Below are 56,849 nucleotides of genomic sequence, written 5' to 3'. Positions count from 1 at the left end.
GCTCCGGCACCGATCCGCGGGCGCTGAAAGCCCGGCTCGCCGGCTGAACAGCAGCGGCGCGAGGACCAGCAAGGCCGCGCACCAAGGGAGCGACGAAGTTCCCAGCGGCAGCAGCAGCCCGCCGACGAGGGCTCCCCCGGCGACGGCGCCGTTCCAGGCCGCGATCGTGAGCGACTGGGCGGCGTCGGCCGTGGGGCCCGCGAGCAAGGCGGTGACGGCTTGGAACGCGGTCGGCGCGCCGCCGAATCCCAGGCCCCACAGGCCCGCGGCGGCCAGCACCAGGCCGTGGACACCGTCGCTCACCCCCATCAGGAGGATGGCGGCGGCGGTCACGATGGAACAGGACAGGAGCACGGCACGCGGACGGCTGTCGAGCGCGGAACCGACCGCGACCAGCCCGCCCACCGTGGCGCAGCCGAACACCAGCAGCGCCGCACCCAGCATCGATTCCGCGTCGAACCCGGCGAGCACCGGGCCGATGTAGGTGTAGGCCACGTTGTGTCCCAACGAGAACAGCGCCACCGTCGCCAGCACGGGGCGCATTCCCGGCAGCTGTGACGCGGCAAGCGGCCGGGTCGGGCCCGCCGGTTCCGGGGGCACGGCGGGCACCGCGACGGACACCCACACCAGCAACGGCACGGAGATCAGCGCCATCGCGCCGAACGCCCAGCGCCAGTCGGCGAACTCACCGAGCGCGGTACCGACGGGCACGCCCAGCGCGAAACCGATCGGCGTACCCGACATCGCCACGGCCAGCGCGCGCCCGGTGAGTCCCGGCGGGGCCAGACGCATCGCGTAGCCCGCGACGAGCGACCACATCACCCCGGTCAGCGCACCGGAAACGACCCGCGTCGCCAGGATCAGCGGGTACGACGAGGACACGGCGATCACCAGGTTGGTCGCCAGGAAACCGAAGATCAGCACCAGGAGCAAGCGTTTGCGGGGCATCCGGAGGGTCGCGCCCGTGAGCGGGATGGCGGTGAGCGCGGTCGTGATCGCGTAGACCGTCACCAGCTGCCCGGTGGCCGATGGGGAAACGCCCAGATCCGCGGACATGCCCAGCAGCAACCCGGCGGGCAGCACTTCGGTGAGACAGCCGAGGAACACCGTGGTCGTCAGCGCGAGCAGCGCCGGGAGGGGCAGCATGCCTCGACGATCTCCGCCCGGGAGCGGCACGGATAGTCCCTGGCGGGTATGCCGCGCGGTTATCGGCCGGGATAACCCGGCGGCATGACCGGCTGGCAGTGCCGCTCGCCGTGCGGGCGTACGCACGATGGCCGGGCACCCTCCCCGTAAGAGAGAAGGCTCGTTCATGACCGTGCGGATTCGGTGGCAGGAGCCACTGTGCACCGCGTTGCTCGCCACCACGATGCTCGGCGCCTGCCCGGCTTCGGCGGCGGCAACGCCGTCCCCCGGCAGCGACGGGTACGTGCACGTCTCACCCGACGGCACCGTCCTCGGACCCGATCCTTACTACCCGAAGGACGGCAACGGCGGTTACGACGTCGACCAGTACTCGCTCGCCTTGGACTACGCGCCGTACTCGATGTTCCTGAGTGGCAAGGCGACCATCACCGCCACCGCGACACAGGACCTGGACCGGTTCGACCTCGACCTGCGTGGTCTCACCGTCCGTTCGGTCACCGTCGACGGCGTGGCCGCGGCGTTCCGCCGGGAGGGCGAACACGAGCTGGTGATCACCCCGCGGACCCCGTTGGCCGACGGGACGCGGTTCACCGTGGTGGTCGCTTACGACGGGCGTCCGGAGCCGATCGCCACGACGCGGGGACGGGTCGGCTGGCTGGCCGCGTACGGCGATTCCGCCGTCGCCACCGGGCAGCCGCGTTCGGCGATGACCTGGTTCCCGGTCAACGGCACCGAAGTCGACAAGGCGACCCTTCGCGTCTCCGTCACCGTCCTGGACGAATTCTCCGTGCTGGGCAACGGTTCTCAGGTCTCCGACGTGCCCGCGGGCTACGGACGGCACACCGTCACCTGGTCGGAGGAAACCGCCCTCGCGCCGAGCACGGCGATGCTCGGCATCGGCCGCTGGGAGGTCGAGAGGATCACCCTTCCCGGCGGGCGGACCGCGATCAACGCCTACCACCCGTGCGCCGTGGACAAGAAGAAGATCGGCGGACGGCTGCCCGAGGTGCTGGAATTCCTCACCGGGAAGTTCGGCGACTACCCGCAGTCGGCGGCGGGCGGGCTGTTCCTCGACCGCTCCCTCGGCTACACGCACGGAGCCCAGACCAGGCCGGTGTACGGCCGCGCCGCCACCATCGGCGATCTGGTGTACGCGAGCGCGTACCAGTGGTGGGGAGCCGGGGTGAGCGGCAAGATGTGGCGCGACGCGCTGATGCCCGAGTCCATCGCGCGGTACGCGGTATGGCTGTGGGACGAGAAGAACGGTGCCGATCTGGACCGTCGTTACCGCGAGATGGTGGCGAAGGTACGCGACGACGCGGCGTTCTGGGCGCCCAAGCTCACCGATCCTGGCAAGGGCACGGAATTCGCGCCGACGGCCAAGGCGGTGCTGATGGTGCACGCGCTGCGCCGTCTCGTCGGCGACGACGCGTTCTTCCAGATCCTGGCCGGCTTCCCGATGATCAACCCGCAGGGAAACCAGAACTGGCACGACTTCGAGCTCTATGTCTCCGCGATGACACAACGCGATCTCGGCGAGTTCAACCACGCCTGGCTGGACGGCACGGTGCGGCCGCCGGACTCACTCCTCTTTCCCGGGAGCTGAACGACCTCGTGAGTGGTAAGGACGGTTCTAACCGTCCTTACCACTCACGAGGCCTGGCCAGGTATTCGGCGTAGACGGGGGCCGTCCGCGCCTCGGCCCAGTAGGCTTCGACCACGGCGGAGAGCAGCTCGTCCCGCCGCCCCGCCACGAAGGTCTCCTTGTTCCAGGCGAGAACATGCCTGCGCGGCAGCACATCCCCGCGCAGCGGCCGGGTCACGATGCCGTGGTCGCCGGGATCGCAGATCGGCTGGGACAGCCCGATCGCGCCCGCCTTGACCACCAGCAGCGCCACCTGCTGCGAAGTCACCTGATGGGTGAACGTCGGGGTGAAGCCGTGCCGTGCGCAGGTGTCGGCGAAGTACTTGGTGAACGTGGCCGCCGACGAATCGGACACCATCACCCACGATTCGTCCCGCAGGTCGCGCAGGTCGACGACCTTCTCGCTCGCCAGCGGATGGAATTCCGGCAGCAGGACGAAGGTCGGCTCGGTCACCACCACCGCGGTGTCCACGTTCGCGGGGATTTCGAGCTCGTAGCCCGGATAGTCCTTGACCAGCCCCAATTCCGCGCGGCGCTGGGCCAGCAGCGGCAACAGCCGCTCGGGATGGTCGTCGTGCACGACCTGCACCTCGGAGACCTCGGGCCACAAGCGGGTCACAAGCGACGGGAGACACGCCACCAGCGCACTGGCCACCGCGGCCACCCGGACGACGCCGGGCGGGCCGCTGGGACAGACGCGCTGCTCGATGTCTTCGAGCAGTTTGTCCAGCTGTGGCAGCAAAGCGGCGGTCCGGCGTAACAGCAGTTCCCCCATCGGCGTCGGTGTCACGCCGCCTTCGCACCGGTCGAACAACTGGTAGCCCAGCATGTTCTCCAGCCGTTTGAGTTGCGCGGAAACCGCGGGCTGGGTGACGCCAAGCGCGATCGCGGCACGGGAAAGACTGCCCGTGTCCGCGATCGCCCGGATCACCCGCAGGTGGTGGACATCCAGCTGTACGACGTCGAACTCCTTTGTCACGAACGGGTTTTCGACCCGCCGGAAGAAGTCATGGCCGCGGGGACACCCACGGCCGTTGTCCGTCTGCCGAGAAGAACATACAGCAGAAAAGCACCGAAAACGGAGTTCACCGTGGGAATCCCCCACGGCAGCCAGGCCCCCACCGCCGCTCCCGCCACCCAGCAGATCAGCGCGGCGGGAACCCAGGACGGGCAAGTGGACGGCAGTTCCCCCGACGCGCGGGTCGCATCCAGGTCCGGTTTCCAGCGCCGGACCACGTAGTACTCGGCGATCACCACTCCCGCCACCGGCGGCGTGAGCACGCCGACCCAGGTCAGGAAGGTGGTGAAGTGGTCGAGGATGCCGATCGCGGAGAGCACCGTGCCGAGACCGCCGAGCAGCAGCGTCGCGGCGGTGCGGTCCAGCCGCCGTGACAGCAGCACCTGCACGGCGTTCACCAGCCCGAGCGACGACGAATAGAGGTTCCAGTCGTTGATCTTCAGGATCGCGGTGACCAGGATCAGCGTGCCGAGCACCCCGGACGACGAGGTGATGATCCCGACCACGTCGGCGCTTTTCGCCGCGTGCGCGAGCAGCACCCCGATCAGGCCGATCAGGTACTGGCCGAGGGTGACGCTGACCAGGGTCTGTTTCACCACGTCGGACGCGGTCCGGTTGAACCGGGTCATGTCCGGCGTCATGATCGCGCCCATGATGAAGGCGCCCGCCACCAGCGTGGTGCCCTGTGCCAGCGACATCGACGGGCCCGGCGGCGGCTCGGACATCAGCGTGGGCAGCGAATGGTCGCCGAGCGCGGTGATGATCGAAAACCCTGCCAGCGCCAGGAAAGCGGGCACCGTCAGATACGCCGTCCAGGCCATCGCGTGGAAGCCGAACACGACGATCGCGGTGACCAGCGCGCCGCCCGCGAGTGCCCACACCCACACCGGCGGGCCACCCATCAAGGCGTGCAGGCCGTGGGCGAAGACGTCGTTCTGGACCCCGAACCAGCCTGCCAGGCTCACCGTCATCAGGAGCCCGACCAGCGACGATCCACCGGTGCCGAAGCCGGTCCAGCGCGCGAGCACCGACGTCGAAAGCCCTTCCCGGGTGCCGGCGACCCCCATCAGGATGGTGATGATCTCCAGCAGCACGGAGCCGATCGTGATGGCCAGTACCGCGTCCCAGAACGTCATCCCGAACCCCAGCACCGCGCCGAGCAGGAACTGATGGAACGAGGAAACCTGCCCGAACCGTTGCAGCGCGACGGAAACCCAGGAGTACCGGCGGTCGGCGGGAACCCTGCGCAGGGAGAAGTCGTCGTGTTCCACTGTCATTCCACCCGTTCCGGGACGGCTTGTTCGAGGACGACGAAGCCTTGTCCCGGCAGCGGCCGCCACGACAGTTCGCCGCGGTAGAGCCGTTCGAGGAACGCGACCCGCTGGTGATAGGCGAACACGGAACTTTCGACGCCTGCCACGGCGACGGTGCCGACGAACATCGGCAACTCGGCGAGGAAGTACCGGACCGCGCTGCGCAACTGGTCACGGGTGGGGTGTTCGCCTTCGGGCAGGCGCCGGTCCAGCACCCAGCCCGTGGCGCCGAGGCACTGCTCGGCGAACTCCGGATCGGTGGCGAACCGGTGGTGTGCCTCGGAAAGCAGGCCGAGATACGCGCTGTCGGCCTCCAGCGCCGAGGCGTCCAGTATCAAGGTGTGCGGATCCGATGGGCAGACCTGTTGCAGTGCCCGGACGATCTTGTTGCGGGTGTAATTGCCCTGCCGCTGCGCCTTTTGCGCGGCGCGGACCGGGTCGTAGCCGAGCGCTTCGAGGGTGAACGCGGACGGACCGTCCGGGACGAAGAAATGGAATCCCCGAAAGGCCGACATGGCCCAGCGGGCGAGATCGGCGATACGTTCCACCGTGAAATGGCTGTTGAACGGGCTGACGCCGAGACAAACGTGCTCGGCCCGCGCCAGCGGATCGGCGCAATGCTCCGTGAGTGGCAGTGGTCGCGGCAAGACGGCTCCTGATTCGCGTGATCTGCGGGGCGTCGACCGAACGTAGCCACGGCGCGATGGTGCGGGTATTGCCAGCGAATGTTGTCATCGGGTTATGAGAAATCGGCGATCTCTACTTTCGGGGGTGCCGGGCGCGAACCGGTCGCGGTATACGAAGTCATGGAGATTCAGGTTCGGCATCTTCGCGTGATCTGTGAGATCGCCGCCGCCGGCAGCCTCAATCGTGCCGCGGCGGGACTGGGGCTCGGACAGCCCGCGCTCAGTCATCAATTGCGCCGGATCGAGCGGATGGTCGGCGGACCGCTGTTCCACCGCGACCAGCACGGGGTGCGGCCGACCGAACTCGGCGCCCTGATCCTGCGGCGGGCGCGGGCGATCGTACTCACCTTCGACGAACTGGAGCACGATTTCCACCGCCAGGAACCCGAGGCGGGCGAATCGATCAGGATCGGCTGGAACGACAGCGCCATCACGGGTTCGCTGCTCGGCGGACTGCGCGATCTGCGCCCCGGCGAACCGTTCCGCACGCGCGCCGACACTTCGCGCACGCGGCTGCTCGCGCAGGTCGCGAACCGGGGCATCGACCTCGCGCTGATCATGATCTGCGGCAGGCGCGGCCTCCCGGTGCCACCGGAGGTGCGGACCCTGACGCTGGTCGAGGAGCCGTCCTTCGTCGCGATCCCCGCGGAGCATCCGCTCGCCGGCGAGGAGGAGATCGAGCTCGCCGAACTCGCCGGGGAGGACTGGATCGTGTCGAGCGGCGGCGACGGCTGCCGGGTGGTGTTCCGCGAAATGTGTCTCGCGCACGGTTTCGATCCGCGGATCACCCACGACGTCGACATCGACACCGCGCGGGAAGACCTGGTCAGCGGCGGGTACGGCGTCGGGCTGGTCCAGCCGACCCGGCCGCCGGCGGACGGGCTGGCCATCCGGCCGCTCGCGGGCGCGCCGATGTGCGTGCGGCATGTGCTCGCGTGGCGGGAGGACGGGCCGTGCGCGCACGGGGTCCCGGAACTCGCCACCGAGGCGAGGGCGGGATATTGGCGGCTCGCCGAACGGACGGCGCCGTACCGCTCCTGGCTGCACCGCCACGGCAGGGTGGCCGCCGGATAGCCACGGGCCTCGTGAGTGGCAAGGACGGTTAGAGCCAAGGGTGGCTTAGGTACCTACCGCCGATGCGCGAGCGGCGGGCTCGCGTGACTGACCGGACGACACGCGTGGCTGGATGGACGACACACGTGATCAGACGGACGACTCGCGGCGGAACCCCGGCCGCGGTCGTGTCGTTCCTCCAGCCACGCGTGTCGTCCGCCGGATCACGCGTGTCGTCCGCCGGATCACGCGTGTCGTCCGGTCGGTCACGTGACATCGCCGGTCGAGTCTCGTGAGTGGTAAGGACGGTTAGAACCGTCCTTACCACTCACGAGGCCGAGCAATCCTCGATAACCCTCCGGCATGCCGAGGCGGCACTAGAGCGTGTCCCGCGCGACGGCCGACGATGGAAATCGTCAATCACGGTCGCCGAAAGAAGGGGCACCATGCTGCCGTTGATCACCCGTACGGAACTGCTCTCCCGGATGGAGTCCGGATCGGTGGTCGTGGTCGACACGATGCCGGTCGCCTATTTCGAAAAGGAACATCTGCCGGAAGCGCTCAACATTCCGGGTTTCCCTTACGAACAAGCCGCCGAATTCACCGACCGGCTGGCACCGTCGGTGCTTCCGGACAAGGCCGCCGCGATCGTCGTCTATTGCGCGAACACGCCGTGCCGCAACAGCGAATTCGTCGGACGGCGCCTGCTGGAGCTCGGATACACGAACGTCCGCAAGTACCGCGAAGGCATCGAAGACTGGGTCGCGAACGATCTGCCGACGTGGTCTTCGTCCTGAAAGGAGATCGTCTTGTCCAAGGTCAAACGGTTCGTCTGCGTGCTGGCCGGGGTGCTGGCACTCGTCACCGGTTTCGGCGGCGGCGTGGCTTCGGCGGCGCCGACGGCCGAAAACGTGATGACGGTGACTTCGGCCAACTACGCCGAGGTCATGAACATCTCGAAGGAGAAGCTGGTCATCATGGACTTCGGCGCGACCTGGTGCCCGCCGTGCCGCCAGATGAAGCCGGTGATCGAGCGGCTCGCCGGTGAGTACGGCGGCCGGTTCCTGCTGGGCGAGGTCGACGTCGACCAGAGCCGTGACCTGGCCACCCGGTACAACATCCGCTATCTCCCGACGCTGGTCGGCGTCCGCAACGGCGCCGAATTGCCGTCGTCGCGGAACATCGGCTACCCGGGCGAAACGAAGCTGCGCGCCTGGATCGACGCTCAGCTGGCGAAGGGCTGACCGATGACGTCGGAGAGAAACGCTTCGACTGCCCCGAGGTAGGTCTCCGGCGCTTCGTCGTGCACCACGTGCCCGGCGCCTTGGACGACGATGTGCCGTCCGAGGCCGCCGGGCACGCGTGCGGCCAGCTCCGCCTGCTGACCGGGCGGCATCGCGGTGCGTTCGCCCTCGATCGCGAGCAGCGGGCATTTGACACGCTCGACGAACTCCCAGAAATCACGCCGTCCCCACTCGGCCGCGATCTCGTACAGGTCCTGGAGTGACGCGATGAGGTGGTAGCCGTCTTCGCGTTCCTCGACGCATTCGATGAAGTAGTCGCCGGTGTCGCCGAAGAACTCGCGCACGTGGGCCAGCGACCGGAACGGGACCGGCCACGACTCGAAATACCCGCGCCAGGTGTCCACGGTCCGGCCGCGCTGATCCGGCGCGAAATCCTCGCAGACCACGGCGCGGACGAGCTCGGGATACATGGCCGCGGTGACCCACGCGTGCAGGCCGCCCATCGAATGTCCGATCAGGACCGCGGGTTCGCCGAAGCTCCGCAGCACCTCGGCGACGTCGTCGGCGAACCGTTCGGTGCGCCAGGGCCCGCCGCGCGGCCCGCGTCCGTGCCCGCGCGCGTCGAGGCCGTGGACACGCCCGTACGGCTGGAGTCTTCGCGCGACCCGCCACCATGTCGTCGCCCTGCCCATGAGCCCGTGCAGCAGGACGATCGGCGGCCCGTCACCGCCGAAAGTGACCAACCCGTCGCGCTGAATCACCACTAAGCTCCCCTCCATGCGCAGCCGTGTCCCCGCCGCCGGTCTGGTCCTGGGGGTCGTCTGCGCCCTGATTATCGGCTGCACCGCCGATCCTCCTCCGGCCACGCCCCCTCCTCCGCCGCCGATGAACCCGGCGCCGGGTGCTTCGGGCGCGGGCGACCCGTATTACCCGATGGACGGAAACGGCGGCTACGACGCGGCCGAATACCAGGTCGGGATCACTTACGACCCCGCGAAAGGGCGGCTCGACGGCGACACCACGGTGATCGCGAAAGCGACCCAAGACCTCAATCGGTACAACTTGGACTTACGCGGATTGACCGTCCAATCCGTCGAAGTGGACGGTAAACCGGCGAAGTTCGCCCGCGAAGGCGAGTTCGAACTGGTGGTGACGCCCGCCGAGCCGATCCGGAACGGGACCACCTTCCGCACGAAGGTCCTCTACGGCGGCGACCCTTCGTCGACGCCCAAGGCGGGCGGCAGCGAGAACGGCTGGCAGAAGTCGAAGGACGGCGGCGCGTTCATCGTCGGCGAGCCGCATTCGGCGTCGTTCTGGTATCCGGTCAACGAAACCCCGCGTGACAAGGCGATGTTCACCCTGACCGCCCGCGTGCCGGACGGCTGGACCGTCATCTCGAACGGGCGCGAGATCCAGAAGACCGCGGCGAACGGCTGGACCACGACGTCCTGGCAGGAACGCACCCCCGTGGCCGCCTACCTGACCACGGTGGCGATCGACAAGTTCACCGTCGACCGGATGGCGCTCCCGGACGGGACGCCGGTGGTCAACGCGTACGCGCCGGGCGCCGAGGACCGGCGCGACACGGGCAGGCGGCTCCCGGAGATCATCGGCTTCCTGAGCTCGAAGTTCGGGCCGTATCCGGTGGACGCGGCGGGCGGTATCTATCTCGACGAGGACATCCACTTCTCGCTGGAGACCCAGACCAGGCCCACCTACGCGAAATGGGCCGACCTGATCACCGTGGTGCACGAAACCGCGCACCAGTGGTTCGGCGATTCGGTGACGCTGAATTCGTGGTCGGACATCTGCCTCAACGAATGTCTCGCGTCGTACGCGCAATGGCTTTGGCAGGAGTCGCGGGACAACGAGAACCTGGACGACCGTTATCGTGCCGCGCTCGAGATCATGCGGGGCAGCACCGATTTCTGGAAGCCGAAACTGGTCGGCATGGGAGCCGGGCAGGAATTCCGCGGCGTCTACGACAAGGGCATCCTGGCCGTCCACGCGCTGCGGCGGAAGATCGGCGAAGGCGCGTTCGCGCGGCTGCTGAAGGAATGGCCGGCGGCGTACCGGAACGCCAACGCGACCTGGGCGGATTTCGAGGCGTTCACGATCAAGCTTTCGGAGCAGGATCTGCGGCCGTTCTTCGACGCGTGGTTCCACGGGACGACGATCCCGCCGGACGCCGAACTCCTCCCCGGCACCCTGCGCGGCTGACCCCCCTTCGGCGCGTTTAGTCCGCTAAATGCGGGCCGGGTAGTCCGGCAGATCGATGCCGTTCACGACGTCCCGCATCTTCCGCGAGGCCAGCGCGGCGAACGGCTTCAGCCGCATGACCCGCATCGCCAGGTACCGCATCCGCAAGCCCGTCCGCGACTTCGCGAAGATCGACTCCGCGTTCTCCCGCCCCAGCTCCTGCGTCTTCTCGACGAACTCGCGCATGACGGCTTCGTACCGCTTGAGCCCGGTGTCGAGACCGGCGGCGAGTTCCCCGGCGAGGACGTACGCGCCGACGAACGCCAGGCTCGTGCCCTGCCCGGACAGCGGCGAGGGGCAGAAGGCGGCGTCGCCCAGCAGCCCGACGCGCCCGCGCGACCACGATTCCATGACCACCTGGGCGCACGAGTCGAAGTAGAAGTCGGGCGCCTCGTCCATCCGCTCCAGCAGCCAGGGCGCCTCCCATTCCATCCCGGCGGCGAATCGGCGAACCAGCGCTTTCTGCGCCTCGACATCGCGATAGTCGTAGTCGATTTCCGGCGAAGCGAACCCGAAGTACGCCATCGCCTGGTCGCCGTCGCGGATGCCGCGGATCCCGGCGGACCGGCCGACGTCTTCGTAACCGAGGGCCCAGTTCCGCAGGCCGAGCCGGTTCGGCACGGTGAAGAACGCCAGGTACGAGCCCAGATGCCGGACGAACCGGGACTCCTCGCCGAAGACGAGCGCCCGCACGCCCGAATGCAGCCCGTCCGCGCCGACGACCAGGTCGAACGTCCGCCGCGAACCACTCGCGAAGGTGACATCGACGCCGTCGGCCCGCTCGTCCAGCGCGGTGATCCGGTCGCCGAAGACGTACTCCGTGTTCTCCCTGGTCGCTTCGTAGAGCACTTCGGTCAGGTCGCCGCGGAGGATCTCGATCTCCGCGACGACGCCGTCCCCGTCGAAATCGTCGGCGCGGATGGTGGCCTTCGTGCGGTTCTTCCGGTCAACGAGCGTCTCGCCCTTCGTGTCCGTGCAGGCCGCGCGGATGCGTTCGTCCAGCCCCATCCGGCGGGCGACCTCCTTGGCCGTTCCGCGCAGGTCGACGGCCTGGCCGCCGGGGCGCAACGACGGCGCGCGCTCCACGACGGTCACCTGGAAGCCGTACCGGGTGAGCCAGAAGGCCAAGGCCGGTCCGGCGACGCTCGCTCCGGAGATGAGGATCTTGGTGTCAGCCATCGTCTGGAAGGTCCCACGCATCACATCGCGGCGCAAAAGGATTTCGTCGTAGGGTGGCGGCATGGCTGTCGTGAAGATCAACGCGATCGAGGTCCCCGAAGGCGCAGGCCCCGAGCTGGAGAAGCGGTTCGCCGCGCGGCTGCACGCCGTCGACAATCAGCCCGGTTTCCTCGGCTTCGAGCTGCTCCGCCCGGTCTCCGGCGAGTCGCGGTACTTCGTCTACACGAAGTGGGAGTCCGAAGAGGCGTACCAGGCGTGGGCGTCCGGCCCGGCGCGTGAGGCGCACGCGGGCGAGCGCGCGAAGCCGGTCTCCACGGGTGCGAACCTGCTGGAATTCGAGGTCGTCCAGGCTTCGAAGCCGGGTGAGTGAGCTCGAACGAGCCGCGGAACTGATCGACGGCGCCGGCGCGCTGCTCGTCTGCGCCGGCGCCGGGATGGGCGTCGACTCCGGCCTGCCCGATTTCCGGGGCGATGAAGGTTTCTGGAAGGCGTATCCACCGTACGAGCGGCTGGGCATCAGCTTCGTCGAGCTGGCCGACCCGCGGCATTTCGCCGAGGATCCCGAGCTGGCCTGGGGTTTCTACGGGCATCGGCTCGCGCTGTACCGCGCCACCGTCCCGCACGACGGATTCCGGCTCCTGCTGTCCTGGGGAGCGCGCAAACCGGGCGGCACCCGGGCCTTCACGTCCAATGTGGACGGACAGTTCCAGAAGGCGGGCTACCCGCGGGTCGCCGAGGCGCACGGATCCATCCATCACCTGCAGTGCCTCGAAAGGTGCACCAAGGAGATCTGGTCAGCGGACGACGTCGAGGTCCCGTTCGACGAGGACACCATGCGCGCGAAAGCCCCGCTGCCGTCCTGCCCGCGCTGCGGTGGTCTCGCCAGGCCCAACATCCTGATGTTCGGCGACTACGACTGGCTCGGGCAGCGCAGCCAGGCCCAGCTCGACGAGCTGAACGCGTGGCGCCGCGCGCATCGCGACCTCGTGGTGGTGGAACTCGGCGCCGGACAGGCCGTGCCGACGGTGCGCCGGTACTCGGAGCTGGCCAGCGCCGCGACCGGCGCCCTCGTCCGGATCAACCCGCGTGAACCCGGGATCCGGCACGGCCGCGGTGTCTCCCTCGCGACCAACGGCCTGGAAACCCTCCACGCGCTGGACGCCCTGCTCACCTCGTGAGTGGTAAGGACGGTTAGAACCGTCCTTACCACTCACGAGACGCGAGGGGTCACTGCCCGGGCAGGACGATTTCCGCGTAGACGGCGTCGTGATCGCTGCCCGGCGTCTCCAGCACCTTGAAATCCGCGATGGCCGTCCGCTTGTCCGCCAGCACGTGGTCGATCGCCACCGGCGGCACCATCCCGTTCGTCCAGGTTCCCTGCAGCGCCTTCCCCAGCTGATCGGCGGCGTCCACGTATCCCCTGGTCAGCAGCTCGCGGAAGAGCGCGTGGTCGAGGCTCGCGTTGAAGTCGCCGGCCAGGATCCGGAAGTCGTGCTCGGCGTCGGCGTACGGCAGGTCCTTGGCCTCGGCGACCCACTCGTGCCGGTCCCACATCGGCGCCGACGGATGCACCGCCACGACTTCGACGCGGACGCCGTCGCCGAGATCCACACTCGCGCTGGGCTGCTTGTAGTCCGAATCGCCGCTCAGTTTCAGCGGCGTGAGCGGGTACTTCGACACCAGCCCGGAGCCGGACGCCCACTCGGCCGGATGCAGCACGCGATACGGCAGCACCTGGAACAACCCGGCCCGGTCGAGCGCGGTGATCGCCTCGGGCGTCAGCTCGGTCAGGCTCAGGACGTCGACCTGGTGTTCCTTCACATAGCCGACGATCCTGGCCGGATCCGCCCGGCCGCCGAGCATGTTCGACGCCAGGACGCGGACGTGCTTGCCGTCGAGCGCCTTCTGTTCGTTCGCGAAAGCGCGCGGGAGGACCAGCGACGCGATCGTGCAGGTCAGCACCAGCGCGACGACCGCGGTCCACCAGCGGCGCAGCCCCAGCGCGAGGACACCGAGCACGAGCGTCGCGATCCCCGCGTACGGGGTGAGCGCGAGCGCCGCGATCGTGTACGTGTTGCCGTCGTACCCGACCAGCCGCAGCGCGGTCAGCACCGCGAACGGGACGACCGCCCCGATGAGCAGCCCGCTGACCAGCTTCCGCCCGGCACCCGGACGCGCCGGCGGCCGGACCGCCCGTTCTTCGATCACCATGCCGTCGAGTATGCCGATCAAGCGCGCCGGGGCGGCGGTCTCCACAACACCTTCACAACCTCCTCACACGGCGTCTACCAGCGCTTATCAGCCGCTGCCAGCGCGCTGTGCGCGGTCTGCCAGCGATGGGGTGCACCTTTGTCCGCGGGGCGAGATCCACAGGAGGAACGCGATGACTCACGCGATCAGGGCCGAGGGCCTGGTCAAACACTATGGGGAGACGAAGGCGCTCGACGGGGTCGATCTGGAGGTCCCGGCGGGCAAGGTGGTCGGGGTGCTGGGGCCGAACGGCGCGGGGAAGACGACCGCCGTCCGGATCCTGGCCACCTTGATCCGGCCGGACCGCGGCCACGCGAGCGTCTTCGGGTACGACGTCGTCAAGAACCCGATGGCGGTCCGGAGCATGATCGGGCTGACCGGGCAGTACGCGTCGGTCGACGAGGACCTTTCCGGGACGGAGAATCTCGTCCTGATCGGCAGGCTGCTGGAGTTCTCGAGGGCGGACGCGAAGAAACGCGCGGCCGATCTGCTGGAACGGTTCGAGCTGACCGACGCCGCCGGCCGCGCGATCAAGACCTACTCGGGCGGGATGCGGCGGCGGCTCGACCTCGCCGCGAGCCTGGTCGGCCGTCCCAAGGTGCTGTACCTGGACGAGCCGACCACCGGGCTCGACCCGCACGCCCGCAACGAGGTCTGGGCCGTGGTCCGGACACTGGTCGCGGACGGCACGACGGTGCTGCTCACCACGCAGTACCTGGAGGAGGCCGACCAGCTGGCCGACACGATCACCGTGTTCGACCACGGGCATGTCGTGGCGAACGGGCGCGCCGACGAGCTCAAGCGGCGGACCGGCGGCCAGACGCTGCAGGTCCGGCCGTCCGCGCTCGCCGACCTCGACGCCGTCGAGCGCATCCTGGCCGGGCTCACCGGGGCCCGGCCGCACCGGGACGACGACACCGGGCTGCTCACCGCGCCCGTCGCGGACCCGGTCCTGCTGTCCACTTTGGTCCGCAAGCTGGACGAGGCCGGGATCACCGCGGACGAGCTGGCGCTGCGGCTGCCCAGCCTCGACGAGGTGTTCCTCGCGCTGACCGGCAAGAAGACCGACGAGTCCACAAAGGACACGACTCCGGAAGGGAGCCTGGTATGACGACCATCGCGGCGCCCGCACCACCACGGCGCGTTTCACCGTCGAGCGGCGTGCGGCACGGGCTTTCCCTTGCCTGGCGCGGCATCCTGAAGATCCGCAAGAACCCGGAGCAGCTGGCCGACGTCACCATCGCGCCGATCATCTTCCTGGTCATGTTCGTCTACCTGTTCGGTGGCGCGATCATGGGCAGCACCGAGGGCTATCTCCAGATGATCGTGCCCGGCATCATGGTGTTCAACATCCTGCAGGCCAGCATGACCGTCGGCGTCCAGCTGAACACCGACGTCACCAAGGGCGTGTTCGACCGGTTCCGCGCGATGCCGATCGCCAGGTCCGCGCCGCTGATCGGCGCCGTTCTCGCCGATATCGTGCGGTACCTGGTGTGCCTGGTCGTGCTGATGGTCGTCGCGACGATCATGGGTTACCGCGTCCAGACCGGGCCGGCCGAGTTCGCGCTGGCGATCGCGCTCGTCATCGCGTTCGCGCTGTCGTTCTGCTGGGCCTCGGTGTTCGTCGGAATGCTGGTGAAGAGCCCAGGCGCGGTGCAGGGCCTGATGTTCGTGGTACTGATGCCGCTGACCTTCGGCAGCAACGTCTTCGTCCCGACCGGCACCATGCCCGGCTGGCTGAAGGCGTGGGCCGACATCAGCCCGGTGACGCAGATGTCCGACGTCCTGCGCGGGCTGATGAACGGCGGGCCGATCGCCGGTCCGCTGACCGGTTCGCTGATCTGGATGGCGGCCGCGGTCGCGGTCTTCTTCCCGCTCGCCACGTGGGCTTACCGGAAGCGCGTCTGACGGGGGTCAGGGGGAACGCGCGCGAAGGGCTCCTCGCCTCTGCCAGGCGAGGGGCCCTTCTTCACGGAGCCAATTCCCCCAGGATCCAGGACAGCAGGTCGGTGCGGGCAAGCCCGGCGTCCTGCACGAGCAGCTCTTCGTAGCGCTCTTCGCCGAAATGCTCGCGAAGATCGTCGATCAGCCGCCGGATACCTGGTTCACCGAGGTCCAGCCTGCCGCGCAGGAGTTTCGCCGCGCCGAGCAGCCGGACGGCGGTCTCAGGTCGTCCCTGCCGGAACCGGATCAGGCCGCCGACCTCGACGATCCGCCCGAGATCGGCGATGTCGCCGCGCTCCGCGGTGGACTTCACGACGGCCGCGGCCCCGCGTTCGGCCGCGGCCAGATCCCCGGCGGCCAGCCCGATCTCGGTGTCGATGTACCCGCCGAACTCCTCACCGAACGTGCCCGGCGCCGCGACCGAGGCCATCTTCTCCCGGAATCGGATGGCGACCTCGCGTGCCTCGTCCACGCGTCCGGCGCGGCAGAGCAGATCGGCCTTGCCCACCAGCACCATCACCGCCAGCTGGGCGTTGCCCATTTCGCTCGCGTAGCGCTCGGCCTCGAACATCTCGCGCATCGCCGTGTCCAGATCGCCCGCCCGCGCGTACTCCGTCGCCAGCCTCCATCGCTGCTGGACCAGGTCGTCCTGCGAGCCCAGTTCGAGCGCGAGGGCGAGCCCCCGGCGGTACAGCGCGAGCGCGGCTTCGTGATCGCCGGACATCGAGATGTCGCTCGCCTTCATCCCCAGCGCCATCGCGGTGCCCCACCGGTCGCCCACGGCCAGAAATCCCTCGTAGGCCCGGTCCCTGGCCTGTTCGGCGCCGTCGGGGTCGCCGTCGTCGACGAGGATGAAACTCTGTGCCCACGCCCCCGCCGACCTCGCCCACGGATCCGGGCTCGACAACGCCCGCTCCACCTCGCGGTGCGCGAGTTCCTTGTCCTGGCTGAAGAAGGCCAGCATGGGCAGGCCGATGGCCAGCCCGGCGAACCGGGTGTACGCGTTCGTCCGCACGCATTCGTCGATCAGCACCCGCACGGCGGCACGGTCGCCGACGCCGGGCACCATCGTGGTGATCTCGCGCATCGCCTGGAACGCGGCCGCGAAATCCTCGTCCAGCCGGTCGCCGAAAGCGAGCACTTCGGCGACGAAGGATTCGACCCGATCGCTGTCGCCCTTGATCAGCCAGTACCAGAAGGTGCTGCCGAACAGATGCGTCGCCATGTCCACGTCGCCGTCGTCGATGGCCTGGCGGAGCGCGGTCACGATGTTGCCGTGCTCCGCGTCGTAGCGCGAGATGGCGATGAGCTGATCGGCCGTCCGCAGCATCGGCTCCAGCCGCTCGGCGAGCTGGGCGTAGTAGCGGTGATAGGCCTTCGTCAGCTGTTCCCGCTCTTCGGCCTCGTCGAGCCGTTCCGCCGCGTAGGCCCGGATGGTCTCCAGCATGCGGTAACGCGGCTCGCCCTGCTCCCCGGCGATCGCGTCCACAATGGACTTCTCGACGAGCGAGCCGAGGACGTACAGGATGTCCTCGGCGGGCAGGCCGTCGTCCGCGCAGACGCTTTCGACCGCTTCGACCTCGGCACCGGCCCCGAACACCGAAAGCCGCCTGGCGAGCACGCGTTCGGCGTCGTCGAGCAGGTCCCAGCTCCACTCGACGACGGCACGCAGCGTGCGCTGCCTCGGCAGCGCCGTCCGGCTCCCGGAGGTCAGCAGGCGGAACCGGTCGTCGAGGCGTTGCGAGATCTGCGCGACGGTCATCGACCGCAGCCGCGCCGCGGCCAGCTCCAGCGCCAGCGGCATCCCGTCCAGCCTGCGGCAGATCTGCGCGACGTCGTCCACTGTGGACTCATCGAGCCGGAAATCCGGGCGCACCGCCACCGCGCGGTCGACGAACAGCCGGATCGCGCCCGCCTCGGCGGCTTGGGAGACGGTCGGCGTGCCTTCCGGGACGGCCAGCGGGCCGAGCGGGCACAGCGTCTCGCCGTCGATGGCCAGCGCCTCCCGGCTGGTCGCGAGCACGCGCAAGGTCGGCACGCGCCGCAGCAGGGTGTTCGTCAGCTCCGCCGCCGCGTCGACCAGATGCTCGCAGTTGTCCAGCACCAGTACCGATTCACCGGCGCCGAGCGTCTCCACGACCCTGGCCAGCGCGTCCGCCGGGCGGCGCATCGGATCGCCGGGGTGCGACAGGCCGAGATCCCACAGCTCCAGCGCCGCGAAGACCGCGCCGGGCAGGTCGCCGGGGTCGCGGACACCGGCGAGCGGCACGAACCAGACGCGTCCGCGCGCGTGCGCCGGATGCCGTGTCGCGACCTCCGTGGCCAGCCGTGTCTTCCCGGCGCCACCGGGCCCGACCAGCGTCACCAGCCGCGCGCCGGCGAGGAGTTCGGCGATCAGCTTCAACTCGTCGTCACGGCCGACGAAGCTGGTCAGCCGGACCGGCAGATGATCGGCGGGCGCGGGCGGCGGGCCGAGTTCGCCGCGCAGCGCGGCGAGATGGATCTCCTGGAGTTCGGCCGAAGGGTCGACGCCGAGCTGGTCGGCAAGCGCGGCCCGGACCTCCTCGTAGACCGCGAGGGCGTCGGACTGGCGATCGGCCGCGCACAACGCCCGGATCCACAGCCCGGCGAGCCGTTCGCGCAGCGGATGCCGCCCGGCGGCCTCCTTGAGATCCGCCAGCACCCGGTCGTGCCCGCCGAGCCGGATCTCCGCTTCGAAACGGTCTTCGGCGGCTTCGAGCCGCAGGTCCTCCAGGCGGGTCGCGGGTGCCTGCGCGAAAGGAGCGTCGAGGACGTCGGACAGCGCTTGACCACGCCAGAGCCCGAGCGCCTCGGCGAGGATCGCGGCCGCACCGGCGTCCCGGCCCGCTGCGAGCTCCGCGCGCCCCTCCGCGGCCAGCCGCTCGAAGCGGCACACGTCGACGTCCTCGCGGGCGACGTCCAGCCGGTAACCGCCCGGCCCCGAGTCGAGTGCGACGTCTTCGGCGCGCAGGACCTTACGCAGCCGTGAGACCAGGGATTGCAGCGCGTTCGCGGCGTCGGCGGGCGGCTCCGCGCCCCAGAGACCGTCGACGAGGGCCGTCGCCGGGACGGCGCGGCCGGGCTCCAGCGCGAGCCTGGCCAAGAGCATGCGGAGGCGGGCACCGCCGATGTCGACCGGGGTGCCGTCACCGGCTTCCGCTCCGACCGGGCCCAGCAGCGTCACACGCACGACCCCCAGCTTTCCAGAAGCCGCAAACGCTTAGCTCCATCAGGCTGTGTCTCTCGGAGCGCGCTCTCGGACTCCGGACCCCGATCAGGCGACGGAAGTGGGGATTATCCGGGCACGAAGGAGCTTTCCGGGCGGACGGCCGAGGTCACGGCGCTACGTTCGGGACCAAGTCACAGCCGATCGACTGGGAGCGTGAATGAGGTACCGGAGTGCGGCCGTCATCGCCGCCGTTCTGGCCGCGAGTGTCCTCGGCGGCGGGACCGCCCTCGCCGACACGGGGAAACCCGGCGCCGACGGCGCGGGCGACAGCTACTACCCGCAGGACGGCAACGGCGGCTACGACGTCGCCGACTACAACCTGAAAATCGGCTACGAGCCCGCCACCAAGCAGCTCACCGGCCTGCAGACGATCACCGGACGGACCACCCAGGCGCTGAGCTCGTTCAACCTCGACCTGCACGGGCTGACCGTCGATTCGGTCAAGGTCAACGGGCGCAAGGCGGCCTTCACCCGCACCGGCGACCACGAACTCGTGATCACCCCGGCGCGGTCGCTGCGGAACCACGAGCGGTTCACCGCCGAAATCGCGTATCACGGTGTCCCGCAGCCGATCGAGGATCCGGCGCTGGGCGAGAACGGCTGGCAGTACGCGAAATCCGGCGGCGCGTTCGTCGCGGGCGAGCCGAAATCCGCGACCACCTGGTACCCGGTCAACGACACCCCGCGTGACAAGGCGACCTTCCACCTCGCCGTCACCGTGCCCTCGGAATGGGGCGTCATCTCGAACGGCCGCGAGCGCGGGCGCTTCGCCGACGGGGCGAAGACCACCTACGTCTGGGCCGAAGAGACCCCGGCCGTGCCGTACATGACGACGGTCGCGATCGACAAATGGGAGTTCGAGCGGTCGAAGCTGTCCGACGGCACCCCTGTCGTCAACGCCTACGCGCCCGGCACCCCCGCGTCGACCAAACAGGCCGAGGCGCGGCTGCCGGAGATCATCGACTTCCTGGCGTCGAAGTTCGGGCGCTATCCGGTGGACGCGGCGGGCGGCATCTTCCTCGCCGAGCCGATCGGGTTCTCGCTGGAGACGCTGAGCAGGCCGATCTACTCGGGCGCGGCGGGCAACGTCCCGACGATCGTGCACGAGAACGCCCACCAGTGGTGGGGCGATTCGGTCGCCGTCGACAAGTGGAAGGACGTCTGCCTCAACGAATGCTTCGCCTCGTACGCGGAATGGCTGTGGTCCGAGGCGAAGTCGGGGCAGGACCTCAAGGCGCGCTACCTGACCGCCGTGCAGAAGGCGACGGACCGGTTCTGGGCCGGGAAACTGTACGACATGGGGCCCGGCAACGAATTCACGTACGTCTACTCGAAGGGCCCGGTGGCGCTGCACGCGCTGAAGAACTACATCGGCGCGGCGCCGTTCGACCGCATCCTGAAGACGTGGCCCGCCATCCACCGCGACGGCAACGCGAGCCTGCCGGAGTTCCAGAAGTTCGCCGAGCGCGTCGCGCACAAGAACCTCCAGGGTTTCTTCGACGCGTGGTTCTACGGCAACACCAAACCGGCGCCCGAGTACCTCTACCCTGGGGACCTCAAGCCGGCCGCCTGACGTTCCCCACTCGTGAGTGGCCAGGACGGTTAGAACCGTCCTGGCCACTCACGAGAACCAGCCTGACCGGCGTCACACGTTAGGGTGAGGGCATGGCGTCTGTGCTCCTCACCGGTTTCGAGCCGTTCGGCGGTGAGCGGGTGAATCCGTCGTGGCAGGCGGTTTCCCTGCTCACCGGCCGTCGGCACGACACCGTGGCCGTCGAACTGCCGTGCGTCTTCTCGCGATCGCTGGTCACCTTGCGCGACGCGATCGACGAGTACCGCCCGGATCTGGTGATCTGCGTCGGCCAGGCGGGCGGCCGCCCCGACGTCACCCCGGAGCGGGTCGCGATCAACCTGATCGACGCCCGCATCCCGGACAACGCGGGCTCGCAGCCCGTCGACGTCCCGGTGATCCCCGGCGGGCCCAACGCGTACTTCACCACCCTGCCGGTGAAGGCGTGTGTCACGGGGATCAAGGACGCGGGACTACCGGCGTCGGTCTCGCACACCGCCGGTACGTACGTGTGCAATCAGGTCTTCTACGGGCTGATGCACTTGCTGGACAACGACTTTCCCGGTGTACGCGGCGGTTTCGTGCACGTGCCGTACACCCCGGAGCAGGCCGCGCGGACCACCGCGCCGAGCCTGGCCGTGCACCGCGCCGCCGAGGCACTGGAGATCATCGTGGACACCGCGCTTTCGGTGACCGAAGACCTTTCGACGCCCGCGGGCACCCTGCACTGATCAAGGCTTGAGCTGCGCGGTGAAGAACTCGACCATCTCCGCGGTCGTCCGCGCCGTGCCGTCGCTGCGCGTCGAAACGAGCATCGCGCTCAACGGCGCGTCTTCGGTCCCGAAGAGCACGATGCCGCTTCGCGCGCCTACGCCCGCCACGTAGCGCCCTCGGAGCCCGTCGGCGGCCCAGGTGCCCTCCGCGGGCTTGCCCTTGGTCATCCGCTGCCGGACGCCGTCCTCCAGGCCGGTCATCGCGACGCCCTGGTAGTAGTTGATCGCGTTCGATCCCTTGCCGTCCTTGAACACGCAGGTGACCGCCGACGCCGCGCCCACCGTGGCGGCGGCGTCCGGCGCGTCCCGGCACTCGTCCCGCTGCGGGATGACGGCGGCGATCCGGCGGAGACAGTCCGTGAACCCCTGCGCGTCCTTCGGCCCAGGCTGATCGCAGCTCACCGGTTTCGCCGGGGCCGGTCCGGCGACCGGCTCCTCCTCGCCGCCGCTGAGCAGGACGATCGTCGTCACGATCGCCGCGAGGGCGAGCCCGACGACGCCGTAGGTCGTGGGCTTCTGCCAGTTCCGGCCTGGCGGTGGCGGGGGCGGCGTCCAGCGCGGGGGCTGCGGACGCCTCGCCACGGGTGGGGGCTGTTGCCGGACCGGCTGCTGGACGGGCTGTGGCCGCACCGGTGCGAAAGCGGGCACGGTCAGCTGGGAGTCCTCACCACCGACGGGCACGTGATGCAGCCCGAACGCGACCGCCGTCTCCGGCTGGTCCTGCGTGGTCGGCGCGATCCTGAGCTGATGTGCCAGCAGGCTCGCCAGCAACGGCATCCGGCTCGGCCCGCCGACGAGGTAGACGCCGCCGAGCCGGTCCGGGGACAGCCCGGCGCGCTGGATCGTGGTGGCCAGTAGTTCGCCGCTGCGCAGGAAACTCGGCCGGACGAGCGCTTCGAGCTCCATCCGCGTCACCCGCACGTCGCCGAACGGCTCCGGCATCGGGATCTCGGTCTGCTGGTGGCGGGACAGGCTTTCCTTGGCGTCACGGACATCCTGCAGCAACGACCGGCGCGTCCGGCGGTCGCTGACCGACTGCGGGCGCAGAATCCGTTGCCACTGCGCGGGATCGGAATGCGACACCTCGCGGCCGATGTGCACCAGCAGCGCCTGGTCGATGTCGAGACTGCCGAGATCGGGCAGCCCGTCCTCGGCGAGCACGGCGAATCCCTGCGCGCTGACCCCGACGACGGCGCAGTCGAAGGTGCCCGCCCCGAGGTCGTACACCGCGATCGGACCAGGCGGCCGCCTGCCGCTGTTGAGCGAGGCGTAATGCGCGGCGGCCGCGACCGGCTCGGGAATGAGCGTCGTCGTGCCGAATCCGGCCTTGAGCGCGGCGTCACGGAGGATCTGCTTGCGATCCGGGCCCCAGCCCGCCGGATGCGAAATGCGCACCTGCGCGGGCGGGCGCTGGAGGATCAGCTCGGCCTCTTCGCCGACGCGGCGCAGGACCGCGGCGAAGGCGTCGGCGATGGGGAGCGAGACGTCACCGAGCTGGAGAGCGCCCTCGTCGATGCGCCGCTTCGGGTTCGCCTCGAACCGGCTCGGATCGAGCCGGGCCCGGCGTTCGGCGTCCCGGCCGACGAAGACCGTGCCGTCCTTGTCGGCGTAGATCGCGGACGACATCGTCACCGACCCGTCGATCTCGACGACCTGCGTCCCCCTGCCGTGGATCGAAAGCACCCCCACCGTGCTGGAGGTACCGAAATCGATCGCCAGAACGTCCACCTGACCCCCTCCCGGACCCGAGGGCATCGTCTCACGCGAAGATCGGGAGACCGGGGCGGGTCAGACGGCGGTGGAAATGGTGACGTCGCGATCGTCGAAATCGGCGACCACACGCATACGGCCGCCCAAGGCGACGATGTACCTGCGGAGCGTGTCCAATTCCATCTGGCTCGGATCACCCTGCTCGAGCTGGCTGATCCGCGGCTGGCTGACACCCATTCGCTTGGCGACCTCGGTCTGGCTCAGTCCGACGTCCTCGCGAAGCTGCGACAGCCGAAAGCCGAGGATGTACGCCTGAGTCGCCTCTCGCGCCTCGGCCCGCGCGGCTTCGACATCGCGGCCCGCCTCGCGATCCGCGGCGAGCTTTTCGGCCTTGACCTCTTTCCAGGACCGACCCATTTCAGTCTTCCTCCATCGCGTCCAGATGGTGCCGGTATCGCTCCTCCGCGATCGGGATGTTGATGTCGTACCACCGTTTCCAGTTTCCGGCCTTGTCGCCGGCCACCAAGAGCACCGCTTTGCGCACCGGGTCGAAGACGAACAAGATCCTGATCTCGGTGCGCCCGGCCGACGCGGGCCGCAACTCTTTCAAGTTGTGTCTTCGCGAACCACTGATCCGGTCGACCAGCGGCCGTCCAAGGCGCGGGCCTTCACGAGCCAGCATGTCGATCGCCTCTTCGACCCGGTCGGCCGTACACGGCTCTTCCCGGCACAGCGCCGCGAACCAGCGATCCACTTCCTCGTGAAGCTCGATCTCCCACTGCATCAGCCGACCATAATGTAGACCTTATATCGGTCAGGCCGCGAAGGCCAGAGTTCCCACGAAGGTGCGCTTCCGCCTTGGGACTTCGGCGAGCGTTCCGCAGCCGCAAGGACCGCCGCGAGTTCCGCCTCCAAGCACGCGAGTCCCGTCCCCAATCACGCGAGTCGCGCCCCGAAGCACGCGTGTCGCGCCTCCAGTCACGCGTGTCGTCCATCCACACACACGTGCCGTCCACGCGGAGAAACCGAACCCGCGTGATCGGACGCGGAACTCACGTGATCAACCGGCGAACTCGCGTGATCGGAGGCGGAACTCGTGGAGTTGGGGACGCGACACGCGTGATTGAGCGGCGAACTCGCGTGATTGGGGACGCGGCACATGTGATTGAGCGGCGAACTCGCGTGATTGGGGACGCGACACGCGTGATCAGACGGACGACACGACGCCAGAACGCGAAAGTGCCCGCCGCGGCGAACCGCGACGGGCACTTCCGGAAACCGAGAGGGCTTACTCGCCCTCGGCTTCACCGTTCTCTTCGGTCGAGCCGGCACCGATGCTCACCGGCGGGGCGTCCGGGACCGACGAGGGCCGGGCTTCGCCGCGGAAGACGAAGTGCGCCTTGTCGTCCTTCTCGCCCTCTTCGTCGTTCCAGCCTTCGACGTCGACCAGGATGATCTGGCCGGGCTGGACCTCGCCGAACAGGATCTTCTCCGACAGCTGGTCCTCGATCTCGCGCTGGATCGTGCGGCGCAGCGGCCGCGCGCCCAGCACCGGGTCGAAGCCGCGCTTGGCGAGCAGCGACTTGGCCTTGGGCGTGAGCTCGAGCTCCATGTCCTTGGCCTTGAGCTGCGTCTCGACCCGGGCGATCATCAGATCGACCATCTCGATGATCTGTTCCTTGGTCAGCTGGTGGAAGACGATGATGTCGTCGATCCGGTTCAGGAACTCCGGCCGGAAATGCTTCTTCATCTCCTCGTTGACCTTTTGCTTCATCTTCTCGTACCGGTTGGTGCTGTCACCGCCGGACGAGAACCCGAGCGAGACGGACTTGGAGATGTCCGAGGTACCCAGGTTCGAGGTGAAGATGAGCACGGTGTTCTTGAAGTCGACCGTACGACCCTGGCCGTCGGTGAGACGGCCGTCTTCGAGGACCTGCAGGAGCGTGTTGTAGATCTCCTGGTGGGCCTTCTCGATCTCGTCGAACAGCACCACCGAGAACGGCTTGCGCCGCACCTTCTCGGTCAGCTGGCCGCCCTCTTCGTAGCCGACGTAGCCCGGAGGGGCACCGAAGAGCCGCGAAGCGGTGTACCGGTCGTGGAACTCGCCCATGTCGATCTGGATGAGCGCGTCGTCCTCGCCGAACAGGAACGCCGCGAGCGCCTTGGACAGCTCGGTCTTACCGACACCGGACGGGCCGGCGAAGATGAACGAGCCGGAGGGGCGCTTCGGGTCCTTCAGGCCGGCGCGGGTGCGGCGGATCGCCTGGGAGACGGCCTTGACCGCGTCCTCCTGGCCGATGATCCGCTTGTGCAGCTCGTCCTCCATGCGGAGCAGACGCGTGGTCTCCTCCTCGGTGAGCTTGAACACCGGGATACCGGTCCAGTTGGCGAGGACCTCGGCGATCTGCTCCTCGTCGACCTCGGCGACGACGTCGAGGTCGCCGTCCTTCCACTGCTTCTCCCGCTCGCCCTTCTGGCCGAGGAGGGTCTTCTCCTCGTCACGGAGGCGGGCGGCGCGCTCGAAGTCCTGCGCGTCTATCGCGGACTCCTTGTCCCTGCGCACGTCGGCGATCTTCTCGTCGAACTCGCGCAGGTCCGGCGGCGCGGTCATGCGGCGGATGCGCATCCGGGCGCCTGCCTCGTCGATCAGGTCGATCGCCTTGTCCGGCAGGAAGCGGTCGTTGATGTAGCGGTCCGCGAGGGTGGCCGCCTGCACCAGCGCGCCGTCGGTGATCGAGACGCGGTGGTGCGCCTCGTACCGGTCGCGCAGACCCTTCAGGATCTCGATCGTGTGCTCGAGTGACGGCTCGCCGACCTGGATCGGCTGGAAGCGGCGCTCCAGCGCGGCGTCCTTCTCGATGTACTTGCGGTACTCCTCGAGCGTGGTCGCGCCGATGGTCTGCAGCTCACCACGGGCCAGCATCGGCTTCAGGATCGACGCGGCGTCGATCGCGCCCTCGGCGGCACCCGCGCCGACGAGCGTGTGCAGCTCGTCGATGAACAGGATGATGTCGCCGCGGGTCTTGATCTCCTTGAGCACCTTCTTCAGGCGCTCTTCGAAGTCACCGCGGTACCGGGAGCCGGCGACCAGGGAGCCGAGGTCGAGGGTGTAGAGCTGCTTGTCCTTCAGCGTCTCGGGGACCTCGCCCTTGACGATGTTCTGCGCGAGCCCCTCGACGACGGCGGTCTTGCCGACGCCGGGCTCGCCGATGAGGACCGGATTGTTCTTGGTGCGCCGCGACAGCACCTGCATGACCCGCTCGATCTCTTTGCCCCGGCCGATGACCGGGTCGAGCTTGCCTTCGCGGGCCTGGACGGTCAGGTTGCGGCCGAACTGGTCGAGCACCAGCGACGACGACGGGGTGCCTTCACCGCGTCCGGAGCCGGTCTCGGTCGACTCCTTGCCACCCTGGTAGCCCGACAGCAGCTGCAGGACCTGCTGACGCACCCGGTTGAGGTCCGCGCCGAGCTTGACGAGCACCTGTGCGGCGACGCCTTCTCCCTCGCGGATCAGCCCGAGCAGGATGTGCTCGGTGCCGATGTAGTTGTGGCCGAGCTGCAGCGCTTCGCGCAGCGACAGCTCAAGCACCTTCTTGGCCCGCGGGGTGAAGGGGATGTGCCCGCTCGGGGCCTGCTGCCCCTGGCCGATGATCTCCTCGACCTGCTGGCGGACGCCCTCCAGCGCGATGCCCAGCGATTCCAGCGCCTTGGCGGCGACACCTTCACCCTCGTGGATCAGACCCAGGAGGATGTGCTCGGTGCCGATGTAGTTGTGGTTGAGCATCCTGGCCTCTTCTTGGGCCAGGACGACCACCCGCCTCGCGCGGTCGGTGAACCTCTCAAACATGTGCACTCCCTCGACTGCTGCGACGGCGGCCCGTTTCCATCGTGCTTTCACCGCGATGGATTCAGCACCGTGAGACCACTCTAGTAGCCATGCGGTCGCGCTGGCGTACCACTACGGCTGATTGCGGCCCGTTCGCGCCCCGGCCGTTCTCCGGCCGTGCGCTCTTTCATCTTCCGGTTGCCCTGCACCTTTACGTCAAGCCCAACGTGCGAACACGCGTCCGGATTCCGCCGGACGAGCGTTGTCCGCTGAGCGCGAACACGGCTCCGCCCACTGGATGGACACCCGTCCGGAGTAGTCACGGACGGTATGTAAGGTTAGGCGTACCTAATGACGGGAGGCCGGTGTGTCGTATCCCCGCACGCTCGCGTCGCCGGAGGGCGGGCTCCGGGCCTCCCTGTCCAGGATGCCCGAAGACGCCCGGCTCCGCGCGGACGTGCCGCCGGACGAGCCGGGCTGGGTCCGCTGTGGCGAACTGCTCCGCGAACCGGCCCGTCTCGTGCGCTGGCGTGAGCGCCTCCGCGACTGGCTGGCCGAGACGTATCCGCAGGCAGCCGGAATCCCCGAGCGGACCCCGGCGAGCTGGATCCTGTCCTGGTACCTGCACGTCCCGGCCCTCGCCGGCGCGATGCTGCTCCATCACGAACGCCGCGTCCCGTCGCTGGCGCCGTCCGCGCTGGCCTTCCGGATCGGCACCGAACGGCCCCATCCCGAGTCGGTCGCCGTCCTCGGTGAGGCGTTCCACTGCCTGCCGACGGACCCGGGCTCGGCGCACCCGAGCGCCGTCGTGGTCCCGGACGAGCGGGCGCTGGCCACCGTCCTGCGGGGCCGGTACGTCGCGCACGCGAGCCGGTTCATCGACGTCTACGGGCCGCTGACGAGGCTCGGGCGGCGCCAGCTGTGGGCCGCCGCCACGGACGTGCTCGACAACGCGCTGTGGTCGGCGGGGCGGCTGGGCGGGACCCCGGAGGCCGAGGGAGCCGGGGTCGCGGACGCCGCGCTGGTCCTCGAAGCCCGGTTCCCGCCGCTGACGTCGGCATCGAAGCTGACGCTGGCGTCGGGAGCCGATGGACACCGCGAGTGGACCAGAATCCGCGAAGCCTGCTGTTTCAACTATCTGCTTCCCGCGGAATCGGAATGCGGAGGTTGTCCGCGGATCCGCTAACGGGTCCAGCCGGGGTTCCGTCCCGTCGCGCCCAAAGCGCGCTCGAACGTCGGCGCGCCTTCCGCGACGGCTACTTCTTCTCCGTACACCTTCATCGCCCGGGCCTGATCACCCATCGCCAGAGCGGACGCCAAGACGGCTTCGGCCGCTTCGGGTGCGACGTCGAGCGAGCGGCCGGTCGCCTTCGCCAGGTCCCAGCCGTGGAGGACGAACTCGCCGAGCACCATGTCGCCGACGATCGAGGACGGCATCTCCGCCTTGCCGAGCGCCGTCATGCCCTGCCATGCCCCGGGTGTCCCGAAGACGTCCACGAGCCGCGCGGTCTGCTTCTCGATGGCACTGAGCCAATCGCCATCGGCGAGACCCGCTTCGGCCTCACCGAAGGACACCTCGGGCGGCGCCGCCTTGCTGCCGGCGGCTTCGAGCCAGGGACCCCAGTAGAGAAGGTGGTTCAGCAGCGCGCGGACGTCGTACTCGGCGCACGGGGTGCGGGCGGAGAGGTCGGACTCGCCGATCCCGCGCAGGATTCCGGCGAATTCCGCGGCGGCGGGGGCGATCAGGGCAGCGTGTTCGGACATGAGGGCATGAGTTCACGGGAACCGGCGCCCTGTCTTGAAGAAACGCGACAGAGTTAGGTTGATCCGGTGAGCGGGCACCGGATCCCGGCGGGGATCGTCAACGCGCGGGCGGCGAAGTTCAGCCTCGTCCGGCATCCGCCCACGCCGGAACTGCGTCCGTACGTCGACCACCACTGGGTGCTGCGCTGGGATCTGCGCGGCCGCCCCGGCGAGGAACAGGCGGTTTTGCCCAACCTCGCGGTGAACGTCACGTTCTTCCGCCACGCGGCCGGCGCCTTCGGGCCGGCGAAACGGCCTTTCCGCTACCTCGTCGAGGGCACGGACCACGGTATCGGCGTGCGATTCCGCCCAGGGGCATTCCGGGCATTCCTCGGCGGTCCGGTCTCGATGATCTCCGGCGGTTCCGTTCCGCTCACCGATCTCTTCCCCGGCGCCGGATCGGTGACGGAATCGGTACGGAATGCGACGGACGACTTCGAAATGGTCCGTGTCGCGGAGGAACTGCTCCTCGCGAAACGCCCCGTGCTCACCGCCGCGGCCGCGACGGCCATCGAAGCGGTGGAAACAATCGCGGCCGAGCCCGCCATTACCCGGGTCGCCGAGCTGTCAAGCCGGACAGGCCTGTCTCAACGAAGTCTGCAACGCCTGTTCGCCGAACATGTCGGCACCGCCCCCAAATGGGCGATTCAGGTATACCGATTGAACGAGGCGGCGGCACGGATCGCGGCCGAGGAACGGCCGGACTACGCGGAACTGGCGACCGAGCTGGGCTATAGCGACCAAGCGCACTTCACCCGGGATTTCCGCTCCGTGACCGGATGGGCGCCGACCGAGTACGCCCGGTTGAACCGTGTACAAGAACAAGAAAGCCGCCGGGAACAGTTTCCCGGCGGCCGTCTGGTCTGAAAGACCTCAGTTCTTCTTGTGGTAGGCCTCCACGACCTCGGACGGGATACGTCCGCGGTCGGAAACCTGGAAGCCGTTCTTGCGGGCCCAGGCGCGAATGGCCTGGTTCTGCTCGCGGTCCACGGTCGCGGGGCGGGCGGCGGCCTTCACGCCCGCGACCGGACGAATGGCGGTGCGCTTACGGCCACCCGCGCGACGGGCGTGCTCCACATACTGGGCCAGCGCGTCACGAAGCTCTTCCGCGTTTTCCGCGGAAAGGTCGATCTGGTAGCTGACACCGTCCAAACCGAACTCGACGGTCTCTTCCGCCTCAGTGCCGTCGAGGTCGTCGACGAGCGAGACGAGCACCTTCTGTGCCATCTGTTTCCTCCTGCTGGGGGCTTACACGAATGATCTGGTACGGGGCATGCCCCGGACAGAAGACTTTGTCTAGCGACATTAATACCCGCTACCGACTCATAACGCAAATCTTGTTTACGAGAACGATCGAGGTATCTGTCACGCGGACGGGTTATTCGGGTCGGACGAGCGGGAACAGGATGGTCTCCCGGATACCAAGGCCGGTCAGCGCCATCAGCAACCGGTCGATCCCCATTCCGACACCACCGCTCGGCGGCATTCCGTACTCCAGCGCGCGGAGGAAATCCTCATCCAGGTTCATGGCCTCACTATCGCCCTGCGCGCCCAGCCGGGCCTGTTCCACCAGCCGCTGACGCTCTACCACGGGATCGACCAGCTCGGAGTATCCGGTGGCCAGTTCGAATCCGCGCACGTACAGATCCCACTTCTCGGCGACCCCCGGCTTGCTGCGATGTTGCCTGGTCAGCGGGGATGTCTCGACCGGAAAATCACGGACAAAAGTGGGTTCGTGGAGATGATCGCCGACGAGATGTTCCCAAAGTTCTTCGACCAGTTTGCCGTGGCCTAACTTTGGGTCGAGCTCCAGCTCTCGCGCTTCGGCATAGGAACGGAGCTTGTCCGCCGATGTCTCGGGAGTGACCTCTTCCGACAACGCCTCGGACAACGACTCGTACATTCCGAGCGTGGTCCACTCGCCGGACAGGTCGTACTCCGAACCGTCGGCGAGAGTGACCACCTGAGTGCCGAGAACGTTCTGCGCCGCCTCCTGGATGAGCTGTCGCGTCATCACCGCGTTGGAGTCATAGGTCGCATACGCTTCGTAGTACTCGAGCATGGCGAACTCCGGCGAGTGCGAGGAGTCGCTGCCCTCGTTCCGGAAGTTCCGGTTGATCTCGAAGACCTTCTCGATACCGCCGACCACACAACGCTTGAGGTACAGCTCCGGTGCGATCCTCAAGTAGAGGTCGAGGTCGAAGGCATTCGAATGCGTGACGAATGGCCTGGCCGCCGCGCCGCCGTGCAGCGTTTGCAGCATCGGGGTCTCGACCTCGAGGAATCCCCGGCCGTGAAACGAGTCACGCAGGGAACGCAGCACACCGGCGCGGGTACGGACCACGTCCCGCGCCTTGGGACGCACGATCAGATCGACATAACGCTGCCGGATCCGCGTTTCCTCGGCCAGGTCTTTGTGCGCCACGGGCAACGGGCGCAATGCTTTCGACGTGATGCGCCAGGAGTCGGCCATCACGGAAAGCTCACCGCGCTTGGAGGTGATGACCTCACCGGAGACGAATACGTGATCACCGAGATCGACATCGGACTTCCACGCCGCGAGCGCGTCCTCGCCCACCTTCGCGAGGCTGAGCATCGCCTGCAACTCGGTGCCGTCGCCTTCACGAAGACTCGCGAAACACAGTTTGCCGGTATTGCGCATGTACATGACCCGGCCGGTGATACCGACGATGTCGCCGGTGGCGGTGTCGGCAGGAAGACCGGAATGCTTCGCGCGCACTTCGGCCAGCGAGTGCGTCCGGGGCACCTCGACCGGATACGGATCGATACCCTCCGCGATTATCCGGTCGCGCTTGTCCCGGCGCACCCGCATCTGTTCCGGCAGGTCTTCGTCGGGGCTCACGCCCTCGGATGCGGGGATTTCAGTCATGGCGCACAGCGTACGAACCCGCCGCTTCCCTACGCCAACCGGATTACCTTTTCCGGGTCCGGACCGGCCGGTTTTCTCTCCATTAACCTTGAGCGCGTGAACTCATCCACACCCGGCATCGAACCCGAACTGCACGCACGTCGCGCCGCCTCGTTCGGCGCGAAGGCCGCCGACTATGCCGCGCATCGGCCGGACTATCCGGAAAAGGCACTGGCCTGGGGGCTGGCAGGCGCGGCGGCAACCCCGGAGCGGGTCCTCGACCTGGCGGCCGGGACCGGCAAGGTCAGCGAAGGACTGCTGGCGCTCGGCGTCGAGGTCGTCGCCGTCGAGCCGGACGAGAAGATGCTCGCCGAGCTCACCAGGACCCTCCCCGCCGTGACGCCGCTCATCGGGACCGCCGAAGAGATCCCGCTGCCGGACGGATCCGTGGACGCCGTGGTGGTCGGCCAGGCCGTGCACTGGTTCGATCTCGACCGGGCCTATCCGGAGATGGCCAGGGTGCTCAAGCCGGGCGGAGTCGTTGCCGCGCTGTGGAACCACGACGACGAATCGGCGGGCTGGCTGGCCGAGTTGAACGCGCTGATCAAGACGTCGATGAGCAGGCGATGGCTGAGCGACTACGAATCCCTGCCGGAACACGAGGCCTTCGAGCCGTTCGAGAAGAAGACCTTCGGCCACAAACACCCCAGGACGGCGGAAACCCTGGTGGCCACTCTCGCGACCCATTCGCACATGCTGGTGGCCACGGCGGCGGAACGCGAAGCCAAACTGCGCACGGCGCGGGAATTCCTCGACCGGAATCCGGAAACCGCCTCGGGGGAATTCGACCTGCCGATCACCACCACCGTCTTCCGGGCGCGTAAGCGATGACCGACTGGAAGGCGACGTTCACGACGACGTTCGGCGCGCCCGCGTCGGCGGTGTCCGCGCGGATCTGGGCCGAGGTGTACGGCGACGAGTACCCCGCCGAACTGGACACCTACAGCTTCGTGACCCGGACCGACCTGCGCCGTATCGCGGCCGAAGCGCGTCTGGAGCCGGGTGGGCGGCTGGCCGACATCGGCTGCGGGCGCGGCGGCCCCGGGCTTTGGGTCGCCGCTCGCACGTACGCGACGCTCACCGGCATCGACATCGCGGAGACCGCGCTGGCGTCGGCACGGCGCCGGGCGGAGACAGTGCTGGCATCGGACGTCGAGGCGACCGAATTCCGCATCGGCGACTTCCAGGACACCGGGCTGGAGGACGCGTCGTTCGAAGCGGTGATGAGCGTCGACGCGCTGCTGTTCGCGCCCGACAAACGGCGCGCCTGCGAGGAGTTCGCGCGGATCCTCACGCCGGGCGGGCGGCTGCTCGTGACGACCTGGGATTTCGACGGGCAGCCGGTGAACCGGCCACCCCAGGTCGCCGACCACCGGCCGCTGCTGGAAGCCGCCGGATTCGACGTCCTCGCCTACGAGGAGACGCCGGACTGGCGGGCACGGCAGCGGCGGACCGTCGAGCTGTCGCTCGAACGGCTGGAGGAGCTGGCGGCGGAATCGGGCGACGATCCTTCGAGGCTCCGGGCGAGCCTCGAACAGACGCTGCGGAACCAGGACCTCATGACGCGGCGGGTGCTGATGATCGCCTCCCGCCGCGTTTAGTCCTCTGAATGCGATAGTTGCCCACGCAAGGACCGCATTCAGAGGACTAAACGCGGTGGTTGCGCTCGTAGACCAGCCGCAGGCCCAGGAGGGTCAGATCCGGCGCGTGTTCGGTGATCGTTTCGGATTCGCCGAGCACCAAGGGCGCGAGGCCGCCGGTCGCGATCACGGCGACCGGGTCGGTCCCGCCCGGCGAGAGCTCGCGCTTGATCCGCTTCACCAGACCGTCGACCTGGCCGGCGAAACCGTAGAGGATGCCGGATTGCAGGCATTCCACGGTGTTCTTCCCGATCACCGACCGCGGCGGCACCAGTTCCACCTTGCGCAGCGCCGCGGCCCGCGCGGCCAGCGCGTCCACCGAGATCTCGATACCGGGCGCGAACGCGCCGCCGAGGAACTCGCCCTTGGCGGAGATGGCGTCCACATTGGTCGAAGTCCCGAAATCCACCACCACACAGGCGGTGGACGGGTGCAGGTGATGCGCGGCCAGGGTGTTCACCAGCCGGTCCGCGCCCACCTCCTTGGGGTTGTCGACCAGAAGCGGCACGCCGGTGCGCACCCCCGGCTCGATGACGATCTTCGGCACCCTGGCGTAGTACCGCGAAAGCATCACGCGCAGCTCACGCAGCACGGCGGGAACCGTGGACAGCGCGCTGATCCCGGTGACCGCGTCCGCGTGCGAGCCGAGCAGCCCGCGCATGGTGAGCGCGAGCTCGTCGGCGGTCATCCGCGCGTCGGTGCGCATACGCCAGTCACCGGCCAGCTCGGAGCCGGAGTACAGCCCCAGAACGATGTTGGTGTTGCCGACGTCGATCGTGAGCAGCAAAGGGCTCAGCTTTCGGCGTGCAGCAGCGCGTCGAGACGGCGGGCGTCGGCGGTTTCGGCGACCGGGAAGGTCATCGTGTCGTCGTCGGCCAGCGTCACGGTGCCGCTCAGCAGACCGGAACCCTCCGGCGCGTGGCCGGGGTTCGCGCCCTTCTCGACGATCCGGTTGTCCGCGTCGACGAAGACGACCCGCGGCCGGAACGCGGCCGCCTCGGCGTTCTCCATCTGCGCGTACGAAATCAGGATCACCAGATCGCCGGGGTGCACCAGATGCGCCGCGGCGCCGTTGATGCCGAGCACCCCACTGCCGCGTTCGCCCGCGATCACGTAGGTCTCGAGCCGCGCACCGTTGGTGACGTCCACAATGGACACCTGTTCGCCCGGCAGCAGATCCGCCGCGTCCATCAGGTCCTCGTCGACGGTCACCGATCCGACGTAGTGGAGATCGGCCTGGGTGACCGTCGCCCTATGGATCTTCGATTTCAGCATCGTGCGGTACATCGTGGACTCTCCCTATTCCCCTGCGTCCGGCGCGTGTTCCGGATGGTCCACGGCCGCGCCGAGCACCACCGGGACGTTGTCGATCAGCCGGGTACTCCCCACCCTGGCCGCGATCAGCAGACGCGCCTCACCGTCGACGGGCGCGGGCCCGAGGTCGGTTCCCCTCAATTCCAGATAGTCGACCTCGACCGCGGGTCGCGCGGCGAGGGTCTGCCTTGCGGTCGCCAGCACGGCTTCCGCGCCGTCGCGTCCGACGAAGGCACCCGCGGTGAGCGCCGCCGACAACACGATCGCGTCCTCGCGCTGTTCCGGAGTCAGGTAGACGTTGCGCGAGGACAACGCCAGCCCGTCGCGCTCCCGTACCGTCGGCACCCCGATGACCCGGGTGTCGAAGTTCAGGTCGCGCACCATCTTCTTGATCAGCACCAGCTGCTGGTAGTCCTTCTCCCCGAAGAAGGCGTAGTCCGGCCGCACGATGTTGAACAGTTTCGCCACCACGGTGAGCACGCCGGCGAAATGCCCCGGCCGCACCGCGCCTTCCAGCTCGTCGCCGAGCGCGCCTGGGTGCACCGTGACGGTGGCCCCTTCTGGATACAGATCCGACGCCTTGGGCAGGAAGCCCAATTCGACGCCGTCCTCCTTCAGCACCTCGAGGTCCTTGTCCAGCGGACGCGGGTACGCCTCGAAGTCCTCGCCCTCCCCGAACTGCAGGGGGTTCACGAAGATCGACGTCGCGACGACCGTGTTCGGCAGCCGCTTCGCCCGGCGGATCAGCTCGCGGTGCCCCGCGTGCAGGGCGCCCATCGTGGGCACCAGCGCGACCTTGCGGCCGACGCCGTGCAGCGCACGCGTCACCTGGCTGACCTGCTCCGGCGGCTGAAAGGTGTGCAGCGTGCCTCGGGCGAATTTCGGTGTGGTCACTGGTTTTGCTGCCCTTCGGCGGGATCACTGAGGAGTTCGGTGAGCTCGGCGGCGGCCGAGGCGTCCAAGAGCCCGGCGGCGTCGCCGCGCGCCAGCGTGCGCTTGGCCAGCGCGCGATAGCTCGGGGCGATGTCGGGGCCACGTTCGGCCAGCACCGCGAGATGCTTGCGCACGGTGCCGAGATCACCACGGGCCACCGGCCCGGTCAGAGCCCGGTCCCCGTGTCGCAGAACATTATCCAACGCCGCCGACAACAACGGAGCCACCAGGCGTTCGGGCTGGGCGATTCCCGCCCCGCGCAACAGTTCCGCGCAGTCGGCGACCAGTGTCATCAGGTGGTTCGCGCCGTGTGCCAACGCCGCGTGATAGAGCGCTCGCGCTTCGTCGGGGACCCGGACGGGCTCCGCGCCCATCTCGACGGTCAGCGCCTCGCCGACGTTCCACGCCGCTTCGTCACCTTCCGCCGCCGTGACGCCGAAGCTGCAGGCGGCGAGCCTGTCGAGGTCTTCTGGACGACCGGTGAAGGTCATCACGGGGTGCAGGGCCAGCGGCAGCGCGCCGGCCTCGGCGGCGGGCGCGAGGACGTCGATACCGTGCGACCCGGAGGTGTGCACGACGATCTGTCCCGGACGCAGGGAGCCGGTGGCGACGAGGCCGCGCACCATCCCGGCGAGCGCGTCGTCCGGCAGGGCCAGCAGGACAAGGTCGGCCCGGCGGGCGACCTCGTCGGGAGGCAGGAGCGGCACGTCGGGGAGCAGTTGCTCCGCCCGGCGCACCGAAGCGTTGGAAAGGCCCGAAGCGGCGACGACCGTGTGCCCGGCCCTGGTGAGCGCCGCGCCTACGACACTGCCGACACGGCCTGCGGAAACGACGCCGACGGCCAGGCGAGCGGGCCTCATCATGGCGTGCGCCGATGGACGCTCATGGTCGAAAACTCCTCAGCTCGTTCCAGTCCCGCTCTGCGGTCGCGGGTACCAGACGACGGCGCGAGGGTAACCCTCCGGCCCGGGTCTGAACCGGCGCTCGTGACCAGCTTCACCTGACCGTGGTCATCCTCGCGGCGCGCCGTCGGCCAACCGGACGGCCTCGGCCCGAGACGTCTTGAGCACCTGCAACAGCTCGCGTTGCCGCTGTTTCGCCTCGTCGGTGAGCTTCGGGCCGCGCCGCAGGAACGCGAGCTCGGTCACGCTGGCCTGATAGCGGCCGACGGCCTTCGCCGCCTCCCGCCCCGACTGCTTCCGTGCCTGTTTCCGCCATGACCGCCGTCCGGACAGGCTGGCCAGCAGCGAGACCTCGGTCGGGGCGATCCAGCGCGCGTCGACCATCATCGGCAGCGCGGCGGCGACGATCCGCTGCTCGCGGCGCCGCTGCATGACCACCACCGAAAAGACGCCGATGAACAACGGCACCATGATCAGGAAGTAGACGTTCAGGAAGGTCTTGGCGCCGCCGAGCAGCGCGGCGCCGTTCCACAGCGCGTGCAGCAGCACGGCGACGAGGTAACCGCCGATCGGCGCCAGGATCCGCAGCGAGCGGACCTTGCTGCTCGCGGCGACCCCGAGGCCGATCCCGGTCATCACGGCGAACAGCGGATGCGTGAACGGTGAAAGCACACCGCGCAGGAAGAACGCCGCGAGCACACCGGCGCTCGTGCCGTCGCCGAAACCGTGCTCGGCGAAGGCACGGCCGAAGTAATAGATGTTCTCGGTGAAGGCGAAACCCGCCGCGGTGAACCCGGCGTAGACGATGCCGTCCACGACCCCGTCGAACTCGCTCGGGCGACGCCACCACAGCAACAGGATGAAAGCGGCCTTCGCGGCCTCCTCGACCAGCGGCGCGGAGACCAGGCCGCTGATCTTGCCGCCGACACCCGTGCCGAGCAGGAGGTCGCCGACGGCCTCGGCGCCGCTGTTGAGCAGCAACGCGATGATCGTCGCGACGCACGCGCCCCAGACGAAGGCCAGCAGGAGGAGCTTCGGCGGTTCGGGTTCCCAGCGGTCGACCCACAGGAACGCGGTGACCACCACGGCGACCGGGACCAGCGCGGCGAGCACGCCGATCCCCACCGCGAGCGGCCCAACCTTTTCGGTCACCGTGCCGAAGACGAACAGCCCGCACAGCGCGACGGCGATCAGCCCGAGCACCGGCAGCAGCACGGTGATCGACCGAGACCGGCGTGGCCGGTCGAGACCGGGCGCCGGGGAGGAAGGCTCGCTCACAGCGGGTCACCCTACCGTCGGTACGGGACACGAGCCGTACGTGGAGCCGGAGTCCGAGACGCTACCGGCCACACAGGGCTCGCCCATCGGACACGGTCAGTCTTCGGCGCGCCGCCTGCGCCGCGGAGTGGATTCGTTCGCGCCGTTGGCGGCGAGCAGATCCATCACCGAACGGCCGGACGCGTGCGAGCCCGCCTCGGAGGTCTCCGAGCGGCTGTGCGACGACCCGTTGCGGGACGGCGTCTCGTCGTCCGGCTTCGCCCGCCTGCCGCCGTGACGGCCGCCGGTGGACTCGGTGCCGCTCTGCCAGGCCGGGGGCTCCCCGTCCGGGCGGCGGCGACGGCCGCCGCCGGTGGGCTCCGGGACGTTCGGGGCCGGGGTGATCGAGACCGAGGAGTCCTCGGCGGCCCGGCGACGGCGTCCGCCACCGCCGTTCTGCGCCAGCCGGATCTCTTCGGGCAACGTCGGGTTGATCGCGGGCGGCTCCTCCGCCGCCGGGGAACCGTGCCGCGAAGGCGCCTCGGCCGCCGGACGGCGCACCGGTTCGGGCTCCGGCTGACGCACGGGTTCGGCCCGGCGAGGCGGCTCGGACACGACCGGGATCGACGGCGGGGTCGGCGGCTCCGGGTCGCGACGCGGCTCCGGGCTCGGCTCGGGGCGCGGTTCCGGACGCGGCTGGGCGGCCGCGGGCTGCGGCTTGGGCGGCGGCGTGGGACGCAGCCGGTCCTGGAAGTCGTCCTTCCTGGGGAACGCCGCGCTCAGATCGGAGACCGGGCGCTCCTGTGCCCACGACGGCTTCCACTCGCCGGTGGCCTCCATCGGCTCCGGCGTGGCGGGCTTGTTCGCGGGCGGCGGCGTGCCACCGGCCGGACGGGACCGCTCGACCGGCTTCATCCCGGGGCGGGTCAAGCCGAGCTCACGGTTCGGCCGGGGACGGTCCGGCTCGACCTTCTTCACCGGCTTCGGCTGCGCCGGAGGCTTCACCGGCGGCGTCTGCTTGCGGGTCTGCTCCTCGGGCCGCGTCGCGGGAGGACGCTGCACGGTGCCGGCGTCGAGCCGCTGCTGCAGCGAAGACTGCTGCGGACGGCGCGGCGGCTCGTTGCGCGGGGGCTCCGGACGCTGGGGCTGCCGGGCGATGGTCGGCATCGACGGCTGCGAGACCTCGGCGCGCGACACCCCCGGCATCGACGGGCGGGACATCTCGGCGGGCGTCACCGGCGGCGGGGTCTTGCGCTGGGCGTCGACCCTCGGCATCGGCCGGGAGACCTCGGCGGGCGACATCCCGGGGTTCGACATCTCGAGCCGCTCGCGGCGAGCGGCTTCGGCGGCGAGCGCCTCAGCCGCCTTCGAAGCGCGGGCGTCCGCCTTGCGCATACTGCGGCGAGTCGACTCGTCGACCGGCTTCGGCCGCTGGACCTGATTGCTCTGCCCGTAGCCGTTCGTGCCGCCTGTGCCGTTGACCTGGCCGTTCGCCGGTTTACGGCGGGCGGCGGGCGGCGTGCCCGCCCGCGCGGAGGCGGGTTCGAGGACGCGGTCGATCATCTCGGTCGGGCGCTCGCGCTCGCGTTCACGCTCGTCTACGTCGATCGTGGTGCTCTTGGCCGCCATGAGCTGGGGTTTGCCGTTGCCGTTCTCGGACCCCGCGCTCATCAGCTGCTTGTTGTCGAGGGACCGCATCCGGGTGGCCTGCGCGGTGAGCGCGACGCGTTCGAGGAGAACCTCGCCGCCGAAGAGCGACTGGAGGCTTTCACGCAGGGCGCTCACCTCGGCTCTGAGCGCTTCGAGCTCGTCGTGGGAGCGGCTCTCGGCGGCCTGCCTCGTCTCCGCCTCGATCTCCAGCTCGAACTCGCGGCGGGCGGCGATCTCGCGTTCCAGCTCCAGCTCGTAGACGGCCTGAGCCTCGGCGACGGCGTCCTCGCTCTGCGAAACGTGCTTGCGGTAGCGGACCGCGAGGAACGCACCGATCAAGGCGGCCCACAGCGCCGCGACGATCCCCAACCGCAAGTAGCGGAGGTCGTCGGAAAGCACCAATGCGAGAGTCGCGCCGACGGCGAGAACCAAGCCGACGACAAGCCACGGCCTACCCGCAAGGCGGCCGCGCGAGTCGTCACCCACCCCGGTCATGCCCAACACCGTACCTTCTAGTAATCCGAACGAGACCTAGTCGGTACTTCGAGCGGTGGCTCTCGCGCGTTAACCGGTCGGCTCGGGATCGCGCTCCCGATCGCCGCCCTCGGGGGTCCGGCAGCAGTGTTCGAGCCATAAAGCCGCAGCTACCAGCGCCACCGAGCTGACGATCCCGACCGTCGCCGAGCGGAGGTCGCCGCTCGCCGCGAGGAGTTCGTCACGTCGCGGAAAAAGATACGCGAAAGCCGCCAGCCACACCCCCGTCATGGCGGATCCGGCGAGCGAAGAGGCCTTCGCGAGGGCCACCGATCGGGCGACGGAGATCGCGGCGAGCACGCGATTGCTCTTGATCCGCGCACGGATGATGAAGGCGAGCACGGTCTCGCAGAGCGCGAGGACGAGCAGCGTGATCCCGGCGAAGAGCGGAAGCGCGGGGATGGAGCCGTAGGCGACCTGGAAGAGCAGGTAAGCCAGGACCAATCCCAGGAGGCCGGCCACCGCCAGCTCGCGTGGCCGGGTGAAGTGCATGGTCCAACGCTACCTGGCAGGCTTGACTCTCCACCAACTGGAGAGTCGACGATGAGGCATATGGGCACCGCAGCGGTTTTCACCATCGGGGAGCTGGCCAAACGGACCGGCCTGCCGGTGAAGACCATCCGCTTCTACTCCGACGAAGGGCTCCTGCCCCCGACCGACCGCACCGATTCGGGCTACCGCCTCTACGACGCCACCGCGATGGCGCGCCTGGAGCTGGTCCGGACGCTGCGGGAACTCGGGCTGGGTCTCGCGGACGTGGAACGGGCGCTGACCAGGGAAGCGACCATCGGGGACCTCGCGGTCCAGCACGTCGCCGCCCTGGACGAGCAGATCCGGCGGCTGGAACTGCGCCGCGCGGTCCTGCGGGCGGTGGCCAAACGGGACTCACCACTGGAGGAGGTCGAACTGATGAACAAACTCGCGTCGATGTCGGACGAAGACCGCAAACGTTTGCTCGACGAGTTCTGGGCGGACATGGTCGAAGGACTCGAACTTGATCCGGAGTTCTACGAGCGGATGCGCTCGGCGAAACCGGAACTGCCCGACGACCCGACGCCCGAACAGCTGGAGGCCTGGATCGAGTTCGCCGAACTCGTGCAGGACGAGGAGTTCCGCGCGTCCATCCGCCGGATGAGCGAGTGGCACTCGCAGCTCCGGGAGCAGGACGGGGCGGACTTCGGCGCGAAGCAGCAGGAGCTGTGGATGGCGTGGAGCGCTCGGGCGACCGAAGCGCTCGAAGCCGGCCTCGCGCCGGACTCGCCCGAAGGCCGGGAGCTGGCGGAGACGATCTTCACGCAGTCTTCGCGCAACGGCCGCGACCCGGCCGACCCCGCCTGGCGGAAGCGGCTGACCGACGGGATGGCGATCAGCTCCGACCCGCGGGCCGAGCGGTACTGGCTGCTGCTGGGGAAGATGAACGGCTGGCCGTCGTTCCCGTCGCAGATGGCGCAGTCGGAGTGGATCATCGCCGCGCTGCGCTCCGCGCTGGGGTAGCAAGGGACCTTTGCTACCACCCGCCCCCGCTCCCGCGTTTAGTCGGCTAATCGCGAGGGGCGGGAGGCGGGGTGGGCGTTGCGAAAGTGGCTTTCGCGACGTTGAAGGTTGCGAAAGTGGCTTTCGCAACCTGAGGCGATTCGACACCTGGTTCGCGGTGGTCGCACCACGCGCCATCGGCGGAACTCGACTGTGACTGTGTGGATTTCTGGTCATCCAACGCCCCAAAATCCACACAGTCCCGCCATCACCGGTCCGGTCACCACCGCGAGGTGACCGAGCGTGAGGGGTGTGTGGATATAGGGACACTCAACGTCCCTATATCCCGCTCGGCGCGCGTTTCGTCCTCTGGACGCGGTGGTTCGTATCCCCAACTACCGCATTCAGAGGACTAAACGCGTGAGGCGGACGGAGTCGCGGTCCGAGGCGGGGCGGGCGGCGAGGAGGTCGGCGACGGGACCATGGCCGGGGAGCACCGCGTCGGGCTCGATCTCCAGCCAGGGGATCAGCACGCTCGCGCGCTCCGGCGTGCCGGGATGCGGAAGCAGCAGCTCGGGGTCGTCGGAGCGCACCCCGTCCACGGTCACTATGTCGACATCCAGCGTGCGCGGGCCCCACCGGAGTTCTCGCACACGCTCCGCCGCCCGCTCGGCTGCCTGCCCGGTGCGCAGCCAGTCCCAGTGATCACGCGCCGGGTCGTCGACCAGGACGACGGCGTTCAGGAAGTCCGGCTGGTCCTCGACGCCCCACGCCTTGGTCTCGTAGACCGACGACACCGCGACGACCGCGGGCCGCACCGCGTCGACGGCGGACCGGAGGTACGCGAGCCGGTCCCCCAGGTTGGAGCCGAGCGAGAGCAGCGCGCGGCTCATCGATTCCGCCGCACCGTTACTGCGACGTCGTCGAAGGTAAGCGGGATCGGCGCGGACGGCTTGTGCACCGTCACCTCGACGGCGGTCAGCCGCTCGTCGCGCAGCACCTCGTCGGCGATCTTCCCGGCGACACTCTCGATGAGGTCGTACGGCTCGCCAGCCACGATCCCGGCGGCGAGCTCCGCCAGCTCGCCGTAATGCAGCGTCTTGGTCAGATCGTCGGACGCGGCGGCCGGGCCGAGGTCCAGCCACACCACGATGTCGACGACGAACTCCTGCCCGTCCCGCTTCTCGTGGTCGAAGACCCCGTGCCTGCCGAAGACCCTCAATCCGGTCAACGTGATCCGGTCAGACAACAGGACTCCCCTTCCGCCAAGCCGCCGCGACGGTCACGGCGTCGATACTCGCGCCGACCTCGTGCACCCGCACCCCCCAGGCACCGGCCGCCGCGGCGAGCGCGGACACGGCCGCGGTCGCGTTCTCGCGGCCGTCCGGCGGAGCGGGCTTTCCGTCCTTTCCGGACAAAAGGCGCCCGAGGAACCGTTTGCGCGACGCGCCGACGAGAACCGGGAAACCCAGTGACAGAAAGGAATTCAGGCCGTTCAACAGCGCCCAGTCGTGCTCGGCGTTCTTCGCGAAACCGAGCCCGGGGTCGAGCACGATCGCCTCGGCGTCGACACCGGCGGCGAGTGCTTCGTCCACTCGGGACAGCAGCTCGGCGCGCACGTCCGCGACGACGTCCTCATAGGACGCCAGCGCGTTCATGTCCTTGCTGTGCCCGCGCCAGTGCATCAGCACGTACGGGACACCGGTCTCCGCGGCGACCTTCGCCATGTTCGGATCGGCCAGCCCGCCGGAGACGTCGTTGATGACGGACGCGCCCGCCTCGACCGCGGCGAGGGCGACCTCGGCGCGAGTGGTGTCCACGGACATCGCGACACCGTCGGCGGCGAGGGAACGGATCACCGGCATGATCCGGGAAATCTCGGTCTCGGCGTCCACCCGGGACGCTCCCGGCCGCGTCGACTCCCCGCCGACGTCGATCAGATCCGCGCCGCGCGCCCACATCTCGTGCGCGTGCTCCAGCGCCTGCTCGACGCCGAGGTAACGGCCACCGTCCGAAAAGGAATCCGGGGTGACGTTGAGGATCCCCATCACCGCGCACCGGCCGGGCCGGGGCAGGGCGGTCATCGACGGCCCTTGATCAGGTCCAGCGCCTCCGCCCGCGAGGACGCCGAAGACTGCAGCAGCCCGCGCACGGCGGACGTCGTCGTCCTGGCGCCGGGTTTGCGGATGCCGCGCATGGCCATGCAGAGATGCTCGGCCTCGACCACGACGATCGCGCCGCGGGGCTCGAGTTTGCGCATGAGCGCGTCGGCGACCTGGGAGGTGAGGCGCTCCTGGACCTGCGGGCGCTTGGCGTAGAGATCGACGAGACGGGCCAGTTTGGACAGGCCGGTGACCTTGCCGTGGCCGTTCGGGATGTAACCGACGTGGGCGACACCGTGGAAGGGCACGAGGTGGTGTTCACAGTTATGCGTCAGGTGCCCGGCGATCAGGAAGGTCGGGTGAGGCTCACATTTGAAGCTGTACACCGTGTAGGGCTTGGTTCCCGTTGCCTTCACCGGCCGGACCGACTCGACCTCGACGTACTCCGACTCGATCAGATCGGTTGTGTAGTCATCCTGCGGGAAACCGTGCCGCCGGAACCAGCTGTCAGCCACGTAGAGCTGCGAAGCGATTCCCCCGGTCCGAGGGGTGAAACGTGCCCCGATGACCGTGGCCAGATCCTCCAGGAAGGGAATGTTCGCACTGACGATCGTTCTGCCCGCGATCTTCTTGTGCCGAAAGCCATCCCCGTCCACGTACCCGTCGAGAAAGCCGTTGAACGTGCTCAAGTCGTTGAGCACGACCATCGGGAAGCGCTGCCGCTGATGGTGGGCATCGCCGCCGACGTACTGCCGCATCAGATCCGCGAGGAACGACGAGACGACTCGCACCCGGAATCCGGGCACATCACGTTCCAGATAGCCCGACGGCCGCGTGACCGGTTCGAGCTTCGCCTCGATCCCGAAGGCCCGGTAGAGCGCTTCGGCGTACTTCTTCGCGAAGTCGCGGTCGTTCACCACTAGGGAGACGTAGCGCTCGGCGACGGTCCCGTCCGAGCAGGTCGCACCGATGACGTAGCCGAAGTCGTACCCGAACTTCGGCTTCCATCGATCCCGGTTGAGCTTGCGCGCGTGAGTCCACTCGATGAAGGAACCCTCGACGTCCTTGGCCTCCATCCATCCCTTCGGCGTCGCCAAAGGGTGGTCAGGAGTGACCTTGAAACTTCCCCCCGCGGTCGTGACCTCGATGAGCTCGCGAGTCTGGTGCGAGCTGATCTCGGTGACCGTGGTCTCCTCGACCTTGCCGCCCGACAGAGTCCACAGCTTGTCACCGACTTCAACCTCGGCCGCTTGCTTCCGGCCACCGACCGCGTTCACCGTCTGCTTGCTGGGTACGCAGGTCGAGAACATCGGGATGTCCGTCACCAGCACGAGTTCTTCGTGTGCCTCGTCGAACGTGCGGTCCAGGACGTGGTCCGGTTCGGTGTAGAGACCGGCGAACATTTCCCGGTAAGCGCGAGCGACCCGGGCCGGGGTCTCCAAGAGACCGTCCCGGTCCGGGTCCTCACCACAGGCGAGCAGGAGTTCGCGTACGGCTTTCTCGGCCCGGTCCTGGTCGAAGACCGGGCGGTCGCCGTTATCGCTTGGTGTCGTCCTGTCCGTCGTCACGCCGTTGCTGTCCTTCGTCCTGCTGACCGCCGGGCTGGTCAGCGAACCAGCCGTCGCGCGGGCGGTCTTCGGCGGGACGCCAGGGCTGGTTCGGCTGGCCGCCCGGCTGCGTGGCCGGGGTCCATCCGGGAGGAGCCCCGTAGTTCGGCGGGCCGCCTACGGGCCCACCCTGATAACCGCCTGCCGGTCCGCCCGGCTGCTGCCCACCATATGCCTGGGGCCAGTGGCCGGTGCCGTTCGGCCCGCCGTTGGGGCGACCGCCGTTGGGGTAGGCGCCGGGCGGCGGCGGGGCGTACGGGTTGGCGTTCGGGTCCGGCGGCGGAGCGGGCTGCGTGTACGGCGGGCCACCGGGAAGGTCGCCGCCGCCCTGCGCGGTGCCGACCGGGGTCGGCGCCGGCTGCAGCACCGGCTGCTCCTTCTTCTCCTCCGGCGGGGGCCACGGCTCGCCGCGCTCCATGGCCAGCTCGCCGGGGGTCTTGATCGGCGGCTTGTCGGACGGCTTGCGGTCGCCGAACTCGTTGAAGATGGTGATGTGCGGGCGCTTCTCGACGGTCGCGAAGATCCGCTCGAGGTCCTTGCGGGTCAGCGTCTCCTTTTCGAGGAGCTCGATGACCAGCTCGTCCAGCACGTCGCGGTAGGTGCTCAGCACGTGCCACGCCTCGGTGTGCGCGGTCTCGATGAGCTTGCGCACCTCCTCGTCGATCTCGTGCGCGACCTCGAGCGAGTAGTCCGCCTGGCGGCCCGCCGAGCGGCCGAGGAACGGGTCGCCCTGCTCCTGGCCGTACTTGACCGCGCCGAGCCGGGCGCTCATGCCGTATTCGGTGACCATCGCGCGGGCGATCTTCGTCGCCTGCTCGATGTCGGAGGAGGCACCGGTGGTGGGCTCGTGGAAGACGAGCTCCTCCGCCGTCCGGCCGCCCATCGCGAAGACCAGGCGCCCGATCATCTCCGAACGGGTCATCAGCTCCTTGTCGTCCTCCGGGACGAGCAGGGCGTGCCCGCCGGTGCGCCCGCGCGGCAGGATCGTCAGCTTGTAGACCGGTTCGATATCCGGCATCGCCCACGCGGCGAGCGCGTGCCCGCCCTCGTGGTAGGCCGTGATCTTCTTCTCCTTCTCGGAGATGATCCGGCTCTTGCGGGCGGGGCCGCCGACGACGCGGTCGACGGACTCCTCCAGCGCGGCGTCGGTGATCACGTGCCCGTTCTGGCGGGCGGTGAGCAGGGCGGCCTCGTTGAGCACGTTCGCCAGGTCCGCGCCGGACATGCCGACGGTCCGCTTGGCGAGGCTGCTCAGGTCGGTGCCCTGCGCGATCGGCTTGCCCTTGGCGTGCACTTCGAGGATCGCCTTGCGGCCGCGCATGTCGGGCGCGGACACCGGGATCTGGCGGTCGAAGCGGCCGGGGCGCAGGAGCGCCGGGTCGAGGATGTCGGGGCGGTTGGTCGCGGCGATCAGGATGATGCCGCCGCGCGCGTCGAAGCCGTCCATCTCGACGAGGAGCTGGTTCAGCGTCTGCTCGCGTTCGTCGTGGCCGCCGCCGAGGCCGGCGCCGCGCTGGCGGCCGACCGCGTCGATCTCGTCGACGAAGATGATGCAGGGCGCGTTCTGCTTGGCCTGCTCGAACAGGTCGCGGACTCGCGAGGCACCCACACCGACGAACATCTCGACGAAGTCGGAACCGGAGATCGTGTAGAACGGCACGCCCGCCTCGCCGGCGACGGCGCGCGCGAGCAGCGTCTTACCGGTACCGGGCGGCCCGTAGAGCAGCACGCCCTTGGGGATCTTCGCGCCGAGCGCCTGGTAGCGCGCCGGGTTCTGCAGGAAGTCCTTGATCTCGTACAGCTCTTCGACGGCCTCGTCGGCGCCCGCGACGTCCCCGAAGGTCGTCTTGGGCATGTCCTTGTTGAGCTGTTTGGCCTTCGACTTGCCGAAGTTGAGGACGCGGTTCCCGCCGCCCTGCGCGTTGTTCATCATCCACATCAGCAGGCCCAGCACCAGCGCCAGCGGGATGGCGAAGATCAGGATCTGGGTGAGGACGTTCTGCTGGGTGACCTTGGTGGTGAACTTGACCGGGTTGTCACCGCTCTTGAGGCCGATGAGCTGGCCGTAGATGGTGCCCGCGACGTTCGCCGGGTACTGCGCGATGATCTGGTCGACCTGCTGGCCGTCGACCTCGATCTTCTTGTTCAGCAGCAGCTTGATCTGCTGCTCCTTGTCCTCTTGCGAGGCTTCCTTGACGTTGTTCGAGGTGATCTGCTGGTTCGCGATCGAGATCGGCACCTGGGTATAGCCACGATCACTGTCGAAGATCGTGTTGTATGCGAGAAACGCCAGTACCGCCGCGAGAATCCAGAGCACTGGGTTCCTGAGCACGCTCTTCCGGTTCATACGACTCGGCCCTGGTGGCCTCGACCCTTCCTGGTTGGGCGGCTCATGTGATACCCGCCATCACGATCTTGACGACCCATGGTGCTCCGACACCCGCCCCTCAGGATACCGCCCGCCTGGACGGATGAGGGTGGTGAGCCTCTCGGACGTAAACGGCGGACGCCTCGCGAGGGTTCCCGGGGCGGGAGCCTAGCGTGTGTCGACCGCCACACCGGCGGCCATTTCGCCCAGCCTCATGCGGAGCGTCTTGACGTCGGCGGGTGAGACGGTGACCCATTCGCGGCCGTCCGGACCGGCCTGTGACGTGCTGAGATAGCGGCCGCTGGCGGTGTCGAACCAGCCGAGGACGCGGGATCGCTGTTTGGCGCCCACGTGGGACCGGCTGTTCGCTGCGAGCTGACCGCCGCGGAGCCTCGGCTGGCCGGTGAGCTTGCCGAACGCCTCGCGCGGGTCCGCGGTGATGCGTTCACTGAGCGAGACGCGCGGCTTGTCCTTGCGGCGGGTCTTCGCCGCTTCGGGCTCTTCGGACTGCTTCGTCGCGTTGATGGCGGCGCGGATCGGCTCGGTGCGGCGGGCGTCGTCGATCGGCAGCGTGATGGACGCCTCCGAACCGCGCTGCCCCGGGGGCAGCAGGTCGACGACCGCGGTCGGGAGCCCGTCGGCGGGCGCCTCGCGCAGCCAGATCCCGGACTGGTCCTGGATCGCGATCACCCCGTCGCGGCCGTCGGTGGCGCCGAGCACGGCGATCGTCGGGGCCTGGAAATCGGGGATGTGCAGCGCGTCGATGGTCAGCGAACCGCGGGCGAGGAGGTACAGCCAGTCCTCGATCCGCCGCTCCAGCCTTCCCCGGCCGTCGCGGATGCCGCGGGCCTGGAGTTCGTTGTCGACGCGCTGGCGCAGGGCCCGCCGCTCGAGCTCGGTCGCACCGTGCGACCGGACGCGCAGCGGGTACGGCAGGTCGCCGAGCTCGGCGGACTCCCAGAGGAAGTCGAACGCCATCGGCGTGAAGTGTTCTTGGTGCATTGCTCCGTGCCCTCCCGGCACCTCGGCTTCTGGGCCTCGGGACGCCCAGACGGTTCACGATAGCGAACATCTCAAGCAGGCCTCGTGAGTGGTAAGGACGGTTCTAACCGTCCTTACCACTCACGAGGCCCAGAGATCAGCGCACGGTGGAAGCGTCGGCGCCCGTTTTCCCCAGCATCTCCGTGAGCCGGTGCCGCAAGGTCGCCGGATCAGCGGGCGCGACGGTGATCCAGTCCCGTCCGTCGGCGCCGCGGGTGGCCTGGGTGAAGTACCGGCCGGACTGCGTGTCGAACCAGCTCAGCACCGAAGACCGGCTCCGCGTGCCGTGCTTGCTGCGCGCGTTCGCGCCGAACTGGCCACCGCGAAGCCGCGGCTGCGCCTGGAGGCGCGACAGGGCTTTGCGGTCCTCGTCGGACGTCGCCGTGCCGTCGATCTGCGGCTGGCGTCGCTGGAGGAAGTCCGCCCCCGAAGCGCCGACGAGCCCGTCGAGCGGCAGGGTGATCGACTTCTCCGTACCGCGGGTTCCCGGCGGCAGGAGGGAGACGATCGCGCTCGCGAGGCCGTCCGGGGCGATGGGGTGGAAGTGGAAACCGCGCGGATCCTGCACCGTCAGCAGGCCTTGGCCGCCGAGCAGCGACGCGACCGCGAGCAGCGGTTCGGTGTTGGGGTTGTTGAGCTGGACGCAGTCCAGGCTGAGGTCCGGCCTCGCGAGGACACCGAAGTAGTCCTCGATATGCGGCTCGGGGCGTCCGCGCTCGTCGGCGAGGCGGCGCTGGTTCAGCGACTGGAGCGTCTGCGTGCGCAGGGCGGCGCGCTCGTCCATGGTCGCCCCGTGCGAGCGGAGCCGTAGCGGGTACGGCAGCTCTCCGGCGTTCGCGCCCTCCCACAGGAAGTCCAGCTCGACCGGGGTGAGCAGTTCACCGTTCGCCATCTTCGGCCCCCAAACAAGTCAGCGGGCGCGCGGCCGGATCGGCCGTGCGCCCGGTGAAAACCGTTCTAGCGTTCGTCGTCTTCGGTCCAGGCGCCGATGACCGGCGGCGGGGTCGCCTCGTTGGCGCCGAAGGCGTCGTCCGGGTCCGGCTCGATGAGGAACGACGCGTGCGTGTGCTCCTCTTCCTGCTCGGCCTGCGCACCCGCGCCCATGCCCATGCCGCCGCCCATACCGTGCATCGGCGGGGTGGCGCCACCACCGATGGTGCCGCTGGAGGACACGATGCCCTGCTGCGGCACGGCCTGGGACGCGGCGCTCTGCGCGGGCCCGCCCTTCTCGGTGGCCGCGGCGTCGGTGCTGTCGGTGTCCTTGGCGCCGGACTTGTTGCCCTGTCCGAGGGCCTTGGCACCGGCGTAGCCGAGAGCGCCGCCGAGCCCGGCCGCGGTGAGGGCCTGGCCGATCCCGTTGCCGCCGCCCGCCGGGGCGTGCGGGGTCATCGGGGCGCCCGCGCCGGAAGCGACGCCCGCACCCGGCGCGACACCGGAGGCCGGGACGTTCGCCGCGGGGGTGTAACCGGCCTGCGAGAACACGCCCGAGTCCGGACCGGCGTGGACCGGAGCCGCGCCGCTGCCCTGCGCGCCGCCGTAGCCGTGCGTGCCGGCGAGGACGGGGGTGCCGGAGACGGCGCCGGAGTTGAGGCCACCGGCGGCGATGTTGCCGACACCGCTGAACGAAGCGCTGTTGTGCGTGGCGGTCGGCTTCATGCCGAGGGATTCGGGGCCGAAGCTCGGGGTCGAGCTGTCGACCTCGCTCATCTCCTTGGTGTAGGCCTCGAGGAACCTGGCCTGCTCCGCCCGCACTTCCTTGTCCTGGTCGGCGAGGGGCTTCTGGTCGGTGATCATGCCGACCGGGCCCGCCGCCAGCGCCTGGCCCATGGCCTTCTCGGGGCTGTAGTCGGTCGGCTTCGGCATGAGCTTGACCTTGGTGGCGGCGTCGGCCTGCTTCTGGAGCCGGTCCGACATCGTGTGCGCGGCCTCGGAGGCCTGCGAACCCGAGTTCGCGATGGCGACCAGCGAACCCTGCGCGGCCGCCGCGCCCTGCCCGATCCAGGCGGAGCCCAGTTCGGAGATCGCGTTGTAGAGGTCGTTCGACGCCTGGCTCAGCTTGCTGCCGTGCGCGCCCCAGGACTGGCTGATCGCGGTCGCCGTGCTGGGGTCGTTGCCGAGGTTGGCCTGGTTCCACAGGTCCTGGCTGCTCGGGGCGCTTTCCCAGTTCGGCGGGTTGGTGATGGCGCGGTCGGCGCCGATGTCGAACCCGTCGGAACGGCCTCGCGCGGAGGACACGATGCTCGCGGCTTCCGAGTTGTCGCCGAGCTGGACCGGCGTGCCGCTGGTGTTGCTCTCGCCGTAAGAGTCGGCGCTGTGCTTCGGTGGCATGGCTTTCTGACTCCCCCTCAGACGTTCCGGAACGGCTCGGCCGCGGCCTGGTCGATCTCGTGGTAACGGGCCATCGCGGTCACGATGCCTGCCTCGGCCGCCTCGTACTGCTGGTAAAGGTTCTGGAGGGCGGCGGTGTAGGAGTCGCCGCCGCCGTCGGCACGGTTCGCGACCTTCGCCGCGATCGCGTTGCCGACCGGGTTGTTGCCCAGCTTCGGCGCCTGCCCGAGGTCGCCGGCGCTGTGGAGCAGCGCCTCGACGGCGTCCTTGCCGGTGCGGATCTTGTTCAGTGCGGTCTGGGCCGCGTCCGGGTCGATCCCGACCTGCCCCTGAGCCGCGGCGTTCTTGAACGCGTTCGCGTCCGCCAGGCTGCTGTTCCCCATCTGAGCTCTCTCCGTTTCCCCCGGGCCAGGCCACGACGGCTTCGTGGCAAAGGTCTTCGCATAGGTTAACGCACTTGATCGCAGCCTATGACGTGTTCGCCGCGCTCAGGGTTCCGCATTCCCCCGCGAAGGGGCAAGCGGTTCTCAGGACGTGTAAACGTGCGGATCCAGGGTGCCGATGTAGGGCAGGTCCCGATAACGCTCCGCGTAGTCCAGGCCGTATCCGACTACGAATTCGTTAGGGATGTCGAACCCGATGTACTTGACCGGTACGTCGACCTTGACCGCCTCCGGCTTGCGCAGGAGCGAGACGACCTCCAGCGACGCGGGGTTCCGGCTCGCGAGGTTCTTCAGCAGCCAGGACAGGGTCAGCCCGGAGTCGACGATGTCCTCGACGATGAGCACGTCGCGGCCGGCGATGTCGCGGTCGAGGTCCTTGAGGATCCGCACCACGCCGGACGACGACGTCGCCGAGCCGTAGGAGGACACCGCCATGAACTCGAGCTGGGAGGGAAGGGGGAGCGCCCTGGCGAAGTCGGTCATGAACATCACCGCGCCCTTGAGCACGCCGACGAGCAGGAGATCTCCCTGCCCGGAGCCGGGGCCGTCGGCCGGGTAGTCCGCGGCGACCTGTGCGGCCAGCTCGGCGATCTTGTCGTTGATCTGCTGCTCGGTGACGAGCACGGAGGCGATCTCGCCTTCGTACACGGGACGTTCCCCTCTAGGTGGTGGATTGGGGTGCTTCGAGGGAGAGCCTGCCATGCGCCCGCTTGGCCACCAAGTCGCCGGGTAGCCAGACCCCGCCCTGACCCCGCCAGTTCCCCACCAGCGCGTCGACCGAACGCAGATGGGCGTCGGTGAGTTCGCGGACCCCGGAGTCCAGCAGCCACCTGCGGAGGACGCGTCGCCGCAGGGCGGGCGGTTCGGTGGCGAGCACGGCGACGTCGAGCCCTTCGCCGGTGAAAGCACGCAGGTGGACCTCGTCCGCGAGTGTGTCCAACGCCTCGGTGTCTTCGCGCAGCTGCGCGGCCGTGCGGGCGAGCGACGCCGCGACACCGCCGGACAGCACCTCCTCCAGAAGGGGCAGTACTTCCGTCCGTAACCGGACACGGGTGAACCGCGGATCCTCGTTGTGCGGGTCCTGCCACGGGTCGACGCCGAGCGCTTCGCAAGCCCTCCGGGTGGTGGTGCGGGTGACGCCGAGCAACGGCCGCCCCCATGGCGGATCGAGCGGCCGCATCCCGGCGAGCGAGCGCGGGCCGGAGCCCCGGCCGAGGCCGAGCAGGACCGTTTCGGCCTGGTCGTCGAGGGTGTGGCCGAGCAGGACGAGGCCGTGCCCGTCCGGCAGCGCCGAGCGCAAGGCACCGTAGCGGGCCCGGCGGGCCGCGGCTTCCGGTCCGCCCGCGCCCTCGACGCGCACTTTCAGCACTTCGGCGGTGTCGGCGCCCAGTTCCCGTGCCGTGTCCGCGGCCCGGACGGCGGTTTCGGCGGAGCCGTCCTGGAGTCCGTGGTCGACGACGAGCGCCCGCACCTTCAGCCCCGCGCGACGGCCGGTGAACGCGGCCGCTTCGGTCAGTGCCAGGGAATCCGCGCCGCCGGAGACCGCGACGCACACCTCTTCGCGCGGGTTTGCCGACGCGAGGAAGTCCCGCACGGCCGTCCGCACGGCCGCGATCGCCGGATCCGGTCCGCTCACCCGTGCAGGCGCCGCACCCAGGCCGCCGGATCGCTGATCTCGGCTCTGGTCGGCAGCGTGTTCGGCGACGTCCACACGGCGTTGAAGCCGTCCATGCCGACGGCGTCGACGACATGCTTGGTGAACTTCGCGCCCTGTTCGTACTGGCGCAGCTTCGCGTCCACGCCGAGCAGGCTGCGCAGCACGCGGTCGATCAGCCCGCCGCCCTTGCGCCGGGCGGTGAACCGCGAACGGATCAGCTCGACGCTCGGCACCACCCGCGGCCCGACGGCGTCCATCACGAAGTCGGCGTGCCCTTCCAGCAGGGTGGAGAGGGCCAGCAGCCGGTCGAACACCGCGCGTTCGCTCGGCGATTGCAGTAGCTCGGCGAGGCCGGCCCCGCCCGCCTTGCCCTTGCCGATCTGCTTGATGGTGTCCGGCAGGCGGCCGACCAGATCGCTCAGCCCGTCCGCGTCCCGGCCGGCGAGCCCGCCGATCAGGCGCTCGACCTCGTCGGCGAAGTAGTCGCGCAGCCAGGTGACCGCGGTGAACTGCAGCCGGTGGGTGCATTCGTGCAGGCAGACCCACAGCCGGAAATCGTGTCCCGGCACGTCCATCGCGCGCTGGGCGGCGACGACGTTCGGGGCGACGAGCACCAGCTGCCCGGCGCGGTCCGGCCCGCCGAACGGGTCGTACTGCCCGAGCACGCGGGAAGCCAGGAAGGCGAGCACCAGACCGGTCTGCACTCCGGCGCCACCGGCCAGCACCGGCGCCAGCGGGCCGCCCTGTGCTTCCGGCAGCGCGCGACCGGTGAGCGCGTCGAGACCGGCCGCGGCCGAACGGACCCAGCCGGGCCTGTCGACGACTTCGGCGGGCAGCAGCGGCAGGTCGAGGCCGAGCCCGGTCAGCTCGCGGACGTGCCCCTCGGCCTCGCTCGTCAGGTCACGTAGCTCGGCGACGGCTTCTTCGGCCTCTTCGCGGTCGACCACCGGACCGCCACGCACCAGGAGGGCGCCCGTCGAGGCGGCCAGGGACCAGTCGACCATCGAACGTGTCTTGGTCGGCGTTTCCTCAGTCACTCTTATGACGCTACCCGCTGGAAGACCGGTTTCCGTCCCGACTTCCTCACGCTCCGATTCCGGTCGCTCACCGGCAGCCGCACTTGTGCAGCGTCGCCGCGACGACGTCGAGCGCGGCCCTGCCCTTGTTCTGGTCCGAACCGGACGACATCAGCGCGAACACCAGCATCCGGCCGTCGGTGTCGAGCACCACGCCCGCCAGGGTGTTCACCCCGGACAGCGTCCCGGTCTTGCCGCGCACCCAGCCGCGGCCCGCCGCCGAGGCCGGATCTCCGTAGCGCTTCTCCAGCGTCCCGCTGCCACCCGCTACGGGGAGACCGGCCAGCAGCGGCCGCAGTTTGGGCGTCCTCGGGTCCTTGCCGTCCGGCGCCGCCGCGACCGCGAGGATCTCGCTGAGCACCTTGGCCGGGATCTTGTTCTGGTCGGACAGCCCGCTGCCGTCGTTGATCTGTACCCCGGTGAGATCGAAACCGGCCTGCTTGAGCACGTCCATCGTCGCGGCCGCGCCGCCGGTGAACGACGGCTCGGCGCCCTTCGCGAGCGCGATCTGGCGGGCGAGGACGTCGGCCATCAGGTTGTCCGAGAGCTGCATCAGCGAGTTGGCGAACTCGGTCAGCGGCTGCGACTTGACCTCGCCGAGCACCTTCGCGTCCTTCGGCGCCGTCGTCGTGCCGCCTGCCTGGGCTTCGAGCTTCCCCGCGATCTTCTGGGTCAGCGCGGCCGCCGGATTCGCGACGCGGGGCGCGTGGTCGTTCTTCGGGTCGGTGCGGCCGCCGTCGGCCATCACGGGAAGGACCGGCGCCATGTAGGTGTTCCCGGCGGCGGTGTCCTCCGGGTCCCAGCCCTTCGCGGCCGTCGGCCCCTTGAACAGGCTGATGTCCAGCTGGACCTTGGAGATCTTGCCGCCGACGGCCTTCTTGACCTGGGCGACGAGGTCGTCGACGTGGGCCGCGCCCGGGTACAGCGGTGAATCGGTGCCCAGCGGGAGCGCGGTCAGCGAGGGGTCGCCGCCCGCGACGAGGACGACCGTGCCCGGTTCGGCGCCCTGGACGATCTTCGTCGAGAACTGCGTCCCGTGGTCCATCGACAGCAGCGCGGCCGCGACGACGAGGATCTTCGTGGTCGACGCCGGGGTCAGCGGGGTGCCGGAGTTCTTGTCCCACAGGACCTCGCCGGACGCCGCGTCCACGACGGTGCCGGTGAGCGTGCCCAGGTCCGGGGCACCGGAGGGCCCGGCCAGCGCGGCCGCGAGCCCTTCCTTCGTCGGCCCGGCGCCGTTGATGTCCGGTCCGTGCAGGACCCGGGTGACCCCGGCCGGCTTGGGGATCTCGCCCTTCGGCGCGTTCGGCGCCCAGGGCAGGCCGAGCCGGTTCGACACCTTCGGCATCGCGGCGGCGCCGCCCATCCCGGCGAGCAGCAGGACGACGACCAGCGTCGTGATCAGCAGGGCCTTGCGCTTGCGCTTCGGTTTCGGCGCGGGCGCGGACTCCGCCTCGGCGGCCGGGGGTTCCTGAGACGGCGGCTCGGGCTTCTGGATCCCGACGGTCGCTTCGGAGTCGAAGCGCTCTTCGGCGGGCTCGATGCGGACCGGGCGCGCGTGCATGGTCGCGGACGGGACCGGCGCGGGCGACGGCGGCTCGACGCGGCTCGGCTCGGGACGGCGCGGCGATTCGTGGACCGGTGACTCGTGGACCGGACGCTCCTGGAGCGGGGGTTCGGGCCGCGGCTCGGGTCTCGAGGCCTCCTGGTCACGCCGATCGAACTGATCCCAGTCCGGTTTGTCCGTTTGCCGCGGCTGGACGGGTTGGACGAAGACCGTCTTCGGCGCTTCGGGCTCGACCGGCGTGGCCGGTTCGAACGCGGACCACTTCGGCGTCGGGGTCTCCGGAACGTCCGGTTCCTCCTCCACCTCCACGACGGGCTGGAACCACGAGCCGCTTTCGGGTGTGACCTTCGGCACTGACAGCTCTTCGGTCTTGCCGTTCGCTGTCCCCGTCATCGGCAGCCAGACGGTGGCCTCGCCTTCGCCCTTCGGGCCCTTGGGCTCGGCGGATGAGCTGTCCTTGTCGTCCGACGGCCACATCGGGGCATCGTTTTCCGGCACTCAACGCTCCTTCATCCACCGTCCGGGGAAGGGGCCAAGCTCACATACGACCACATCGATGCGACCACCCGGGACCCCGTGGTCCACACTAGTGAAGACAAGACCATGAACTCGGTGAGCCGTCCGCGACGGCGGGGCGTACCAAAGACGAGAGCAGCGAGGCCGGCGTGGAATTCGACGTCACTATCGAAATCCCCAAGGGGGAGCGCAACAAGTACGAGGTGGACCACAAGACCGGTCGGATCAAACTCGACCGGACGCTGTTCACCGCCACGCAGTACCCCGCCGACTACGGGTTCATCGACGACACCCTCGGCCAGGACGGCGACCCGCTCGACGTGCTGGTGCTCGTCCAGGAGCCGACCTTCCCGGGCTGCCTGATCCGCTGCCGTGCGATCGGCATGTTCCGGATGACCGACGAGAAGGGCCCGGACGACAAGGTCCTCGCGGTCCCGACGAACGACCCGCGGCTCGAGCACCTCCGCGACATCCACCACCTGAACGAGTTCCACAAGCTCGAGATCCAGCACTTCTTCGAGGTGTACAAGGACCTGGAGCCGGGCAAGAGCGTCGAGGGTTCGACCTGGGTCGGGCGCTCCGAGGCCGAGGCCGAGATCAAGCGTTCGCTCGACCGTGAGACCGACCGGCTGGCCAAGGAGGCCATCGACGGTCCGGCGGCTCACTAGTCCGCTCAAGCACCGAAGGGGCCCTTCACCGCATCGCATGCGGTGAAGGGCCCCTTCGCGTCCCTTGAGTGCCCGGTCACGTCTCGTGAGTGGCAAGGACGGTTCTAACCGTCCTTGCCACTCACGAGCCCCAACGCTTAGCCGCCGCCCACAGCCCCTACGTAGCCGAGGACCC

Annotated in this window: 51 protein-coding genes and 3 pseudogenes (2 of these 54 only partly in view); 18 read left to right on the top strand and 36 right to left on the bottom strand. The window is 69.2% G+C overall.

The window, feature by feature from the left end:
* Positions 1–47 carry the 3' portion of an N-acetylmuramoyl-L-alanine amidase gene (locus ACFWIW_RS22550; RefSeq protein ID WP_378370228.1) on the top strand. Its footprint begins 916 nt before the window's first position, so 47 of the gene's 963 nt are visible here — the last part of the coding sequence; its start codon lies off the left edge, out of view; the stop codon is at positions 45–47.
* Here the strand turns inward: ACFWIW_RS22550 and ACFWIW_RS22545 are convergent.
* On the bottom strand, positions 1–1,146 hold the 5' portion of the coding sequence (locus ACFWIW_RS22545; protein WP_378370227.1) for an MFS transporter. 9 nt of this gene lie to the left of the window's left edge; 1,146 of the gene's 1,155 nt are visible here — the first part of the coding sequence; it begins with the start codon at positions 1,144–1,146; the stop codon falls past the left edge of the window. The two genes, ACFWIW_RS22550 and ACFWIW_RS22545, sit on opposite strands and share 56 nt — an antisense overlap.
* A 166-nt stretch (positions 1,147–1,312) precedes the next feature.
* On the opposite strand from ACFWIW_RS22545, the gene ACFWIW_RS22540 reads away from it, so the two are divergent.
* Positions 1,313–2,752 carry a M1 family metallopeptidase gene (locus ACFWIW_RS22540; protein ID WP_378370226.1) on the top strand — a complete coding sequence of 480 codons (1,440 nt, stop codon included), beginning with the start codon at positions 1,313–1,315 and terminating at the stop codon, positions 2,750–2,752.
* 37 nt (positions 2,753–2,789) lie between these two features.
* Here ACFWIW_RS22540 and ACFWIW_RS22535 read toward each other — a convergent pair whose 3' ends face one another.
* From ACFWIW_RS22535 to ACFWIW_RS22525, 3 genes are read right to left on the bottom strand one after another with little or no spacing between them, the layout of a single operon-like run.
* Positions 2,790–3,770, bottom strand: coding sequence for a LysR substrate-binding domain-containing protein (locus tag ACFWIW_RS22535; RefSeq protein WP_378370225.1), 981 nt, complete (start codon positions 3,768–3,770; stop codon positions 2,790–2,792).
* The gene (locus ACFWIW_RS22530; protein WP_378370224.1) at positions 3,767–5,086 is read right to left on the bottom strand and encodes a purine-cytosine permease family protein; all 1,320 of its coding nucleotides are present in this window, start codon (positions 5,084–5,086) and stop codon (positions 3,767–3,769) included. Before ACFWIW_RS22530 ends, ACFWIW_RS22535 begins: the two co-directional genes overlap by 4 nt.
* The gene (locus ACFWIW_RS22525) at positions 5,083–5,769 is read right to left on the bottom strand and encodes a tRNA-dependent cyclodipeptide synthase (protein ID WP_378370223.1); all 687 of its coding nucleotides are present in this window, start codon (positions 5,767–5,769) and stop codon (positions 5,083–5,085) included. Before ACFWIW_RS22525 ends, ACFWIW_RS22530 begins: the two co-directional genes overlap by 4 nt.
* Before the next feature lie 159 nt (positions 5,770–5,928).
* Between ACFWIW_RS22525 and ACFWIW_RS22520 the strand changes: the two genes are divergently transcribed.
* From ACFWIW_RS22520 to ACFWIW_RS22510, 3 genes are all read left to right on the top strand, one after another.
* Positions 5,929–6,882, top strand: a complete 954-nt coding sequence (locus tag ACFWIW_RS22520; protein WP_378370222.1) for a LysR family transcriptional regulator — start codon at positions 5,929–5,931, stop codon at positions 6,880–6,882.
* A gap of 425 nt (positions 6,883–7,307) precedes the next feature.
* Positions 7,308–7,658, top strand: a complete 351-nt coding sequence (locus tag ACFWIW_RS22515; protein WP_378370221.1) for a rhodanese-like domain-containing protein — start codon at positions 7,308–7,310, stop codon at positions 7,656–7,658.
* 12 nt (positions 7,659–7,670) lie between these two features.
* Positions 7,671–8,105 carry a thioredoxin family protein gene (locus tag ACFWIW_RS22510; RefSeq protein ID WP_378370220.1) on the top strand — a complete coding sequence of 145 codons (435 nt, stop codon included), beginning with the start codon at positions 7,671–7,673 and terminating at the stop codon, positions 8,103–8,105.
* On the opposite strand, the gene ACFWIW_RS22505 is transcribed toward ACFWIW_RS22510, so the two are convergent.
* A complete protein-coding gene (locus tag ACFWIW_RS22505) occupies positions 8,087–8,884 on the bottom strand; it encodes an alpha/beta fold hydrolase (protein WP_378370219.1) in 798 nt (265 codons plus the stop codon). The two genes, ACFWIW_RS22510 and ACFWIW_RS22505, sit on opposite strands and share 19 nt — an antisense overlap.
* On the opposite strand from ACFWIW_RS22505, the gene ACFWIW_RS22500 reads away from it, so the two are divergent.
* Complete coding sequence (locus ACFWIW_RS22500) at positions 8,883–10,325, top strand: M1 family metallopeptidase (RefSeq protein ID WP_378370218.1); 1,443 nt, start codon at positions 8,883–8,885, stop codon at positions 10,323–10,325. The genes ACFWIW_RS22505 and ACFWIW_RS22500 overlap by 2 nt on opposite strands.
* 24 nt (positions 10,326–10,349) lie before the next feature.
* Here ACFWIW_RS22500 and ACFWIW_RS22495 read toward each other — a convergent pair whose 3' ends face one another.
* Positions 10,350–11,564, bottom strand: a complete 1,215-nt coding sequence (locus ACFWIW_RS22495) for an FAD-dependent monooxygenase (RefSeq protein WP_378370217.1) — start codon at positions 11,562–11,564, stop codon at positions 10,350–10,352.
* Positions 11,565–11,604: 40 nt separating this feature from the next.
* Between ACFWIW_RS22495 and ACFWIW_RS22490 the strand changes: the two genes are divergently transcribed.
* The gene (locus tag ACFWIW_RS22490; protein ID WP_016337748.1) at positions 11,605–11,913 is read left to right on the top strand and encodes an antibiotic biosynthesis monooxygenase; all 309 of its coding nucleotides are present in this window, start codon (positions 11,605–11,607) and stop codon (positions 11,911–11,913) included.
* Positions 11,906–12,721, top strand: coding sequence for an NAD-dependent deacetylase (locus tag ACFWIW_RS22485; RefSeq protein ID WP_378370216.1), 816 nt, complete (start codon positions 11,906–11,908; stop codon positions 12,719–12,721). Before ACFWIW_RS22490 ends, ACFWIW_RS22485 begins: the two co-directional genes overlap by 8 nt.
* 49 nt (positions 12,722–12,770) lie before the next feature.
* On the opposite strand, the gene ACFWIW_RS22480 is transcribed toward ACFWIW_RS22485, so the two are convergent.
* Positions 12,771–13,799, bottom strand: a complete 1,029-nt coding sequence (locus ACFWIW_RS22480) for an endonuclease/exonuclease/phosphatase family protein (RefSeq protein ID WP_378370215.1) — start codon at positions 13,797–13,799, stop codon at positions 12,771–12,773.
* Between the two features lie 127 nt (positions 13,800–13,926).
* Between ACFWIW_RS22480 and ACFWIW_RS22475 the strand changes: the two genes are divergently transcribed.
* Positions 13,927–14,904, top strand: a complete 978-nt coding sequence (locus tag ACFWIW_RS22475; protein ID WP_378370214.1) for an ATP-binding cassette domain-containing protein — start codon at positions 13,927–13,929, stop codon at positions 14,902–14,904.
* A complete protein-coding gene (locus tag ACFWIW_RS22470; protein ID WP_378370213.1) occupies positions 14,901–15,701 on the top strand; it encodes an ABC transporter permease in 801 nt (266 codons plus the stop codon). The genes ACFWIW_RS22475 and ACFWIW_RS22470 overlap by 4 nt, the downstream gene beginning before the upstream one ends.
* A gap of 61 nt (positions 15,702–15,762) precedes the next feature.
* Here the strand turns inward: ACFWIW_RS22470 and ACFWIW_RS22465 are convergent, their stop codons facing one another.
* A complete protein-coding gene (locus ACFWIW_RS22465) occupies positions 15,763–18,948 on the bottom strand; it encodes a BTAD domain-containing putative transcriptional regulator (RefSeq protein WP_378370212.1) in 3,186 nt (1,061 codons plus the stop codon).
* A gap of 196 nt (positions 18,949–19,144) precedes the next feature.
* Between ACFWIW_RS22465 and ACFWIW_RS22460 the strand changes: the two genes are divergently transcribed.
* Positions 19,145–20,560, top strand: a complete 1,416-nt coding sequence (locus ACFWIW_RS22460) for a M1 family metallopeptidase (RefSeq protein ID WP_378370211.1) — start codon at positions 19,145–19,147, stop codon at positions 20,558–20,560.
* Between the two features lie 92 nt (positions 20,561–20,652).
* On the top strand, positions 20,653–21,288 hold the full coding sequence (gene pcp, locus ACFWIW_RS22455) for a pyroglutamyl-peptidase I (protein WP_360962224.1): 636 nt from the start codon (positions 20,653–20,655) through the stop codon (positions 21,286–21,288).
* On the opposite strand, the gene ACFWIW_RS22450 is transcribed toward pcp, so the two are convergent.
* The 4 genes from ACFWIW_RS22450 to ACFWIW_RS22435 all read right to left on the bottom strand — a co-directional run bounded on the left by ACFWIW_RS22450 (position 21,289) and on the right by ACFWIW_RS22435 (position 26,887).
* On the bottom strand, positions 21,289–23,058 hold the full coding sequence (locus ACFWIW_RS22450) for an Hsp70 family protein (RefSeq protein ID WP_378370210.1): 1,770 nt from the start codon (positions 23,056–23,058) through the stop codon (positions 21,289–21,291).
* A gap of 60 nt (positions 23,059–23,118) precedes the next feature.
* The gene (locus ACFWIW_RS22445; protein ID WP_378370209.1) at positions 23,119–23,457 is read right to left on the bottom strand and encodes a helix-turn-helix domain-containing protein; all 339 of its coding nucleotides are present in this window, start codon (positions 23,455–23,457) and stop codon (positions 23,119–23,121) included.
* A 1-nt stretch (position 23,458) separates the two neighbouring features.
* Complete coding sequence (locus ACFWIW_RS22440; RefSeq protein ID WP_378370208.1) at positions 23,459–23,824, bottom strand: type II toxin-antitoxin system RelE/ParE family toxin; 366 nt, start codon at positions 23,822–23,824, stop codon at positions 23,459–23,461.
* Positions 23,825–24,328: 504 nt separating this feature from the next.
* The gene (locus ACFWIW_RS22435) at positions 24,329–26,887 is read right to left on the bottom strand and encodes an ATP-dependent Clp protease ATP-binding subunit (RefSeq protein WP_191256707.1); all 2,559 of its coding nucleotides are present in this window, start codon (positions 26,885–26,887) and stop codon (positions 24,329–24,331) included.
* A gap of 406 nt (positions 26,888–27,293) precedes the next feature.
* On the opposite strand from ACFWIW_RS22435, the gene ACFWIW_RS22430 reads away from it, so the two are divergent.
* Entirely contained in the window at positions 27,294–28,052 is a 759-nt protein-coding gene (locus tag ACFWIW_RS22430; RefSeq protein WP_378370291.1) for a (2Fe-2S)-binding protein, read from the top strand.
* On the opposite strand, the gene ACFWIW_RS22425 is transcribed toward ACFWIW_RS22430, so the two are convergent.
* Positions 28,049–28,630: a TIGR03086 family metal-binding protein gene (locus ACFWIW_RS22425; protein ID WP_378370207.1), complete on the bottom strand. Its 582-nt coding sequence runs from the start codon at positions 28,628–28,630 to the stop codon at positions 28,049–28,051. The genes ACFWIW_RS22430 and ACFWIW_RS22425 overlap by 4 nt on opposite strands.
* A 66-nt stretch (positions 28,631–28,696) precedes the next feature.
* On the opposite strand from ACFWIW_RS22425, the gene ACFWIW_RS22420 reads away from it, so the two are divergent.
* On the top strand, positions 28,697–29,536 hold the full coding sequence (locus ACFWIW_RS22420) for a DUF6597 domain-containing transcriptional factor (RefSeq protein ID WP_378370206.1): 840 nt from the start codon (positions 28,697–28,699) through the stop codon (positions 29,534–29,536).
* Between the two features lie 6 nt (positions 29,537–29,542).
* Here the strand turns inward: ACFWIW_RS22420 and ACFWIW_RS22415 are convergent, their stop codons facing one another.
* Together ACFWIW_RS22415 and lysS are read right to left on the bottom strand one after the other, a co-directional pair.
* The gene (locus ACFWIW_RS22415) at positions 29,543–29,896 is read right to left on the bottom strand and encodes an Lsr2 family protein (RefSeq protein WP_005165380.1); all 354 of its coding nucleotides are present in this window, start codon (positions 29,894–29,896) and stop codon (positions 29,543–29,545) included.
* A gap of 151 nt (positions 29,897–30,047) precedes the next feature.
* Positions 30,048–31,559, bottom strand: coding sequence for a lysine--tRNA ligase (gene lysS, locus ACFWIW_RS22410; RefSeq protein ID WP_043848432.1), 1,512 nt, complete (start codon positions 31,557–31,559; stop codon positions 30,048–30,050).
* Positions 31,560–31,655: 96 nt separating this feature from the next.
* On the opposite strand from lysS, the gene ACFWIW_RS22405 reads away from it, so the two are divergent.
* Together ACFWIW_RS22405 and ACFWIW_RS22400 are read left to right on the top strand one after the other, a co-directional pair.
* Entirely contained in the window at positions 31,656–32,429 is a 774-nt protein-coding gene (locus ACFWIW_RS22405) for a class I SAM-dependent methyltransferase (RefSeq protein ID WP_378370205.1), read from the top strand.
* Entirely contained in the window at positions 32,426–33,199 is a 774-nt protein-coding gene (locus tag ACFWIW_RS22400; protein ID WP_378370204.1) for a class I SAM-dependent methyltransferase, read from the top strand. Before ACFWIW_RS22405 ends, ACFWIW_RS22400 begins: the two co-directional genes overlap by 4 nt.
* A gap of 46 nt (positions 33,200–33,245) precedes the next feature.
* Here ACFWIW_RS22400 and ACFWIW_RS22395 read toward each other — a convergent pair whose 3' ends face one another.
* The 7 genes and pseudogenes from ACFWIW_RS22395 to ACFWIW_RS22365 form a co-directional block, all read right to left on the bottom strand.
* A complete protein-coding gene (locus tag ACFWIW_RS22395) occupies positions 33,246–34,025 on the bottom strand; it encodes a type III pantothenate kinase (RefSeq protein WP_378370203.1) in 780 nt (259 codons plus the stop codon).
* A 5-nt stretch (positions 34,026–34,030) separates the two neighbouring features.
* On the bottom strand, positions 34,031–34,525 hold the full coding sequence (gene panD / locus ACFWIW_RS22390) for an aspartate 1-decarboxylase (RefSeq protein ID WP_016337767.1): 495 nt from the start codon (positions 34,523–34,525) through the stop codon (positions 34,031–34,033).
* A 12-nt stretch (positions 34,526–34,537) separates the two neighbouring features.
* Complete coding sequence (gene panC / locus ACFWIW_RS22385) at positions 34,538–35,446, bottom strand: pantoate--beta-alanine ligase (RefSeq protein ID WP_016337768.1); 909 nt, start codon at positions 35,444–35,446, stop codon at positions 34,538–34,540.
* A pseudogene (locus tag ACFWIW_RS22380) lies at positions 35,443–36,357 on the bottom strand (Rossmann-like and DUF2520 domain-containing protein); the annotation flags it as partial. The pseudogene ACFWIW_RS22380 and the gene panC, both read right to left, overlap by 4 nt.
* A 138-nt stretch (positions 36,358–36,495) precedes the next feature.
* Complete coding sequence (locus ACFWIW_RS22375; RefSeq protein ID WP_378370202.1) at positions 36,496–37,665, bottom strand: PrsW family intramembrane metalloprotease; 1,170 nt, start codon at positions 37,663–37,665, stop codon at positions 36,496–36,498.
* Between the two features lie 96 nt (positions 37,666–37,761).
* Positions 37,762–39,789 carry a DUF6779 domain-containing protein gene (locus ACFWIW_RS22370; protein ID WP_378370201.1) on the bottom strand — a complete coding sequence of 676 codons (2,028 nt, stop codon included), beginning with the start codon at positions 39,787–39,789 and terminating at the stop codon, positions 37,762–37,764.
* A gap of 69 nt (positions 39,790–39,858) precedes the next feature.
* Positions 39,859–40,320, bottom strand: a complete 462-nt coding sequence (locus ACFWIW_RS22365; protein ID WP_240599257.1) for a DUF3180 domain-containing protein — start codon at positions 40,318–40,320, stop codon at positions 39,859–39,861.
* A 60-nt stretch (positions 40,321–40,380) separates the two neighbouring features.
* On the opposite strand from ACFWIW_RS22365, the gene ACFWIW_RS22360 reads away from it, so the two are divergent.
* Positions 40,381–41,322: a MerR family transcriptional regulator gene (locus ACFWIW_RS22360; RefSeq protein ID WP_378370200.1), complete on the top strand. Its 942-nt coding sequence runs from the start codon at positions 40,381–40,383 to the stop codon at positions 41,320–41,322.
* A gap of 383 nt (positions 41,323–41,705) precedes the next feature.
* On the opposite strand, the gene folK is transcribed toward ACFWIW_RS22360, so the two are convergent.
* From folK to dacB, 14 genes and pseudogenes are all read right to left on the bottom strand, one after another.
* Entirely contained in the window at positions 41,706–42,194 is a 489-nt protein-coding gene (folK, locus tag ACFWIW_RS22355) for a 2-amino-4-hydroxy-6-hydroxymethyldihydropteridine diphosphokinase (RefSeq protein ID WP_378370199.1), read from the bottom strand.
* Positions 42,191–42,550 (bottom strand): dihydroneopterin aldolase, encoded by a 360-nt coding sequence (gene folB / locus ACFWIW_RS22350; RefSeq protein WP_378370198.1) that lies wholly within the window; start codon positions 42,548–42,550, stop codon positions 42,191–42,193. The genes folK and folB overlap by 4 nt, the downstream gene beginning before the upstream one ends.
* Positions 42,543–43,385, bottom strand: coding sequence for a dihydropteroate synthase (gene folP / locus ACFWIW_RS22345; protein ID WP_378370197.1), 843 nt, complete (start codon positions 43,383–43,385; stop codon positions 42,543–42,545). Before folP ends, folB begins: the two co-directional genes overlap by 8 nt.
* A pseudogene (folE, locus tag ACFWIW_RS22340) lies at positions 43,382–43,726 on the bottom strand (GTP cyclohydrolase I); the annotation flags it as partial. The gene folP and the pseudogene folE, both read right to left, overlap by 4 nt.
* 972 nt (positions 43,727–44,698) lie before the next feature.
* Positions 44,699–44,971 (bottom strand): annotated as a pseudogene (locus ACFWIW_RS22335) (GTP cyclohydrolase I); the annotation flags it as partial.
* Complete coding sequence (ftsH, locus tag ACFWIW_RS22330; protein WP_378370196.1) at positions 44,940–47,357, bottom strand: ATP-dependent zinc metalloprotease FtsH; 2,418 nt, start codon at positions 47,355–47,357, stop codon at positions 44,940–44,942. The gene ftsH and the pseudogene ACFWIW_RS22335, both read right to left, overlap by 32 nt.
* A gap of 189 nt (positions 47,358–47,546) precedes the next feature.
* A complete protein-coding gene (locus ACFWIW_RS22325) occupies positions 47,547–48,380 on the bottom strand; it encodes an ESX secretion-associated protein EspG (protein WP_378370195.1) in 834 nt (277 codons plus the stop codon).
* Between the two features lie 136 nt (positions 48,381–48,516).
* Positions 48,517–49,311, bottom strand: a complete 795-nt coding sequence (locus tag ACFWIW_RS22320; RefSeq protein ID WP_378370194.1) for an ESX secretion-associated protein EspG — start codon at positions 49,309–49,311, stop codon at positions 48,517–48,519.
* Positions 49,312–49,376: 65 nt separating this feature from the next.
* The gene (locus tag ACFWIW_RS22315; protein WP_378370193.1) at positions 49,377–50,747 is read right to left on the bottom strand and encodes a WXG100 family type VII secretion target; all 1,371 of its coding nucleotides are present in this window, start codon (positions 50,745–50,747) and stop codon (positions 49,377–49,379) included.
* Positions 50,748–50,764: 17 nt separating this feature from the next.
* The gene (locus ACFWIW_RS22310) at positions 50,765–51,130 is read right to left on the bottom strand and encodes a hypothetical protein (RefSeq protein ID WP_037335204.1); all 366 of its coding nucleotides are present in this window, start codon (positions 51,128–51,130) and stop codon (positions 50,765–50,767) included.
* Positions 51,131–51,274: 144 nt separating this feature from the next.
* Entirely contained in the window at positions 51,275–51,838 is a 564-nt protein-coding gene (hpt, locus tag ACFWIW_RS22305; RefSeq protein ID WP_016337783.1) for a hypoxanthine phosphoribosyltransferase, read from the bottom strand.
* 13 nt (positions 51,839–51,851) lie between these two features.
* Positions 51,852–52,826 carry a tRNA lysidine(34) synthetase TilS gene (gene tilS, locus ACFWIW_RS22300; RefSeq protein WP_378370192.1) on the bottom strand — a complete coding sequence of 325 codons (975 nt, stop codon included), beginning with the start codon at positions 52,824–52,826 and terminating at the stop codon, positions 51,852–51,854.
* On the bottom strand, positions 52,823–53,851 hold the full coding sequence (locus ACFWIW_RS22295) for a zinc-dependent metalloprotease (protein WP_240601309.1): 1,029 nt from the start codon (positions 53,849–53,851) through the stop codon (positions 52,823–52,825). Before ACFWIW_RS22295 ends, tilS begins: the two co-directional genes overlap by 4 nt.
* A gap of 100 nt (positions 53,852–53,951) precedes the next feature.
* Complete coding sequence (gene dacB / locus ACFWIW_RS22290; RefSeq protein ID WP_378370191.1) at positions 53,952–55,988, bottom strand: D-alanyl-D-alanine carboxypeptidase/D-alanyl-D-alanine-endopeptidase; 2,037 nt, start codon at positions 55,986–55,988, stop codon at positions 53,952–53,954.
* Between the two features lie 167 nt (positions 55,989–56,155).
* On the opposite strand from dacB, the gene ACFWIW_RS22285 reads away from it, so the two are divergent.
* Positions 56,156–56,674, top strand: coding sequence for an inorganic diphosphatase (locus ACFWIW_RS22285; RefSeq protein ID WP_016337787.1), 519 nt, complete (start codon positions 56,156–56,158; stop codon positions 56,672–56,674).
* Positions 56,675–56,849: the final 175 nt, after the last annotated feature.

It is taken from the genome of Amycolatopsis sp. NPDC058340, from assembly GCF_042723975.1.
In the GTDB taxonomy this organism is placed as follows: Bacteria; Actinomycetota; Actinomycetes; order Mycobacteriales; family Pseudonocardiaceae; genus Amycolatopsis.
The sequence above is the reverse complement of the archived record's forward strand: the minus strand, read 5'-3'. Positions and strand labels throughout refer to the sequence as shown.

Coding starts and splice junctions, on each gene's coding strand:
- ACFWIW_RS22540 (WP_378370226.1), top strand. CDS start 1,313: ATGACCGTGCGGATTCGGTGGCAGGAGCCACTGTGCACCGCGTTGCTC.
- ACFWIW_RS22530 (WP_378370224.1), bottom strand. CDS start 5,086: ATGACAGTGGAACACGACGACTTCTCCCTGCGCAGGGTTCCCGCCGAC.
- ACFWIW_RS22520 (WP_378370222.1), top strand. CDS start 5,929: ATGGAGATTCAGGTTCGGCATCTTCGCGTGATCTGTGAGATCGCCGCC.
- ACFWIW_RS22515 (WP_378370221.1), top strand. CDS start 7,308: ATGCTGCCGTTGATCACCCGTACGGAACTGCTCTCCCGGATGGAGTCC.
- ACFWIW_RS22500 (WP_378370218.1), top strand. CDS start 8,883: ATGCGCAGCCGTGTCCCCGCCGCCGGTCTGGTCCTGGGGGTCGTCTGC.
- ACFWIW_RS22505 (WP_378370219.1), bottom strand. CDS start 8,884: ATGGAGGGGAGCTTAGTGGTGATTCAGCGCGACGGGTTGGTCACTTTC.
- ACFWIW_RS22495 (WP_378370217.1), bottom strand. CDS start 11,564: ATGCGTGGGACCTTCCAGACGATGGCTGACACCAAGATCCTCATCTCC.
- ACFWIW_RS22490 (WP_016337748.1), top strand. CDS start 11,605: ATGGCTGTCGTGAAGATCAACGCGATCGAGGTCCCCGAAGGCGCAGGC.
- ACFWIW_RS22475 (WP_378370214.1), top strand. CDS start 13,927: ATGACTCACGCGATCAGGGCCGAGGGCCTGGTCAAACACTATGGGGAG.
- ACFWIW_RS22470 (WP_378370213.1), top strand. CDS start 14,901: ATGACGACCATCGCGGCGCCCGCACCACCACGGCGCGTTTCACCGTCG.
- ACFWIW_RS22460 (WP_378370211.1), top strand. CDS start 19,145: ATGAGGTACCGGAGTGCGGCCGTCATCGCCGCCGTTCTGGCCGCGAGT.
- pcp (WP_360962224.1), top strand. CDS start 20,653: ATGGCGTCTGTGCTCCTCACCGGTTTCGAGCCGTTCGGCGGTGAGCGG.
- ACFWIW_RS22445 (WP_378370209.1), bottom strand. CDS start 23,457: ATGGGTCGGTCCTGGAAAGAGGTCAAGGCCGAAAAGCTCGCCGCGGAT.
- ACFWIW_RS22440 (WP_378370208.1), bottom strand. CDS start 23,824: ATGCAGTGGGAGATCGAGCTTCACGAGGAAGTGGATCGCTGGTTCGCG.
- ACFWIW_RS22435 (WP_191256707.1), bottom strand. CDS start 26,887: ATGTTTGAGAGGTTCACCGACCGCGCGAGGCGGGTGGTCGTCCTGGCC.
- ACFWIW_RS22430 (WP_378370291.1), top strand. CDS start 27,294: ATGCCCGAAGACGCCCGGCTCCGCGCGGACGTGCCGCCGGACGAGCCG.
- ACFWIW_RS22425 (WP_378370207.1), bottom strand. CDS start 28,630: ATGTCCGAACACGCTGCCCTGATCGCCCCCGCCGCCGCGGAATTCGCC.
- ACFWIW_RS22415 (WP_005165380.1), bottom strand. CDS start 29,896: ATGGCACAGAAGGTGCTCGTCTCGCTCGTCGACGACCTCGACGGCACT.
- lysS (WP_043848432.1), bottom strand. CDS start 31,559: ATGACTGAAATCCCCGCATCCGAGGGCGTGAGCCCCGACGAAGACCTG.
- ACFWIW_RS22400 (WP_378370204.1), top strand. CDS start 32,426: ATGACCGACTGGAAGGCGACGTTCACGACGACGTTCGGCGCGCCCGCG.
- panD (WP_016337767.1), bottom strand. CDS start 34,525: ATGTACCGCACGATGCTGAAATCGAAGATCCATAGGGCGACGGTCACC.
- ACFWIW_RS22370 (WP_378370201.1), bottom strand. CDS start 39,789: ATGACCGGGGTGGGTGACGACTCGCGCGGCCGCCTTGCGGGTAGGCCG.
- ACFWIW_RS22365 (WP_240599257.1), bottom strand. CDS start 40,320: ATGCACTTCACCCGGCCACGCGAGCTGGCGGTGGCCGGCCTCCTGGGA.
- ACFWIW_RS22360 (WP_378370200.1), top strand. CDS start 40,381: ATGGGCACCGCAGCGGTTTTCACCATCGGGGAGCTGGCCAAACGGACC.
- folK (WP_378370199.1), bottom strand. CDS start 42,194: ATGAGCCGCGCGCTGCTCTCGCTCGGCTCCAACCTGGGGGACCGGCTC.
- folP (WP_378370197.1), bottom strand. CDS start 43,385: ATGACCGCCCTGCCCCGGCCCGGCCGGTGCGCGGTGATGGGGATCCTC.
- ftsH (WP_378370196.1), bottom strand. CDS start 47,357: ATGAACCGGAAGAGCGTGCTCAGGAACCCAGTGCTCTGGATTCTCGCG.
- ACFWIW_RS22325 (WP_378370195.1), bottom strand. CDS start 48,380: ATGCACCAAGAACACTTCACGCCGATGGCGTTCGACTTCCTCTGGGAG.
- ACFWIW_RS22320 (WP_378370194.1), bottom strand. CDS start 49,311: ATGGCGAACGGTGAACTGCTCACCCCGGTCGAGCTGGACTTCCTGTGG.
- ACFWIW_RS22315 (WP_378370193.1), bottom strand. CDS start 50,747: ATGCCACCGAAGCACAGCGCCGACTCTTACGGCGAGAGCAACACCAGC.
- ACFWIW_RS22310 (WP_037335204.1), bottom strand. CDS start 51,130: ATGGGGAACAGCAGCCTGGCGGACGCGAACGCGTTCAAGAACGCCGCG.
- ACFWIW_RS22295 (WP_240601309.1), bottom strand. CDS start 53,851: ATGGTCGACTGGTCCCTGGCCGCCTCGACGGGCGCCCTCCTGGTGCGT.